The organism is Rhodococcus sp. IEGM 1307 (assembly GCF_030056915.1).
In the GTDB taxonomy this organism is placed as follows: Bacteria; Actinomycetota; Actinomycetes; order Mycobacteriales; family Mycobacteriaceae; genus Rhodococcus_F; species Rhodococcus_F opacus_D.
This window is the reverse complement of record NZ_JASHKW010000009.1, coordinates 285,534-343,204: the sequence shown is the minus strand read 5'-3', so window position 1 is coordinate 343,204 and position 57,671 is coordinate 285,534. Positions and strand designations below refer to the sequence as shown.

The window sequence follows — 57,671 nt, the reverse complement described above, 5'->3', positions numbered from 1 at the left end:
GCGCTGATCCGCACCCTGATGCGCACCGGCTGGCAACTGCGCGCCGGCATCGACGTCGAATCGAAGGCGTTCTGGTCGGCGATTTTCGGACTGGTGATCCAGAAGACCGCCACCGGTGAGAGCTTCGGCTACTCGCTCGAGGAGGCCGTCGCCGTCATCTTCGCGAACCTGCAGATCCCCGAGACCGTCCGCAACACCTCCATCGACTGACCTTCTCTCCTCCAAGGAGCGCGATGAACATCGTTCGCGTATTCGACAGCAACGCCCGGAAGGCGCCCGACGAGGCGTTTCTCCATTTCCAGGGTCGCGACCATACGTATGGTTCCGTGCAGGACGGCAGCCGCCGGGCCGCCGCCCTGCTGCGGACACTGGGGGTCGAGCACGGCGACCGCGTGGCTCTCATGTGCTTCAACACCCCCGGATTCGTCTACGCGATGCTCGGCGCCTGGCGCATCGGCGCGGTGGTGGTGCCGGTCAACCACAAGATGCAGGCACCCGAGGTCGACTACATCCTGCGGCATGCGCAGGTGAAGGTGTGCGTCTTCGACGGCGCACTCGCACCCGTCATCGAGCGGCTCGAGACGCCGGTGCAGCTGCTGTCCACCGACACCACCATGGCGGGCCACGCCTTCTTCGACGACGCAATCGCGGACCTGGACGGCATCGACGGCATCGAGCCGGACGAGAACGACCCCGCCGAAATCCTCTACACGTCCGGCACCACCGGCGCGCCCAAGGGCTGCGTGCACAGCCACCGCAACGTCGTGCTCGTGGCGACCACGGCGGCCCTCGGTCTGTCGATCACCCGTGACGAGCGACTGCTGATGGCCGTCCCGATCTGGCACGCGTCGCCGCTCAACAACTGGCTGATGGCGACGCTGTACATGGGCGGCACCGTCGTGCTCGTCCGCGAGTGCCACCCCGTCCACTTCCTGGAAGCGATACAGCAGCAACGCATTACGCTGTGCTTCGGTCCGCCGGTCATCTACACCACGGCACTGAATGCGGTGCCGGACTTCACCGACTACGACCTCTCCAGCGTCCGGGCCTGGCTCTACGGCGGCGGCCCGATCGGCGCCGATGTGGCGCGCCGACTCGTCGAGTCGTACCGGACCACCCGCTTCTACCAGGTGTACGGGATGACGGAGACCGGTCCCGTGGGGGCCGTCCTCTACCCGGAGGAACAGCTCGCGAAGGCCGGCTCGATCGGCCGGGCGGCGCTCGCCGGCGTCGACATGCGCCTGGCCGGCCCCGACGGCATCGACGTGCCCGCCGGGGAGATCGGGGAGATCTGGCTGCGCACCGAGACCGTGATGCAGGGGTACCTCGACGACCCCGGCGCCACCGCCGCCGTATTCGCCGACGGCGGCTGGTACCGCACAGGCGATCTCGCACGCCAGGACGACGACGGCTACCTCTTCATCGTCGACCGGGCGAAAGACATGATTATCACCGGCGGCGAGAACGTCTATTCCAAGGAAGTCGAGGACGCCATCTCCGGCCATCCCGACATCGTGGACGTCGCGGTGGTGGGGCGGCCGCACCCCGAGTGGGGTGAGACCGTCGTCGCGCACGTCGTGTGGCGCGAACCGGACGTCGTGGGTGCCGACGACATCCGCGCCTACCTGTCGGACAAGCTGGCGCGCTACAAGATTCCGCGCGACTACGTCTTCGCCACCGTGCTGCCCCGCACCCCCACCGGCAAGATCCAGAAGCACCTGATCCGCTCCGCGAGCTGACTCACGAAAGACACTGCCATGACTATATTTTCCGACACGAACGTCACCCATCCCGCACCCAACCGGACGCACACCGTGCTCAACCAGTCGGCGCCCCGCGCCGACGTCAACGAGTTCACCCTCGACACGGTGCTGTCCGAGGGCGTGCGCCGCCACGACGCAGACTGGGCCACCGGCGAACTCACCGACATCGGTGCACTCGTCGGCAGCGCCACGTTCCAGCACGACGCCGAACTCGCCAACACGATCATCCCCGAACTGAAGACGTTCGACCGCTGGGGCAATCGGATCGACGAGGTCGAATACCACCCCGCGTACCACCGGATCATCTCCGCGGCCGTCGCGCACGGGGCGCACACGTCGGCGTGGGCCGACCCGAAGCCCGGCGCGAACGTCGCCCGCGCAGCGGCATTCATGATGTTCGCGCAGATCGAACCCGGACACTCCTGCCCGATCTCGATGACCAACGCCGTCATCCCCTCCCTCGACCTGCAACCCGACGTCGCCACGATCTGGAAACCGCGCGCGCTGTCCCGCAGCTACACCCCCGCGCTCGACGCACCCGGCAAGGCGTCCGCGATCTTCGGCATGTCCATGACGGAGAAGCAGGGCGGCTCCGACGTCCGGGCCAACACCACCGTCGCGACACCCGCCGGACGCGGCGGTCCCGGCGCCGACTACCTGCTGACCGGGCACAAGTGGTTCTGCTCCGCTCCGATGTCCGACGCGTTCCTCGTCCTCGCGCAAGCGGAAGGCGCGGGCGGCGACGGTCTCTCGTGCTTCCTGCTGCCCCGCATCCTCCCGGACGGCACCCGCAACGTCTTCCGCATCCAGCGGCTGAAGAACAAGCTGGGCAACAAGTCCAACGCGTCATCCGAGATCGAACTCGACGGCACAGTCGGCGTCATGGTCGGTGAACCGGGGCGTGGCGTCCGCACCATCATCGAGATGGTCGCGCGCACCCGCCTCGACTGCGTGCTCGGCAGCACCGCGGGAATGCGGCAGTCCGTCGCCGAGGCGGTGTGGCACGCTCGGCACCGCTCGGCGTTCGGGAAGGTCCTGGCCGATCAGCCGGCCATGACGTCGGTGCTGGCCGACCTGGCACTGGAGTCGGAGGCGGCCACCGTCACCGCGCTGCGCCTCGCCCGGGCACACGACGAGGACGCGAGCGAACAGGAACGCAGCTTCCGCCGGCTCGCGACCGCGGTCGCGAAGTACTGGATCTGCAAGCGCGGCCCGCACCACGCGTACGAGGCACTGGAATGCCTGGGCGGCAACGGGTATACCGAGGACTTCCCGCTCGCCCGCCGCTACCGGGAGCAGCCCGTCATGGCCGTGTGGGAGGGGTCGGGCAACGTCATCGCCCTCGACGTCCTGCGTGCGATGACCCGCGAACCCGACAGCGTCGCCGCGTTCGACGCCGAGGTGAACCTGGCCCGCGGCAGCAACGCGGTGCTCGACGAGCACCTCGACCGGGTCCGTCGCCAGCTCGGCGAACTCGCCACTGAGGACCCTGCCCGCGCCCAGTTGCGCGCCCGCACCGTCGTCGAATCGATGGCCCTCGCACTCCAGGCGTCGCTGCTGACCCGGTTCTCGCCTGCCGCCGTCGCCGATGCATTCGTCGACGCCCGCCTCGGCCCCGACCGCACGCACGAGTACGGCACCCTCTCCCCCTCCGCCGATCTCGGGTCCATCCTCAGTCGGGCGTAGGCGGCTCCGCCGCCCGTGCGCCCTTTTGGTAGCTGGAACAACCAGAAAGGCGCACAAGCCCGGAGGGCCTACTTCAGCACCGTCGGCCCCAAGAACTCGCACACCTGCAGGGCGAGAGCGAGATCCAGCTTGCTGTGTGTGCCGGTGGCGGGGTCGCCGAGGGCTTTGGTGATGCGGTATTTGACGGTGTTGCGGTGGAGGTTCATCTGCTGGGCGGTGTGGAGGTGGCTTTCGCCGGTCGCGAAGTAGGTGCTGAGTGTGGACCGCAGTGTCGCGGCCTGGTCGGTGTTCTCAGCGAGCGGGCCGAGGACCTCCCACACCCAGGCCCGGGTGGAGTCGAGGTTCTCGGCGAGGAGGGAGACGACGGCGACGCCGCGGTCGCCGAAGCCGACGATCGGCCGGGCCGGGGTGTTGGGCACGGTGGCGACGGAGTAGGCGGCACGCGCCTGTTCGTGTGACCGCCGGAATCCCGCGACCCCGGACGCGGGCAGTCCGATCGCGGTCCGGATGCCCGGGTTCGCGGGCAGGGCCGCGGCGAGTTCGGTGGTGTCGAGGACGGGTTTCCGGCGGCCGAAAGGCAGCCAGGCCCAAAGTGTTCGGCGGTCGATGGCGGTGACGATGGGTGCGGAGTCGGTGGCGAGGTGGCGGGCGAGATCCCGCACGTAGTGGTCGAGGGTGTTGAGGCTCGCCTCGGTGTCGGGACCGGTGGACCACAGGATCATCGCGACGTGCGTCTGCTCGAGCCGGTAGTGGGTTTCGGCCTCGAACGCGGACCCGTCGTTGCCGGTTCCGGTGAGGAGGGTGTGGATGGTCGACGAGTGGACGTTGCCGCGGGCACCCAGCCATCGCCGGCGTTCCTGCTCGTAGGCGTCGAACACGTAGAGGGTGATCCAGTCGATGTAGCTGTACACGACCTCCGAAATATGTTTGAGCACAGCGAGGGTCAGCGGTCCGGACAGTTGGAGGTTGCTGACCTCGTCGTAGCAGATCTTGATGAGGTCGTCCTGACCCATGTGGTACGCGCGGACGAGCGAGTTCGACGACACGTCGCGTTGCGCCAGTCGCAGCGCGTACTCCACGGCGGCGGTGGTGGGCTGCAGATGATCGACGGGAATGTCGTTGGCGAGGACGTGCACGATCGTCGAGACGTTGCCGTTCACGCTCGCCTCGAGCAGTTCGACGAGTTGCGGGTCTTCGTCGAGTTGGTCGATCTCGTGCGCGAGCAGCGCGCTCATCGTGCGGGTGATCTCCGCCTGCCGCGCATCGAGTTTCCGGGCGATGCCGGCGACGATGTCGAGGACCTCGGCCTCCGCCATCGCGGGCACCCGCGCCATGCGGCGCCTGGCACCGGCGCCGCGGTCGCCGGGGGCGGGACTGCTCACAGCACGTCCCCTCCGCCCTTGCGCAGATAGCGCAGGGCCGATTGCGCCGCGTTGTATCCGCACATCCCGTGTGCCCCGGCGCCGGGCGGTGTGGAGGCCGAACACAGGTAGGTGCCGGGGACCCCGGTGCTGTACGGGTCGAGGGCGATGCGCGGACGCAGCACGACCTGGGTTTCGGTGTTCGCCCCGCCGATGATGTCGCCGCCGACGTAATTGGGATTCGACGCGGCCAGACGAGCCGGTCCGCTGCTGACCGTGGCGACGATGCGGTCCCGGAAACCGGGGGCGAATCGCTCGATCTGTGCGGTGATCGCCTCGGACGCGTCGCCCGTGTAGCCGTGCGGCACATGGGCGTACGCGTACAGCGGATGCAGATCGCCGTTCGACCGACCGGGATCGGCGAGGTACTGCTGACCGAGGAGCACGAACGGCCGCTCCGGCATCCGGCCCGCAGCGACGTCGCGTTCGGCGGCCGCGATCTCGGCGAAGCTCCCACCCAGGTGGACGGTCCCGGCGCGTCCACATGCGGGAGCGGTCCACGGCACCCCGCCCTGGATGGCAAAGTCGACCTTGAACGCGGCGGGCGCGTGCTTGAACCGCCGGTACGCACGGGCCACCCGATCGGGCAGGCGAGCGCCCAGGATGCCGAGCGCGGCGGACGGCGCGACGTCCAGCAGGACGACGTCGGCGGGCGGAACTTCGGTCCACTCGCGGACGTGGACACCGGTGGTGATCTTGCCGCCCCGGTCGGTCAGCAGGGCGGCGAGTGCGCCGGTGATCGACTGCGATCCGCCCTCGGCGACCGGCCACCCGTAGCGGTGCCCGGCGGCGACGATCATCATCCCGACCGCGGACGTGGCCGGACGGTCGAGACGGTAGTAGGCGTGCGCGGCGGCACCGCCGAACAGTGCGCGGGCCTTGTCGGTGCGCCACCAGCGGGCCGTCACGGCGGCCGGGAGTAACGCCCGGGGCCCGAAGCCGGCGAGCCGGAGTGGGTGCCGGGGCACGTTCACGATCGGACGCATGAGGTCGGCGGCCAGGTCGTCGAAGCCGTCGGCGAGTCCGCCGAACATGCGCTGCCAGCGCGCGCCGTCCTCGCCGAGTCCGGCGGCGGTAGCCGCGATCGACCGGTGCAGCAACCCCGCCTCACCGGAATCGAGGGGGTGGGCGCAGTCGATCTCCGGCCACTTCCACGTCAACCCGTACCGGCCGAGGTCGAGGGTCTGCAGATACGGCGACCCGGCACCCATCGGGTGGAACGCCGAGCACTCGTCGTGCAGCAGTCCCGGGACGGTGAGTTCGCCGGAGCGGGTACCGCCGCCGATGGTGTCGGCGGCCTCGAGGACCTGGACGTCGACGCCGTGGCGGGCGAGGTGGACCGCGGCGGCGAGCCCGTTGGGCCCGCTGCCGACGACAACTGCGGTGGTCACGGCCGCACCACCAGATCTGTCTTCTGCATCTGCGCCTCCCGCGTCCGCACGTTCGAGTCGTCTCCGTCCAGTGTCCACTGCACGTCGAACGGAATGGGACCGTTCGGCAGCCACGGCTGCTCGTTGATCGCGTCGGACACCTTGTACGTTCCCCGCTCGATGACGCCGAGGGCGGCGTCGATCACCTTGTACTGCTGAGTGCCCCTGTGGATGGGCTGCGATTCGATCCACGCGACAACGAACTCGCCAGGAGCGAAGTTGCAGCGCCGCTGGAGTGCCGCGATCAGGAACTCGTTGTGCAGGTGACCGTCACCGAAGTTGAATGCCACCAGCGAGTTGCAGCTGAACTCCGCCTCGCGCAGCGAGTAGGTGTCGATGTCGTCGCCGAGGTGGCGCATCATCAGCGAGAACAACGCCCGCCCCTGGCTGTGCATCGACCGCCAGCCGAGCAGCTGGTGCATCACCACGTCCGCGACCTCAGGCGGGTAGGTGGCGAGCAGCTGGGTGCGCGTGTTCTTGCTGGGACGGATGATGTGCTCGTCGAGCTTCTCCTCGGCGCCCGGTGCGAAGGCCCAGGTGGCGGACGCCCAGTTGCCGGCGTACTGCCGCATCGACGGCAGGAACGAGACGAGGTCGGGGCGCAGGTTGCCGAGGATCGGGAAGAACACCAGGGCGGCGACGATCACCGCGGTCAACCACACCGAGGACATGTCGGCGACGCCGTACCCGTCCCAGGCGGGGAATCCGAGGAACAGGAAGATCGACGCGTAGGCGAACAGCAGGTTCCACTCGAGCGGCACCGCCAGCGGGAACGTGGACAGGATGAACAGGTGGAACGCGACCATCAGCGCGACTGCGAGCAGCGTCAGCGTGCGGTTGGTGGAGAACAGCAGCACCAGCGGGGTCACCACCTCCACGACCGTCCCGAGCACGTGGGCGACACCTCCGGCGACGATCGACGGCCGCAGGTCCTCGGGGAAGTTGCGGTAGTGCGCGCGCTTGATCTTCTTGAACGGCATCCACGGGGTGTTGCTCAGCATCGGCGGCACCACCATCGAGAAGTGGTGTCCGAGCTTGGAGACGCCCGCCCCGACCCACACCGAGACGATCAGCAGCTTCAGCGCGATGATCATGTCGACGAATGGCAGGACCCCGAAGAAGACGATCGCGGGCAGGTACTGCTCGCTGCGGGCGGCGATGAAGATGACCTTGTCGCGCAGACCGATCAGAACCAGCAGCGCGATCAGCGGAAACAGCACCGCGGGGCGGACGAGTCCGGAGTTGTCGGTGAGGGCCGCGTCGGTCGACGACGTGTGCACGCCCGGAAGTATCAGCGCCACAATGATGTTGAGCAGCAACGCCGCGTAGATCAGGACGTCGCCGACGGTGCGGGTGTCGCCCGAGGTGAACGGCACCTTGCCCGGCCACGGTGGGAGCCGGATGGTCCCGGGGCGCAGCCAGTACAGGATGCCGCCGGTCATCGGCTTGAAGTGCCCGGCGAGCGGACCCCACGAACCGGCGAGACCCACCGCTTCGAGCAGCACCGTCCACAGGATCAGCTTCTGGTAGACGATCGGCTCGTTCCACCAGGCACCCACGTCGAGGACGTTCAGGCCGGACGTGAACGTCGCCAACGTCAGCCCGATACCGAGGTAGAGGACGAGCAGTTTCAGAATGTAGATGGTGTGCACCATCTTCGGGGTTCCGAAACCGTAGTCGACCCAATGGGTCGACATGGCGCGCAGGCGGTCACGGAACGGAAGGTCGAGGAAGGTGGCGGGGTCGACTTCGGGGAAGTTCCCGGTCTTGAATCCCATGGGAGGCTCCTGAGGGTAGGGGGCATCGCCTCGGGTGCGTCCCGAGGTGCAGGGTGTTACTGGATCAGCTGACGGCGGCAGGCCGGTGGCGACTCCGCAGTCCCGGTTTGTCGATCTTGCCGACGGGGTTGCGGGGCAGCGCGTCGACGATGTGAATGGCCACCGGCAGTTTGACTTTCGTGAGTCGACTGCTGAGGTGCTCCGCCAGGACGTCGTGGGTGACGGCGGTCTCCGGGTACGTCACCACGTAGGCAACCGGCACCTCGCCGTACACGTCGTGCGGGGCTCCGATCACGGCCGCCTCGAGGACGTCGTCGTGAGTGGCGAGAGCGTTCTCGATCTCCTTGGGGTAGATGTTCTCTCCGCCGCGGATGATCATGTCCTTGATGCGATCGACGAGGGTGAGGTAGCCGTCCTCGTCGAGTCGGCCGACGTCGCCGGTGTGCAACCAGCCGTCGACGACGGTGCGTTCCGTTTCCTCGGGGCGGCCGAGGTAGCCGCGCATCACGTTCGCGCCCCGGATCACCACCTCACCGACCGCCCCCGCCGGCACCGGTGCGCCGGACTCGTCGACGATCGCGATGGTCTGCCCCGGCAGTGCGGGGCCGACGGTGCCCGGCTTGCGAAGGCCCTCCGGCGGATTGCACGCGGACGCGCACGTGCCCTCCGTCAGCCCGTAGCCCTCCACGATGACGAGTCCGAAACGCTGCTCGGCGTGGTCGAGGAGTTCCTTGGAAATCGGTGCGGCCCCGCAGACCGCGAAGCGCAGCGAGGAGGTGTCGCCGACGGTGTCCTGGGAGACCAGGAGGGCGTAGATGGTCGGGACCGCGGAGAAGTACGTCGGCCGCAGGCGGGCGACGTCGTCGAAGAACCGGGCCGGTGAGAAGCGTCCGGTGACGCTCAGCTGACCGCCGGCGAGCATCGGGGTCAGGAAGCTGACGCAGATCGCGTTGACGTGGAACAGCGGGAGGATCAGGAGGCAGTGGTCGTCGGCGGTCAGCGAGAAATGCTGCACCATCGAGGAGCTCATGAACTGCAGGTTGTCGTGGGTGAGCATCACGCCCTTGGGCCGTCCGGTCGACCCGGACGTGTAGATCAGCAGGGCGAGGTCGTCTCCGTCGGCGGTGGTGCCGGGTGTCCAGGCGGGGTCGGGGGTGGTCGCCATGTCGTCGACGGCGATCACGGGACGGCCACCGGTCGGTGCGCCGGGTCCCTCGTTGACGACGAGAACCGCTGTGGCGTCGTCGATCTGGTACTCCGCCTCGCTGGCGGTGAACGTGGGATTGACCGGGGTCGCGGCCGCACCGATCCGCCAGGAGGCCATCAGGGCGATGAGCAGTTCCGCCCGGTTCGGCAGCATGATCGCGACGACGTCGCCGCGGCCGACACCGTTCTCGGACAACTGTGCGGCGAAGGCGTCGACCCGCTCCGCGAACTGTGCGTAGGTCAGTGCGAGTCGGTCGTCGCGCAGGCATGGCGCATCTCCGCGCTGCGCGGCGAGGTCCCAAGCGAAATAGCCGATGTGCGACACGATTTCGTCCGCCCTTTCGTTGTGGTGTGATCCACAACACTATCGACGGGGTTTCGTGCAAGAAACGGCCTCGGGGGCTCGAGTTCGGGCGGTTCGTTGTCGGTTGAGCACAATCGCGACCGTCCGGGGGTTGACACCGTGCCGCGGGCGTGGTCAATATATGCGAACGCTTAGAAAATAAGCACATGCTTAGAACTGAGGGGCTGCAGGTCCGCACCGACTGCCGTCCACCACGTCAATCGGTAGGAGTTACTCATGCCCGAGGCCGTCATCGTCTCCATCGCCCGTTCCCCGATCGGTCGCGCCATGAAGGGATCGCTCAAGGGCATGCGCCCCGACGACCTCGCCGCGCAGATGGTCCAGGCGGCACTCGACAAGGTGCCCGCGCTCGACCCCACCGACATCAACGACCTCATCCTGGGCTGCGGCCTGCCCGGCGGCGAGCAGGGTTTCAACATGGGCCGCAACGTCGCCGTTCAGCTCGGCTACGACTTCATCCCCGGCACCACCATCACCCGGTACTGTTCGTCGTCGCTGCAGACCACCCGCATGGCACTGCACGCGATCAAGGCCGGTGAGGGCGACGTCTTCATCTCCGCCGGCGTCGAGACCGTGTCCCGGTTCATCGCGGGCAACTCCGACTCGCTGCCCGACACCCAGAACCCGCTGTACGCCGACGCGCAGACCCGCACCGAGAAGCTCGCCCAGGGCGGCCAGCAGTGGGTCGACCCGCGTGAGGAGGGGCTGGTCCCCGACACCTACATCGCGATGGGCCAGACCGCCGAGAACGTCGCGCAGATCACCGGCATTACCCGCGAGGAGCAGGACCGGTGGGCGGTGCGTTCGCAGAACCGCGCCGAGGCGGCAATCAACGAGGGCTTCTTCGCCCGCGAGATCACCCCGGTGACCCTGCCCGACGGCACCGTCGTGTCCACCGACGACGGCCCGCGTGCCGGCACCACGTACGAGGCCGTCAGCCAGCTCAAGCCGGTGTTCCGCCCGGACGGCACCGTCACCGCCGGCAACGCGTGCCCGCTCAACGACGGCGCCGCCGCCCTGGTGATCATGTCCGACACCAAGGCCAAGGAGCTGGGGCTGACCCCGCTCGCCCGGATCGTGTCCACCGGGGTGTCCGGTTTGTCGCCGGAGATCATGGGTCTCGGCCCGATCGAGGCGTCCAAGCGGGCCCTCGCCATCGCGGGACTGGGCATCTCCGACATCGACCTCGTCGAGATCAACGAGGCGTTCGCGGTGCAGGTGATCGGGTCGGCGCGGGAGCTGAACATCGACGAGGACAAGCTGAACGTGTCCGGTGGCGCGATCGCCCTCGGCCACCCGTTCGGCATGACCGGTGCCCGCATCACCGCCACGCTGCTCAACAACCTGACCACCCACGACAAGCAGTTCGGCCTCGAAACCATGTGCGTCGGAGGCGGACAGGGCATGGCGATGGTCCTCGAGCGGCTGTAGGCGGCTCCGCCGCCCGTGCGCCTTTTTGGTAGCCAGAACAACCACAAAGGCGCACGGGTGCGAAGCGCCTACGCCAGGCCCGACAGCGGCGGCGGGGTGTTCTCGTCGCGCCAGGCGATGGCCTCCTTCAGCGTGCCGAGGTCGTAGTCGGGTCCGCCCACACCGACGGTGAACAGGGTGACGCCGGCGTCGACGTGGGCTGCCGCGTCGTCGACACCCGGCCACGACGTGGAGTGCTGGATGCTGTCGGGGCTGCGTCCGGCATCCCGTGCGTACCCGGCGAGGATCCCCGACTTACGTTTGTACGTGTCCATGTCGCTGAAGCTGTGCCAGATGTCGCCGAACTGCCCGACCAGCGGCAGTGTCTTCTTCTCGCCGCCACCGCCGATGAGGATCGGAATGTGCCGGGTGGGTGCGGGTTCCAGCTTGCCGAACCGGGCGGTGATCCGCGGAAGGTACTCGGCGAGCAGGTTCAGCCGCGATCCCGCGGTACCGAATTCGTAGCCGTACTCGTCGTAGTCGCGCTCGAACCAGCCCGAGCCGATGCCCAGGATCAGCCGTCCACCGCTGATGTGGTCGACGGTGCGGGCCATGTCGGCGAGCAGATCCGGGTTCCGGTAGCCGGCACACGTGACGAGTGCGCCGATCTCCACCCGCTCCGTCTGCTCGGCGAACGCCCCGAGCATCGTCCAGCACTCGAAGTGGGCGCCGGCCGGGTCGCCGTACAGCGGATAGAAATGATCCCAGTTGAAGACGATGTCGACGCCGGCGTCCTCGGCGCGCAGTACCGCGTCGCGGATCAGCCCGTAGTCGGGCGCGTGCTGCGGCTGAAGTTGGACACCGATGCGAACTGGACGAGTCATTCGTGGCTCCTCGGAGTAGACGTTGGGCCTTCTCGATCCATAGTGCTCGCGCGACGGTCGGGCGCACAACGAACCCGCCGAGCGGGCGATTTGAGCGGGCGAATGTACCGTCCGGCGCCCCAGATACGCCAAGCGGTACATTCACCCGGTTGTCGGCGCGTCTTCCGCCCATCGTCTCCGAAATGGACGAGGACGCATCACCACCCGACTGCACGGCGGACGTGGAAGACTGGGTGTGTGAAGGTCACGCAGAGGCCTGACCCGCCCACCGGCATCCGGCGGGCGTTCTTCCGCGCGCCGATCTACCTCTACCGCGTCCACCTCGGTTTTCTCCTCGGGGGCCGATTCCTGCTCCTCGAACACGTCGGGCGCAAGACCGGCGCCCGGCGGCAGGTCGTGCTCGAGGTGGTCAACCACGACGCCGTCGGCGACGGCTACGTGCTGGCCGCCGGGTTCGGTCCCAAATCCGATTGGTACCGGAACCTGCGGGCGCAGCCGAACGCGAGGATCCAGCTGGGCCGCCGGCGACTGTCCGTCACAGCCGAATTCCTCGACCCCGAGACCGGTGCGGACTTCATGGCGCACTACGGGTCGGAGCATCCGAAACTCGGAATGCGGATCGCCCGAGGCATGGGCTTCGACGTCGACGGCAGCGCGGCCGACTTCCGGGCGGCCGGCCGTGAGATCCGTTTCGTCCGGCTGCGCCCCCGCGCCTGAGGCACCTCAGTTCAGCCGTACCCCGCCCGCCAGGAGCATGGTCCGTAGGACGAAAGCCGCCTCGGGGCCGATGATCTCCCCGACCAGGGTGAGGTAGCGGTCCACGTACTCCGGTCCGTGCGGGGCGACCGTCGGGTACTCGGGGTCGGACGGATCCAGGTGATGGGCCACCTCGTGGAGCACCACCAGTTCGCGGAACGCCCAGGCATTTCCGTTCCGATGCTCGGGGACCGCGATTGTGGCGCAATCGCTTTCGTAGTGGGCGGCCTTGTTGCCCGACCGCGCGCGGACGTGAACCGGGGTGGCCGCCCGCGTCCACGTCGACCGCACCCAGTTCAGGGCGAGCACCCGGTCGACGTAGTCCTGCACCGAGACGATCGACGCAAATTTGCGTTCCACCGGCAGCGTCACCTGCGACCCCATCACGTCCACGACGCGCAGCCCGCGCTCGTCGGCGCGGTCGAACATGGTGCGCACGAGGGCTTCCGCGTCGTACACGGCGGTCCGCTGAGTGTCGCGGGGTCGCTTCACGACGGGATCTGCTTGCGGGCGGTCGACAGTTCGGGTGAGTTGCTCAGGCGGGCGGTCCGGGCGGCGCGGTCGCCTGCCCGGCGGGCGCTCGACGAGTGTCCTGCGGACGCCCGCCCTCCGCGCCACGTGCCGCGGGCCTGCGAGTTCTCCGAGTAGTAGTCCTTCAGCTCGAGCTGTTTGTCGCGCAGGACCAGCGCCGTCTCCGCCGACGACTCCGGCACGGACACCGCCTGCTCCTCGGCCTCCTTCTTGGCGTCGGCGAGGCGCTGCCCGATCCGCGCGGCGTAGGCGAGCTGGAAGTTCAACCGGGCGGTGACACCGGCGACGGGGCGCCGCACCCGTGTCGCGACGCGGCGGCGTCCGCGCGTCTCGACCTGCGTCCGCACCGTCGTCTCGCCGCGGTACTCCCCCGACTTGATGTAGGCGTCGGACGCCCGGACCATCTGGATCAGCAGGCTCGCGTACAGGGCTTCGCAGACGTCGATGTCGCCGGCGAACCCGTACGCGTAGATGACGGCCGACGTCTGGGCGATGTCGCACTGGACGTCGTTGGCGGCGGCGATCACCAGGAACAATTGCGCGTACGTGCGCAGCCCCTTCTTCCCCGGTTCACCGATGGTGATCAGGCGCTGCGTGGGAGTGGCGCGCTTCTCCCGGCCTGCCGCGTGTGCGCGCGCCACCGCGAGGTCGATCGAGGAGGCGGTGGCGAGCCGCTGGGCGGCGGCCATGAAGGCCTCGCCCTCGTGCGGGTTGTCGGTGGATTCCGCCTGCCGGAGGAGCCCACCGATGCGGGTCAGCATCTTGTCGGAACTCACCCAGGCAGGCTAGCCCCCGTGCGCCTTTCTGGTCGTCGGCGCTACCAAAAAGGCGCACGGGCGGCGGAGCCGCCTACAGCCGCTCGAGGTCGTCGAGGATCAGGTTTGCGCCGGTGAGGCCGATGCCGGTGATCCACACCCGGTAGTCGGTCTGGCGGACACCGTCGCGTCGTGACGGCCCCATCTGCCCGATGAGTACGGGGTCGATCCCCAGTTCTCCCGGTGCGGACGTGTTGGCGACGAACGCGATGTCGGAGTCGATCTGGGCGACGTTCTCGAGCGAGATCTCGGACATGTCGTTCTTCGCGTCCCACGGCTGCCCGGTGATGGTGTAGCCGGCCGCGGTCAGCACGGAACCGGAGAACGTGCCGGGTCCGTGCAGGCGCAGACCGTCGTCCATCACGCGGATGACGTGCGCGGTGCGTCCCCGGTTGGTTTCAGTCAACGCGGCGGCGCGGGCGTGGAACGCCGACAGCTTCTGCTCGGCTGCTTCCGTCTCACCCATGGCCTCGGCGAACAACCGGAGAGTCCCCTGCCAGTCGACCGCAGGCGACACCGAGAAGACGGTGGGCGCGATCGCGGACAGCGCGTCGTACAGGTCGCCGTGCCGCTGCTTGCTGCTGAGGATGAGGTCGGGCTGCAGCGCGGCGATCGCCTCGAGGTTCGGTTCGGCGATCGACCCGACGACGGTGGTGCTGTCCAGTCCGCCGCCCAGGTAGGCGGGCAGCGCGTCGGCGGAACCGGCCTGAGCAGCCCCGACCGGTGTCTTCCCGAGCGTGACGACGGTGTCGATGGGCAGGCTGTCGAGGGCGACGATGCGACTGGGCCGGTTGCTCACCGTCGTCGTGCCCATGGCGTGGGTGACGGTGCGCTGGGCGCCGCTGTCGCTGCCCGTCGCCGAGTCGGGTCGCGCGCAGGCGGCGGTGAGGGCGGCCAGTGCGGCTGCTCCCAGCCCGGCCCCGAATTCGCGTCGCGTCAGGGCGTCGACGATCTCCTGCCATTGGACGTCGGTGACATTCGGAGAGCACGTGGCTGAACGCATCCTGGACCTCGATCTCGAAGGGGGTAGAAGATAGGCGAACCTAACCTTATACAGTCTGCTGTGTGAGCGTGCAGACGACGATGTCGCCCGAGGGGTGGAGGCCACCGGCCTGCGCGGCGCTCTCCCGGTCACTCCAGGAGCCGTTGTGCGGCACCGCGCCCCGGGTGCGCGGCTGGCTGCTGATCGAGCAACCCGGACCGTGGGGCCGCGACCGGCTCCGGCAGAGCCGCCTCGACCCGGTCCTGGGCGACGCGCTCGCCGCCCGGTGCGCCGACGCGGGGGTGCGTCCGGTGCTGATCCGCACCCGGCAGCGCCGCGACGTCGCCGCCGGACGTCACGTCTACCTCGTGCGTCCCGGACGAGCCGACGGCTGGGCGGAGCGTCTGCTGGTGCGTGAGGACCGGGAGCTGCTCGACCTCGATCTCGACCTGCCACCCGGAGTGGGGGAACGCCTCGACCCCACCGAGTCACTGTTCCTCGTCTGCACCCACGGCAAGAAGGACGCCTGCTGCGCGTCGTTCGGACGCCCCGTCGTCACCGGCCTCGGCCACCGCGACGGACGGGTCTGGGAGTCGACGCACGTCGGCGGCGACCGGTTCGCCGCGACCGTGGTGTGCCTGCCGTCGGGCATCTACTACGGCCGGGTCACCGCGGAGTCCGCGGAACACATTGTCGCCGAACATGATCGCGGACGCGTGGTGCTCGAGCACTATCGCGGCCGGTGCACCGACGACCCGGTGATGCAGTTCGCCGAGCACACCGTGCGGGCCGAGCGGTCGCTGCTCGGACTCGACGACGTGATCCCGCTGTCGGCGGTCCCACGCCCGGACGGCGACACCGACGTCCTGGTCCGGCATCCGGACGGCACCGACCTGGTCCGGGTTCGCACGACCCGCGCCGAACCCCGCCTGACCGCCTGCAGCGCGGGTGTCGTGGACAGCCCGGACCGGTTCGAGGCGGCTCCGCCACCCGTGCGCCGTTCTGGTAGCTAGGGCAACCAAAAAGGCGCACGGGTGCGAAGCGCCCCTTGCGGCAGGAGGTCTCGTTGCGGTTGTGCCGGCGACTCGTGGTGTTCACGCGGAATTCACCGCGCCGATTCATCGGCTCATTCATCCCCAGCTGTGGAGAAACCTGTAGATGAATGCCACCAACATGATTCGGACCGAGGGTAATTCGGCCGAATTGTCATCGGTGGCTTCGCGACGAGGCCTGACGGCGGTTGCGCGAGCCGATCATCCACCGACCCGTAGGTGAGTGAGAAAGTGCGTCAACAGGTACATTCTCACGCACCTGTGCGCGGCGCCGGGTAGAAGGGACTTCGACGTTCATGGCCACAGTGACCTATGACGGTGCCACCTGCCTGTTCCCCGGCTCGGACAAACCGGCCGTCGATACGCTCGACCTGAAGATCGAGGACGGTGAGTTCCTGGTCCTCGTCGGCCCGTCCGGTTGCGGCAAGTCGACGTCGCTGCGGATGCTGGCCGGGCTCGAGGACGTCCACAGCGGACGGGTCCTCATCGGTGACCGCGACGTCACCACCCAGGAACCCAAGGAACGCGACATCGCGATGGTGTTCCAGAACTATGCGCTGTATCCGCACATGTCGGTGGCCGAGAACATGGGTTTCGCGCTCAAGCTCGCCGGTGCCGCGAAGGACGACATCCGCAAGCGCGTCGAGGAGACGGCGAAACTCCTCGACCTCGAGCCGTACCTGGACCGCAAGCCGAAAGCTCTGTCCGGCGGTCAGCGGCAGCGTGTCGCGATGGGACGTGCCATCGTCCGGCAGCCGCAGGTGTTCCTGATGGACGAGCCGCTGTCCAACCTCGACGCGAAGCTCCGCGTGCAGACGCGCACCCAGATCGCGCAGCTGCAGCGCCGGCTCGAGACGACGATGGTGTACGTGACGCACGACCAGGTCGAGGCCATGACGATGGGCGACCGGGTGGCGGTGCTGAAGGACGGGGTTTTGCAGCAGTGCGCGTCGCCCCGCGACCTCTACAACCGGCCCGCCAACGTGTTCGTCGCCGGCTTCATGGGGTCGCCGTCGATGAACCTCTTCACGCTGCCGATCACCCCCGACGGGGTCGTGCTCGGCGACGCGACCATTCCGCTGCCCCGGCAGCTGCGTGCGGATACCGACGAACGTGAGGTCGTCGTCGGGATCCGCCCCGAACACCTGGAACTGTCGACCACCGGAATCCCGATGGAGGTCGCGGTGGTGGAGGAACTCGGATCCGACGCCTACATCTACGGCCGCAGCACCGTCAACGGGGAGACGCAGCAGTTGGTGGCCCGCGCCGACTGGCGGAACCCGCCCCGCAAGGGTGACCTGGTGAAACTGCACGTCGACCCGTCCCAGGTGCATCTGTTCTCGGCGTCCGAGGGCTACCGGCTGAGCTGAACCGGCGGTGAACAGAACGGCTCGTGACCGATTCAGGTCGGGGGTAATGCGGCACTTCGACGGTGTTCCATGCCACAGTATGTTCCGACACCGCGCCGGTGCCGCGAGTTCTGTCGTGCCGGTAACGGGTTCATCCACATCTACCTACGGGGAGACTCCATGGTTCAGATTTCGAGAGCGGTCCGGCGCGCCGCGGTGTTTGCCACCGCTGCCTCGCTGGTCACGCTCACCGCTTGCTCGAGCGACAGCGGCAGCGACTCCACGTCGGAGAACCTCGACGGTCGCGGACCCATCACGTACGTCGAGGGCAAGGACACCACCGAGACCGGTGTCGTCCGCCAGATCATCGACGCGTGGAACGCCGAGCACCCGGACGAGCAGGTGACGTTCAAGGAGCAGTCGAACGACGCCGATCAGGCGCACGACGACCTGGTCCAGCACCTGCAGGCCAAGCAGTCCGACTACGACGTCGTCGCGCTCGACGTCCCCTGGACCGCGGAGTTCGCGGCCAAGGGCTGGCTGCAGCCGCTGACCGGCGAGTTCGCGGTGGACAACACCGGAATCCTCCCCGCCACGGTCGACAGCGCCACCTACAACGGCACCCAGTACGCGGCTCCGAAGAACACCAACGGCGGCCTGCTGTACTACCGCAGCGACCTGCTGCCCGCCGCACCGAAGACGTGGGCCGAGCTGGCCGCCGCGTGTGAGGTCGCGAAGACCAACAACATCGACTGCTACGCCGGTCAGTTCGCACCGTACGAGGGCCTGACGGTGAACACCGCCGAGGTCATCAACGCGTACGGCGGCTCGTTCGTCGGCGAGGACGGCAAGACGCCGACCGTCGACAGCCCCGAGGCCCGCGCCGGCCTGCAGGTTCTGGTCGACAACTTCAAGAACGGTGACATCCCGGCCCAGGACACCACGTTCAAGGAGCCCGAGAGCCAGAAGGCGTTCGAGGACGGCAAGGCGTTGTTCCTGCGCAACTGGCCGTACGTGTACGGCACCGCCGACAAGGATTCGTCCGCGGTCAAGGGCAAGTTCGCGGTCGCCCCGCTGCCCGGCAAGGACGGCATCGGCGCCTCGACTCTCGGTGGCTACAACGCGGCCATCAGCGCGTACTCCGAGAACAAGGCCACGGCCCGCGACTTCCTGACCTTCCTGCAGGGTGAGCAGGCGCAGCGGATCATCGCGCTGGGCTCGCTGCCGCCGGTCCGCGCTGCGCTGTACGACGACCCGGAGATCATCGCGGCCTACCCGTTCATGCCGACGCTGAAGGTGTCGATCGAGAACGCCGTCCCCCGTCCGGTCACGCCGTTCTACCCCGCCGTGTCGAAGGCCGTGCAGGACAACGCCTACGCTGCCATCAAGGGTGAGAAGTCGGTGGATCAGGCGATCACGGACATGCAGTCCGGCATCCAGTCCGCAGGCTCGTAGAGCACAGGAGTGAACATGGCCGTTCCGACTGGGACCACCAGTGGAGCGCCGGCCCGTCCCGCGGCCGGGGATAACGACCCCGGCCGCGGTTCGCGTGAGGTGAGCGAGAACAGGCGACGCTTTGGGCTGAGCAGTCGCCGCGCGTGGCTGTTCGTCGTGCCGACGCTGGCCGTGCTGGCCGTCGTCATCGGCTACCCGGTGATCCGGGCAGTGGTGATGTCGTTCCAGAAGGACGCGGGACTCGATCCGACGACCGGCATGTTCGTCGAGGGCGGCTGGGCCGGATTCACCAACTACACGCACTGGATTCTGCAGCAGTGCACTTCCCCGAGCGGCGTGGCCGTGGCGTGCCCGCCCGGCACGCTCGGCTCGCAGTTCTGGTCGGCCGTCGGGAACACCGCGTTCTTCACGGTCGTCACGGTGGGCCTCGAGGTCGCGATCGGCCTGTGGATGGCGATCATCATGGGCAAGACGTTCAAGGGCCGCGCCCTGCTGCGTGCGGCGGTCCTGATCCCGTGGGCCATCCCGACCGCGGTCACCGCCAAGCTCTGGTACTTCATCTTCGCCTACGACGGCATCGCCAACCGCCTCCTCGGCACCGAAATTCTGTGGACGTCGGACGCGTGGCCCGCCCGGTTCGCGGTGATCATCTCGGACGTCTGGAAGACCACCCCCTTCATGGCCCTGCTGATCCTCGCCGGCCTGCAGATGATCCCGCAGGACGTGTACGAGGCGGCGCGGGTCGACGGCGCCTCCGCGTGGCAGCGGTTCCGGCAGATCACGCTCCCGCTGGTGAAGCCGGCGCTGATGGTCGCGATCCTCTTCCGCACGATGGACGCCCTGCGCATGTACGATCTCCCCGCCATCCTGACCGGCGGCAACCCCGCCACCACGACGGTGTCGATCCTCGTGGTCGACCAGGTGCGGCAAGGGTTCAACAGCGCGTCCGCACTCTCCACCATCACGTTCCTCCTGATCTTCGCGGTGGCGTTCGTCCTCGTGAAATTCCTCGGTGCCAACGCCGTCGAGACTCAGGAAGCCCAGCGAAAGGGGCCGAAGTCGTGACCCATCGCGCCCCGGAGCTCGAACTCCCGAGCAGGCCCGTCCGCCGCAACCGTCCGAAGCGGTTCGCTTTCAAGAACTCCCGCATCTACATCGGTGTCGCGATCATCCTCGTCTGGGGGCTCGCACCGTTCTACTGGATGATGGTGACGGCGTTCCGCGACCCCGACTACACGTTCGACACCACACCCTGGCCCACGCACGTCACGCTCGAGAACTTCCAGAACGCGCTGTCGACGAGCAGCGGCAACAACTTCACCCGGGCCGTCGTCAACAGCATGATCATCGGCGGTATCACCACCGTCGTCGCCCTCGCCGTCGGCATCTTCACCGCCTACGCGCTGGCCCGCATCGAGTTCCGGTTCAAGTACGTGGTGGTCGGGATCGTGCTCGGCGCGTCGATGTTCCCCGTCGTCGCCCTCGTCACTCCGCTGTTCCAGCTGTTCACGAACATCGGCTGGATCGGCACTTACCAGGCGATGATCATCCCGAACATCTCGTTCGTCCTGCCGCTCACCATCTACACGCTGACGTCGTTCTTCAAGGAACTCCCCTGGGAGCTCGAGGAGGCGGCCCGGATCGACGGCGCCAGCCGCGGTCAGGCGTTCCGTCTGGTGATGTTGCCGCTCGCCGCGCCCGCCCTGTTCACCACCGCCATCCTCGCGTTCATCGCGACCGTCAACGAATACCTGCTCGCCAGCCAGCTCTCCAGCGATGCCACCGAACCGGTCACGGTCGCGATCGCCCGGTTCTCCGGCAACGACCCGCACGTCGTGCCGTACGCGGCGATCATGGCGGCGGGCACGATCGTCACCATTCCGCTGGTGATCATGGTGCTGCTGTTCCAGCGTCGCATCGTGTCGGGTTTGACGGCCGGCGGCGTGAAGAGTTAACGGTCGAGCGGAGCGAGGGGAAAGGCGTCGGCCGTGCATCCGGTGGCGAAGCGGCAGCGGCTCGAGGTTCTGATCGGCGTCCTCGGGTTCTTCACGGTGATGGCGTTCATCGCCGCGGTCGTCGAGGTCGTCCGCGGCGACCCCGGCGTCACCCCCGCGCTGGTGTTGCTCGGATGCCTGGTGCTGTCGGGGCTGGCGGTCGTCGCCCGGAATCGGATGCGCTGAAACAGTACGGTCGGTATGGACATTTGCTGAGCGTTAGCGCGGCGCGCGTCACACTCGAGGCCATTCACATAACATACGTACGGGTGGGTGCGATGATCCTCCGTGACCGGATAACTGACCGGGAGTGTGGAAGTGAGTTCTGGCAACGACGCGACGGGCAACCATGCCTCCGATGCGGGGGGCACACCGCCCGTGGACGACGGTGCGGCTGACACGACCACTCCACCACCGGACGGGCAGAAGAAGCGCAACCGGTGGCGCACGGTCCGCCGGGTCAGCCTGGTCGTGATCGCGTTGCTGCTGGTCGTCCCCCTCGTCGGGTTCCTGGTCAGTTACGTCCGCGCCGAGGTCCCGCGCCCGTCGGACATGAAGACCAACCAGGTGGCCACCGTCTTCGCCGCCGACGGCACCACCGAGCTGACCAAGGTGATCCCGCCGGAGGGCAACCGCACCGAGATCGCGCTCGACGCCATTCCCCAGCACGTCCGCGACGCCGTCCTGTCGGCGGAGGACCGCAACTTCTACTCCAACCCCGGCTTCTCGGTCACCGGGTTCATGCGTGCCGCCCGCGACAACGTCCTCGGCAAGGAAAGCGCGGGCGGCGGGTCGACGATCACGCAGCAGTACGTCAAGAACGTGCTGGTCGGCGCGGACCGCAACGTGTACCGCAAGATGCGCGAACTCGTGATCTCCACCAAGATGGCCCGCGAGTGGTCCAAGGACGAGATCCTCGCCGCCTACCTGAACACCATCTACTTCGGGCGCGGCGCGTACGGCATCGAGGCGGCGTCGCGCGCCTACTTCGACAAGCCGGTCGGCGACCTGTCGGTGGCCGAGGGCGCGGTGCTCGCCTCCGTGATCCAGAGCCCGTCCTACCTCGACCCCGAGGCCAACCTCGACCAGCTGCAGGCCCGGTGGAACTACGTCCTCGACGGCATGGTCGCGATGGGCGTGCTCGCTCAGCAGGACCGCAGTACAGCGGAATTCCCGGTCACCGCGCCGTCCAACCGGCCCACCGACGCCAACTCCGCGCCGGGGCCCGACGGCCTGATCCGCAACCAGGTGCTGCGCGAGCTGTCGGACGCGGGGATTTCCGAGCAGACCCTCAACACCGAGGGTCTGCAGATCACTACCACGATCGATCCGAGGGCGCAGCAGTCCGCGATCGAGGCCGTCCACGACAACCTCGAAGGGGAGGACCCGGGGCTGCGGACCGCAGTCGTGTCGATCGATCCCCGCACCGGCGGGGTGCGCGCGTACTACGGCGGCGAGGACGGCGCCGGCTTCGACTACGCCCAGGCGCCGTTGCAGACCGGGTCGTCGTTCAAGGTGTTCGGCCTGGCCGCGGCGCTGGAGCAGGGCATCCCCCTGTCCGCCCGCTTCAGCAGTGCTCCGCTGACGGTCGGCAGCGTGCAGATCGGCAACGTCGAGGGCGAGTCCTGCGGCACGTGCACCATCGCCGAGGCGACGAAGCGGTCGCTGAACACGAGCTTCTACCGGTTGATGATGTCGCTGGACAATGGTCCGCAAGCCATCGCCGACGCCGCCCACAAGGCGGGGATCCCCGAGTTCATCCCCGGGGTGCAGGGCAAGACGCTCAGCGAGAACGGCGGCGAACCCGAGGGCGGCATCGTCCTAGGCCAGTACCTGTCGCGGCCGATCGACATGGCGTCCGCGTACGCGACTCTCGCGGCGTCGGGCATCTACCACCAGCCGTACTTCGTGCAGCGGGTCGTGACCGCCGACGGCGTCGTGCTCCTGGACCGTGCGCCGAGCCCGGGTGAGCGCCGGCTCGATGCCGCGGTGGCCGACAACATCAGCCAAGCTCTGATGCCAATCGCCTCCTACTCGCGTGGCCACGCCCTGGCGGGGGGACGCCCGTCCGCGGCGAAGACCGGCACGGCGCAGCTCGGGGACACCGGCGAGAACAAGGACGCCTGGATGGTCGGTTACACGCCGTCGCTGGCGACGGCGGTGTGGATCGGCAAGGCCGACGCCACCGCCATCAACAACAGCTGGGGCGGGCTGATCTACGGTTCGGGTCTGCCGTCCGACATCTGGAAAGACACGATGGACGGCGCCCTCGAAGACACCGATTGGGAAGACTTCCCGTGGCCCGACCCGATCGGCGGCCAGGCCGGTGTGCCCACGTGGTCCGGTCAAACCAGCGGCGACGGAACGGGAACCGGCGCCAGTGGGGTTGTCCCGCCGCCCGGTGCCCCCACCCCGGCGCCCGTCGAGGTTCCGCCCCCGGCCGTCCCGGTCCCGCCCGTCCCCCCGGTGCCCGCACCCCTCCCGGCGCCGACCCAGATCGAAATCCTCCCGGGCGTCATCATCCCGCTGCCGGGTTAGCCGAGGTTCTGAATCCCGCCGCGCGGCGGAGTCCTGTTCGGCAGCACCACAACCCGCAGCGCGGCGCGGAGGCTTTCCTTCGTCTTCGCCCAGGCCCTCGCCTCGTCCTCGCACATGTCGGCCTCTTCGGGCTCCTCGTCGCGGGCGAGTTCCGCGTTGTGACGCCACTCGAACTCCTGCTCGGTGCAGAGCCGGAGGAACTCGAGGATGGTGTCGCGGTCGCGTCCGCAGATCTCCGCCACGTCGTCCGGGTCGAGCCCGCTCTCCGAGTCGAGGTGGATCAGGGTCACGAGCGCGGCGGGGAACTCGTCCTCGCATTCGTGGTCGGCGTACGAGGACGTGGCGCCGGGTGTGGAATTGAGTTTGCCGCCGAGCTTTTCGGCGAACGCGTCGTCGACGGTGTCCACGAAATGCTCGAACATCCGGAACACCGACACCAGATGATCGGCGACGAACGGTGACCCGTCGACGCGCATGACGGCGACCACGTTGTCGACGATGAGCAGGAACTTGATGTCGGGCCACTGGCGATTGAGGTCGGCGAGCGCCTCCGCGGTGCGCGTGCGATCGCTGATCGTGTGGACCACGCGGGCGAACACCTCGACGCGGGCGTCCTCCTCGATCACCCGCACATACGTGGGGAGGTCGCCGACCCACACGAGGATGTCGCCGTCCGCGTCCTTGCCCGGTGCCTGCTCGAGCATCGATTCGACCGCGGCATCGACACGGTCGCGCAACCCGGCGCCGTCACGCAGCTGGGCCGGGACGTCAGCAGAGCCGAACTCCGGAGTCTCGTCCCGGCCACCGGTGATCGCCTTCAGGAACGAGGGATGCAGAAGGTCCCAGATCTCCCGGAACACGGTGACCGTCATCGACGCCAGTAGGTGGGCGTCCTCCCGGTCGGCGTCGAGGTAGTACGACGCGGAACCGTTGCCCTCGTCGACGTGCTCGCACAGGTCGGGGCGGTTCCAGCCGAGCTCGATCAGCCGATCGTGCTCCTCCTCGGTGAGCGCCCGCGCCGGGTGCAGGAAGCGGTTGGACGGCACCTCGCACCGCACCTTGTCGCCGGCCCACGCGAAGAATCGCACGCACGCGGCGGTCTCGACGAGGCCGTCGTCGACGCTGTCGTACTGCGACTGCAGCACCAGTTCGTCGTCGTCCTCCATAGCGTGCACGTACCCGGTCAGACGGTCCTGGAGCTCGGTCCAAGCGTCGTCGATCTCTCGATCGAAAGTGTTGTCGGACATCACGCCTCCCTCGATGAATCCTGGGTGTCACCGTAGAGGGAGGGTCTGACAAGAAATCGAACACAAAGGCGAATGCACCTTTCATCGCCGTGAAGACGACGAAAGGTGCATTCGCCCGATATTGCTGCGTGGTGAACTACGCGTCGATGATGAACGCCTCGAGCTCGGTGCGAGCCTTGTCGTCCGCCATCTGGACCGGCGGGGACTTCATCAGGTACGCGGACGCCGGGTAGACGGGTCCACCGATGCCGCGGTCCTTGGCGATCTTGGCTGCGCGGACGGCGTCGATGATGATGCCGGCCGAGTTCGGGGAGTCCCAGACCTCGAGCTTGTACTCCAGGTTCAGCGGAACGTCACCGAAGGCGCGACCCTCGAGGCGGACGTACGCCCACTTGCGGTCGTCGAGCCAGCCGACGTGATCCGACGGGCCGATGTGCACGTTGCCCGGACCGAGGTCGCGCGTCAGGTTCGACGTCACGGCCTGCGTCTTGGAGATCTTCTTCGACTCCAGGCGGTCACGCTCGAGCATGTTCTTGAAGTCCATGTTGCCGCCGACGTTCAGCTGCATCGTGCGGTCGAGCTGCACGCCGCGGTCTTCGAAGAGCTTCGCCATCACGCGGTGGGTGATGGTGGCGCCGACCTGCGACTTGATGTCGTCACCGACGATGGGGACGCCGGCGTCCTTGAACTTCGCAGCCCACTCGGGGTCGGAAGCGATGAACACGGGCAGGGCGTTGACGAACGCGACATTCGCGTCGATGGCGCACTGGGCGTAGAACTTGTCGGCGTCCTCGGAACCCACGGGCAGGTACGAGACCAGCACGTCGACCTTGGCGTCCTTGAGAGCCTTGACGACGTCGACGGGCTCGGCCTCGGAGATCTCGATGGTCTCGGCGTAGTACTTGCCGATGCCGTCGAGGGTGGGGCCGCGCAACACCGGAACGTCGGCCGGCGGGACGTCGGCGATCTTGATGGTGTTGTTCTCGCTGGCGAAGATGGCCTCGGACAGGTCGAATCCGACCTTCTTGGCGTCGACGTCGAACGCGGCGACGAACTGGACGTCGCGCACGTGGTACTTGCCGAACTTGACGTGCATGAGGCCGGGAACGGTCGCCGTCTCGTCGGCGTCCTTGTAGTACTGCACGCCCTGAACCAAGGACGAGGCACAGTTCCCCACGCCCACAATGGCCACGCGCACCGCGGTGCTGTTCTCACCCATGGTCGGGTTCTCCTTTTTTCTTAGGTGTTGCTGTCGATTGCTCGGCGGCGATCAGCTCGTTGAGCCAGCGCACTTCACGCTCACTGGATTCGAGACCGAGCTGGTGGAGCTGCTTGGTGTAGCGATCCAGCGTGCCGCTCGCTTTTCCGATCGCGTCGCGAAGCGCCTCGCGGCGCTCCTCGACCTGGCGTCGTCTGCCTTCGAGAATCCGCATCCGCGCCTCTGCGGGAGTGCGGCTGAAGAAGGCGAGATGAACGCCGAATCCGTCATCGGTGTAGTTCTGCGGACCCGTGTCGGCGACCAGTTCCTTGAACCGCTCCTTGCCGATCGGCGTGAGCTGGTAGACGCGGCGGGCGCGACGCTTGACGGTCCCCGGAGGGCCTGCGTCCTCGGCGATCAAACCGTCTGCCTGCATGCGTCGGAGCGTCGGGTAGAGGGAACCGTACGAAAAGGCGCGAAATGCACCCAGCAGTCCCGTCAACCGTTTGCGCAGCTCGTATCCGTGCATGGGTGACTCGTGGAGCAGCCCGAGAATTGCCAATTCGAGCACGTCCACCCCCTGAGTCGCCCGACCTAACCGCGTGATGCGATTCAAAACTATATCGCACCGATATATAGGAGGATACGCGCGCTCGATACATGGGACAAGCCGTCACAGGTTGTTAACACCGGTCCGGGTGTCCGGCTGCGTCGCCGAATGTCACACCGGTGCCGTCTGACTGAACGAATGTCACATCGGGCGACCAACCAGCGGCCGACGGAACCCAGCGGGCACGACCCCGGACGCTCAGTCCTCGTAGGGGTAGATGTCGAACGGTTCGCCGTCGAATCCGACGACCATGTGTCCGGTGTGGCCGGCGGCGTTCTTCACGTGGATGGAGATGGTCGGCGGTCCGTCGTCGGACCCGGGTTCGTACCGGAAGGAGACGATCTCCACCGCGCCGTCGGGGACGCGCAGGGTTTCGGGTGCCCCGGCGAGCAGGCGGGCGATCGCAACCTGGTCGACGGTGCCGAGGTCGAAGGACTTCTCGTCGTCGGATCGGGTGGAGGAGCTGCCCCAGTCGTCGAATTCGCCGTCGTAGAGGTAGGAGTCGGATTGCCGGGCGTTGCCGGCGGACGGCCGGTCGAAGACGGCGTGGGCCGGGTAGAGGCCGAGTTCGTCGGCGACGGTGTCGCCGTATTCGGCGCGGTACTCGTCGAGGAAGAAGTGCAGCCCGGCGCCGGTGGTGAGCTTCGGCACCGATTTCGCCGGGCCGAGGTCGCTGTTCGCGACGGCCCCGGCGATGCCGCCCACGGCAGCTGCGGCGACGACGAGGACCGCGGCATACACCCACCGCCGCGACGATCGGCGGCGTCGCGGCGACACGACGGGGCTGGCCGCGAGCCGGCTGGGGATCTGGAGGTCCCCGATGAGGCGGTCCAGTTCGTCGAACGTCTTCGCCCGCATCGCCGTGGAGGTGCGGGAGGCGTGTTCCTCCGCGGACAGTTGCCCGTCGGCGAGCGCGGCGTCGAGCATCCCGCAGGCGTCGGCGCGGTCGGAGTCGCGGGCGCGGATTCCCGCGAGTGTGGTGCTGGGCATCTGCGTCCTATCGGCCGAAGGGGTAGACGCTCAAAGGCTCACCGGACGGGGCGAGTTCCATGTGTCCGCTCTCGCTGAATTCGTTGGTCACGTAGATCGACACGCTGGGGCCGTCCTCGTCGGCTTCGAACGAGATGTGGCTGACTTCTCCGTCGGGGACGTTGAGGCTCACCGGGGCACCCACGACCGTTCCGCCGATCCGATCGAGGTTCAGCGTCGACAGGTCGAACACGGGTGTGTCGACCTTCCGGGTGGTCGGGGGTCCCGACGGCGTGAACCCGCCGCGGTAGTCGTAGCGGACCATCCGGTTCGGTTCGAGGGGAAGCGCGCGTTCGAGGCTGGCGTGGCCGCCCTCGTAGAGGGTGAGGTCGTCGACGATCAGGTCGCCGAACTTGGTGCGGTACCGGTCGAGGAACACCTTCATGCCCTCGGGGGTGACGGGATTCGGCGTCGCGACGACCAGCGGTTCGACGGAATCGAAATCGACCTGCTGCGCGACAGGGGTCACGGTGGCCTGCGCGTCGTCGCTGTCGACGAGCGTGAAGGCGCCGACGGCCGCCACCACTGCAGCGACGGCGACGGCGGCCGGGAACCAGTGCTTGGCGGTGTCGCGTGGGGGACGTGCGTCCGGTGGTGCGTCGGCGGGTCGCTGCAGGTCACTGACCAGGACCTCGAGGTCGGCGAGGGTGCGCGCCTCCGCGGCGAGTTCGGACATCGCGCGGTGTTCTGCCTCGTTGATCTGGCCGTCGCCGAACGCGGCGTCGAGCAGTGCGGACGTGTTGGTTCGATCTACGTCGCGTGCCCGCGTGTTCGGTGGGTATCGGCTGGCCACGGGTGGATCTTAGAACTAGTTCGCGGGGTTCACCTGCCATACGTCTCCGCCGAGCGTCGCCCGCAGATAGCCCCCGCCGGTCTGTTGCCTGTCGTAGACGTACACGTTGATCGTCGGTCCCTTGCCGCCGTCGGCGAGGAGAACGTGCCCGATGGTGCCGTCCGGGACTCCGACCAGCCGGGGTGCGTCGGCGATGAGCGCGACGAGGGCCGGCACGTTTACCTGCGCGAGGTCGACCTCGCCGGTTCCGGGGAGGCGCTGCGTGCGGATGCCCGACGTCTTGAACCCGCCGCGGAAGTCGTACCGGTCGACCTTGTCGGGCGCGTCCGGGGCTGTCCGCGACAGGATCGCGTACTCGTCGTACAACCCCAGTTCGTGGACGGTGAGGTCGCCGAACCTCTGCCGGTACTGCTCGAAGAGGGCGTGGATCCCGTCCTGGGTGAGGGGCTGCGCCTGGCCCACGATGATCGGTTCCACCGCGGGCACCTCGACCTCCGGATGGGCGAGTGGCTTGTCGACCTGCACCGGGACCGGTGGCGTGGCGGGGTCCGGGCCGTCCTGCTCGGTGAGCGCGAGACCGACCGCGCCGACCGTGATCACCGCACCGCACGCGAGCGCGATCCGCAGCGCCCGGCGGGGCGATCCCGGTGTCCGGACAGGTGCCTGTGCGGTGATCGACGACGGCAGCTGCAGGTCGCTGATCAGCAGGTTCAGTTCGGCGAGGGTCTTCGCCGACATGGCCTGGGCGGTGCGGTCGTGGTACTCGCCGGCGCCGAGCTGCCCGTCGGCGTAGGCGGCGTCGAGCTGGCTGCATGCGTTGACCCGATCGAGGTCACGTGCGCGAGTCTGCGAGGACGGTCCTGAGGCCACACCGGCATCGTAGTGCGGCAACCGTGTTTGACCAGCGTCACTCGACCGACCCCTTCTCTCCGGACGCGACGCACGTACTCTGGTCTCCGTGCGGATACAGCGGCAGGTGGTGGACTATGCGCTTCAGCGCCGGTCACTCCTGGCCGAGGTCTACTCGGGCAGGACAGGTGTCACGGAAGTGTGTGACGCCAGCCCCTACCTGCTTCGTGCCGCAAAGTTCCACGGCAAGGGCAGTGATGTGGTGTGCCCGATCTGCCGTAAGGAGCAGTTGACTCTGGTCTCCTGGGTCTTCGGTGACAAGTTGGGCCCGGTGTCGGGTTCGGCTCGTACGGCCGAGGAGCTGGTGCGTCTCGCGTCCACTCAGGAGGAGTTCTCGGTTCACGTGGTCGAGGTGTGCCGGACATGCAGCTGGAACCATTTGGTCCAGTCCTATGTTCTCGGTACCGTGCCCGAACCGAAACGGCCCAGGCGTTCGTCGCCACGGCCGCGGCCTCCGAGCCGTCGAACCGCGAGCGAGTAGACACGCCCGAACACGGACGCGGGCAGAAGAGTGCCCACAGACGTAACGCAGGACTGAAGCCGGTCCACAACCACTGGAGATTTGTACGTGAGTTCCCCCCGCAGCAACGCCCCGGGTGATCGACCGAACGGACCGAGACGACCGAGTGGCCCCCCGCCACAGGGACGCCCCGGAGGTCCACCACCCCGCGGCGGACAGCCTGCGGGTGGGCCCCCGCCGGGTCGATCGGGCGGCCCGCCGCCGCGTCGGATGCCGCCTCCGCCCCCGCAGGGTGGTGGCCGTCCCCCCGGCCCGCCGCCGCGTCGTCCCGGTCCGCCGCCGCAGGGTGGTGGGCGTCCGCCGGGTCCCCCGCCGCGTCGTCCGGGCCCGCCGCCCGGACGCCCCGCAGGCGCGCCCCCGGTGGCGCGTAACCAGTCGGGTCCCGGTGGGCGCCCGCCGGGACCTCCGCCGTCGAACGGTCGCAAGACCGGCGGCGGCCGCGGTGGCGAACCGCCCAAGGGTGGAAAGAAGACGGCTGTGAAGAAGTCGCGGTGGAAGATCGTTCGCCGGACGGCGTACGCGTGCGTCGCGATGGGTCTGATCATTCCGATCCTGCTGTTCATGGCGGCGTACGTCGTCCAGGACGTCCCGCGGCCCGGCGACCTCAAGACCAACCAGGTGGCGACGATCTACGCATCCGACGGAACGTCGGTGCTGAGCAAGGTCGTGCCGCCGGAGGGCAACCGCACCGAGGTGACGCTCGACCAGATCCCGAAGCACACTCGTGACGCGGTGCTCGCTGCCGAGGACCGGGACTTCTACTCGAACCCCGGCTTCTCGATCGGTGGGTTCGCGCGTGCCGCCCGCGACAACGTCCTGGGCAAGGACAGCGCCGGCGGTGGCTCGACCATCACGCAGCAGTACGTCAAGAAGACGATGGTCGGTTCCGAGCGTTCGCTGACGCGAAAGATGAAGGAACTCGTCATCTCGTCGAAGATGGCCCGCGAGTGGTCCAAGGACGACATCCTCGCCGCGTACCTGAACACCATCTACTTCGGGCGTGGTGCGTACGGCATCGCGGCCGCGTCGAAGGCGTATTTCAACAAGCCCGTCGACCAGTTGACGGTCGAGGAGAGCGCGGTGCTGGCGTCGTCGATCCAGCTGCCGTCGCTGCTCGATCCGGAGAACAACCCGGAGGGTGCGCAGGCGCGCTGGAACTACGTGCTCGACGGCATGGTGTCGGCGGGAACTCTGGAGCAGTCGGCCCGGTCGGTGATGCAGTACCCGCCGTACGTGCCGATCGCGCAGGTCGACAACGGCAACCAGGACTCCGGGCCGGAGGGCCTGATCAAGAACCAGGTTCTGCGGGAGCTGGGTGAGGCGGGGATCAGCGAGCAGCTGCTCAACACCGAGGGTCTCGAGATCACCACGACGATCGACCCCGTCGCCCAGGCGGCGGCGGTGGATTCGGCGCGCTCCAACATGGAGGGTGAGCCGGAGAACCTGCGGACCGGTGTCGTGTCGGTCGATCCGAAGACCGGCGCGGTGCGCGCGTACTACGGCGGCGAGGACGGCGGCGGGTACGACTTCGCGAACGCGGGACTGCAGACCGGTTCGTCGTTCAAGGTGTTCGGTCTCGCCGCGGCCCTGGATCAGGGCATTCCGCTGTCGCAGATGTACGACAGCTCGGAGCTCACGGTCAACGGCATTACCATCAGCAACGTCGAAGGCGAGGGCTGCGGCACCTGCACGATCGCCGAGGCGCTGAAGCGTTCGCTGAACACCAGCTTCTACCGTCAGGAACTCGAACTCGACGGTGGACCGCAGGCGATCGCCGAGATGGCCCACAAGGCGGGCATCCCGAAGGAGATCCCCGGCGTCGGGCCGTCGCTGACCGAGCCCGACGGCAGCGGTCCGAACAACGGCATCGTGCTCGGCCAGTACCAGTCGCGGGTCCTCGACATGGCGTCGTCGTACGCCACGTTGGCCGCCTCGGGTACGTACCACGCGCCGCACTTCGTGCAGAAGGTCGTCAGCGCCGACGGAACGGTCCTGCTCGACCGCGGCGGTGACACCGGTGAGGACCGCATCGACAAGGACGTCGCCGACAACGTGACGTCGGCGATGGAACCCATCGCCGGGTACTCGCGCGGCCACAACCTGGCGGGCGGACGCCCGTCGGCGGCAAAGACGGGTACCGCGCAGCTCGGTGACACCGGCAAGAACAAGGACGCCTGGATGGTCGGGTACACCCCGTCGCTGTCCACGGCGGTCTGGGTGGGCACCACGGACGGTCAGGCGCTGGAGAACAGCAGCGGCGCCATGATCTACGGTTCCGGTCTGCCCTCCGACATCTGGAAGGACACGATGGACGGCGCCCTCGAGGGCACGGACGTCGAGAAGTTCCCGAAGCCGGGTGCGATCGGTGGCCAGTCGGGTATCCCCGCCTATTCGGCACCGGCACCGACCAAGACGTCGGCGCCGCCGACGAGCACGTTCCAGCTGCCGACGGAGCTCGTGCCGCCGGTGGTCGTGACGCCGTCGCCGGTCGAGATCCTGCCCGGGATCACCATTCCGATTCCGGGTCTGGCACCGAGGCCGACCACCGCGGCCCCGGCGGTTCCGGAGGAACCGGAGACGACGACGCCGCCGAACGCCGGTAACGGCAACGGCCAACAGCAGGTTCCGGCCCGTTAACGGCGACCGGTAGCCTCGCGGAGTGGCCGACAACCCTGACGCGCACGCCGTCCGCGACGCGGGTGAGACGGGATTCGTCTCGCCCGCGCCGCTGGCGAAGGATCGGCGTTCCGCGGATTGGCGGGACCTTCCCGGGCGCACCGACCCGCTGACCGCCGACCTGTCCGGGGTGATCGGTGGTCCGGTCGGACGGCATGCGGTCGTCGGGCGCAGCCGGTTCTTCACGCCGATGCGCGCCATTCTGTTGCTGGCGATCGTGTTTCTCGCGCTCGGCTGGTTCGCGAAGGCGCCGTGCATCCAGCAGGCGCCGGTCGGCGAGAACGGCGCGCTCGGGCTCGACTGGAGTGGCAGCCGGCAGTACGTCGCCATGTGCTACTCGGACACGGTCCCGCTGTACGGGGCGGAACGGTTGAACGAGGGCGCCTTCCCTTACAAGAAGTGGTGGGAGGAAGACGCCGGCAACGGCCAGACCCAGCGCCGCTACATGGAGTACCCGGTGATCTCCGGGCTCTACCAGTACGGCGCGATGACGATCGCGAAGTCGTGGGATGCGGTGCACTGGCTGCCCGGTGCGCTGCAGGTAGCGATCTATTTCAACGTCGTCGCGTTCGGTCTGGCGCTGGCGTGGCTGGTCACCGTCTGGGCGAGCGCGCTGCTGGCCGGACGGCGCATCTGGGACGCCGCGCTGATCGCAGTGTCCCCGCTGGTGATCGTGCACGTGTTCACGAATTTCGATCCCCTCGCAACGGCTTTCGCTACGGGTGGGCTGCTGGCGTGGTCGCGGAAACGGCCGGTTCTCGCCGGAATCCTGCTCGGGCTCGGTGGTGCCGCCAAGCTGTATCCGCTGCTGCTCCTCGGACCTCTGCTGGTGCTGTGCCTGCGCACGGGCAAGGTCCGTGAGTGGTCGGTGACGGCGCTGACCGGTATCGGCGCGTGGCTGGCGGTCAATCTGCCGATCGCCCTGCTGTTCCCACGCGGATGGGCCGAATTCTTCCGGCTCAACTCCGAACGCGGCGCCGACCCGGACTCCGTCTACAACGTCATCTCGTCGTTCACGGGCTGGACCGGATTCGACGGGATCCTGTCGGCCGGTCAGGCGCCCACCGTGCTCAACGCGGTGTCGTTCCTGCTGTTCGCCCTCGTGTGTGTCGGGATCGGGTACATCGCGCTGACGGCGCCGCGACGGCCGCGGCTGACCCAACTGTGTTTCCTGCTGGTCGCGGGTTTCCTCCTCACCAACAAGGTGTGGAGCCCGCAGTATTCGCTGTGGCTCGTCCCGCTGGCCGTCCTCGCGTTCCCGCACCGGCGGATCCTGCTGGCCTGGATGACGATCGACGCGCTGGTGTGGGTGCCGCGGATGTTCTACTACCTCGGCGTGTCCAACAAGGGACTCCCCGAGCAGTGGTTCACCGCCGCGGTGGTGGTCCGCGACATTGCGGTCGTGGTCATCTGCGCGCTGATCATCCGCCAGATCTACCGGCCCGGCGAGGACCTCGTGCGATACGGCTTCATCGACGATCCGGCGGGCGGCGTGCTCGACCAGGCGCCCGATGCGCAGCCGCGGTGGCTGCCCGCCTGGCTACGGCCGCGGCCGCCGGTAGAATCGGCTCCCGCTCACAGCGTTTAGGGCTTCGACAGCACCAGCGCCGCCCCGACCGCGAACACCGCGATCGACAGGCCGAGGGCGATCGCGCGGATCGACCACTGTCGGGCGTCCGCGGCGGCGCGCACCGAAAGGTCGTATTCGCCCCGCTCCCACAGGCGGTGGACGGTGAGCGAGCGCAGCAGTGCAACGATGCCGAACGGCACGAACGCGATGATCGCAACAATGGCGAGCGGCAGACTGCTGGCGGGCGGCGGTGCCAGCGGCCCGCCGTGGTCCGCCGAGGTGTCCTGCTGCTGCGACGTCATGCGTTGCCTCCCCGTGGTGGAGCCCACGACCGTGGGCGACGAGGTGGAGTATAGACCGTCGAGATTCCCGACTGTGCAGTGCCTTTCGCGCGGCGGGCGGTAACGGTCCGGTTATCGGCCGGTCTCCACGGCGGGCGGATGAGCCCGGGCGGCGACCCACGCCGCCACCTGCGTGCGGGAGCTGACGGCCAGCTTGTCGAAGATGTGCTCGACGTGTCCGTCGACGGTGCGCCGCGAGATCACCAACGACTCGGCTATCTGCCGATTGCTGAGGCCCTGGGCGAGCAGGCCGGCGATTTCCTGTTCCCGTTTGGTGAGCGGTGACGCCTCGGCGCGAGGTGCCCTGTGCTCGGTGGGGGTTCCCAGTGCGAGGTCGACGGCCTCCTCGATCGTGAGCCGGACCGCAGGCGTTGCGAGCTGGGCGAACTCGTCCGGTCCCACGATGCGGGCCGCGGTGCGCTCCGACGAGAGGGAGTCGTCGGTGATGTGCGGGCCGAACGCCGCGACGGACGTGCCCAGCCGATGCCACACACCCTTCGCGGCGCCGCACAGCCTCGCCGCCGCGTTCGCGTCACCGCTCGACGTGGCCACCCACGACAGCACCTCGATAGACAGGGCCGTGCAGATCTTGTCCTTGAAGTCGCGCTGGATCCGCAGTGCCTGCTGGGCAGCGTCGACGGCATCGTCGCCCCGGCCCAGGTGAAAGTACGCGACGCTCGAAACCCACAGGGCGTAGGCCTTGTTCCACTTCTCGCCGTGCACGTCCGCCACCGCGATCACGTCGCGGCACGTCTCGAGGGCGTCGTCGAGTCGCCCGTCGTAAGTCTGCGCCATGCCCATCTCGAACGATGCGGTCAGCACCGAGGCCGTGTCGCCGACGGCGCGGTGAACGGCAATGGCATCACGGAACAGTCCGATGGCGTCGTCGGGGCGGCCGGAGAACACGGCGTGGATCCCCGCCCAGTGGTCGGCGTGCGCGCGCAGTCGTTCGTCACCGAGCGCGGTCGCGATCGCCGTGCACTCGTCGAGGTGCTCGCGCGCGGCGTCGCGGTCGCCCTGGATCAGCGCGGTCCACGCGGTCACCCACAGCACGTCGCCCCGTTCCCGGGTGGGTTCGGTGAGCCGTAGCAGTATCCGCTCGAGCCGGGTCCTCCCGTCGGACAGGTTGCCGCCCGCGATCCAGTGGTACCGCAGCGAGACGGCCAGTTCCGCGGCCGCCGCCCGCTGCGAGTCGTCGTGCAGCGCCCAGTCCAGGGCGGCCACGAGGTTGGGGTGGTCGATCCGCAGTTCCGCGAGGATCTCGGATTGTCCTGGCCCGCACCAGTCGAGCGACGACCGGCGGGCACGCTCCGAATAATGCTCGAGATGTCGCCGGTACAGCTCGTCGCGCTCCCCGCTCAGCTCGAGGAGCTCGTGCCCGTACTCCCGCACCGTCATCAGCTGCGAGTAGCGGAGACGCTCGGTCGAACGGTCCACGGTGACAAGACATTTTCCGACCAGGCGGTCGAGGACGTCGATGACCGGCGAGTCCGACAACGCACCGAACCCGCTGATGGCTTCCGCGGCTTCGAGATCGAAGCTTCCGGGGAACACGGCGAGCCGCGACCACAGCAGCCGCTCGGTGTCCGAGCACAGTTCGTAACTCCAGTCGATGAGGGCGCGCAGCGTCTGCTGGCGGGGCATCGCCGCCCGGTCACCGCCGGTGAGGAGTGCGAAACGCTGGTCGAGTCGTTCGACGAGCTGCGACGCGGACAGCGACCGCAGCCGGGCCGCGGCGAGTTCGATGGCGAGCGGGATCCCGTCGAGCTGATTGCACAGCTGCGCGATGGCGGGGGCGTTCGCGTCGGTGAGGCGGAAGTCGGCGACGACGCCCTGCGCGCGCTCGACGAGCAACGACACCGATTCGAACGGGGCGATGTCCGCGGCGCGGCAGTCCTCGATGTCACCCGGAGTGCTCAGTGGCGGAAGGAGGTACGTGAATTCGCCGGCGATCCCGAGCGGTTCGCGACTCGTGGTGAGGATCCGGACCTCCGGCGCCGAGGCGAGGACGGCACCGACGAATTCGCTTGCCGCGGACAGTAGGTGCTCGCAGTTGTCGAGGACGACCAGCATGTGCCGGGACTGCAGTTGGTCGATCACCTTGTCCATCACCGCACGGCTCGACTGGTCGGTGACGCCGAGGGCGGCCGCGGCCGCGGAGGGCAGCGCGGCGGGATCGCGGACGGGCGCGAGGTCGATCCACCGGACGGAATCGCGGAAGGCACGCGCGGAGCGGACCGCGAGTTCCTCGGCCAGCCGCGTCTTGCCCACGCCGCCGGCACCGAGCAGCGACACGAGCCGGGATTGCTGCAGTCGTGCGCGGGCTTCCTCGATCTCGCGGCGCCGGCCGACGAAGCTGGTCATCGACCTCGTGAGTTCTCTCGAGCGAGTCAGTGGATTTCTCCCGTGTCCGGTGGCCAGGTGTGGAACGAAACCTACCCCCATCGAATGTGACGGACAACACAGGTAACCGAGGGGGTGTTTTACCCGGTGTGGGGGTGATGTGACGTGGGTCATTGTCGTTGGCATACCCCGGTTGCCCGCTCGACTCCGGCCGGAACCCATCGCCTCGAGGAGCTCAACACCATGTCAAAGCCCATTTCTTCTGCCGACGTCGATGTCGTCGTCGTGGGTGCCGGATTCGCCGGCCTCTACGCGCTGCGCAAGCTGCGCGACACGATGAAGCTGTCGACGCGGGTGTTCGAAGCCGGCTCGGACGTCGGCGGCACCTGGTTCTGGAACCGGTACCCCGGTGCCCGCTGCGACATCGAGAGCGTCCACTACTCGTACTCGTTCGACGAGGACCTGCAGCAGGAATGGCAGTGGAGTGAGAAGTTCGCCGGACAGCCGGAGATCCTCCGCTACCTCGAACACGTCGCCGACCGCTTCGACCTGCGCAAAGACATCACGTTCGACACCCGCGTGGTCGGCGTGCACTGGGACGACGAGAACTCGGTGTGGACGGTCCGCACCGACGACGGCGCCGTCGTGCGCAGCCGGTACTTCATCTCGGGGGCAGGCAACCTGTCGGTGCCGAAGACGCCGGAGTTCGGCGGTATCGACAACTTCCGCGGCGAGGTGCTGCTCACCGGAAACTGGCCGCGTGCGGGCGCCGACTTCACCGGCAAGCGGGTGGCCGTGATCGGGACCGGGGCCAGCGGCATTCAGGCCATCCCGTTCATCGCCGAGGACGCCGCCGAACTGGTGGTCTTCCAGCGCACCCCCAACTTCGCGACCCCCCTCGGCAACGGTCCGATCGACCCGAACGAGGTGGCGGATATCAAGAGCAACTATGCGGACGTGCGGAACGCGGCCCGCAACCACTTCCTCGGCGTCCCGTTCACTCAGGTGCAGCCGTCCGCGCTCGCCGTCGATGCCGAGGAGCGCCGCCGCACGTTCGACGAGCGCTGGAACGCCGGCGGGTTCCGGTTGTTCATCGACTCCTACCAGGACATCCTGTTCGACAAGAAGGCCAACGACACGATCGCCGACTACATCCGGGACCGGATCCACGAGCGCGTGCAGGATCCGGAGAAGGCCGCGACGCTGGCGCCGACGGGCTACGCGTACGGCACCAAGCGTCCCCCGCTCGAGACCAACTACTACGAGGCGTTCAACCGCGACTCGGTGAGCGTCGTCGACGTGAAGTCCACGCCGATCGACGAGATCACCGAAACCGGAGTCCGGGTCGGTGACCGCACCTACGAGGTCGACACCATCGTCCTCGCAACCGGATTCGACGCGATGACCGGTCCGCTGATGGCCATGGACATTCGCGGTCGCGGCGGTCTGCCGCTGGCCGAGAAGTGGGAGCACGGACCCAAGACCTACCTCGGCATCATGGTCAACGAGTTCCCGAACCTGTTCCTCATCACCGGACCGCAGTCGCCGTCGGTGCTCTACAACATGCCCCTCGCAATCGAGGACCACGTCGACTTCGCGACCGACGCGATCGATTACCTGGACCGCCGCGACCTCGACGTCATCGAGCCCACCGCGCAGGCCGAAAGCGATTGGGGTGCCTTGACCAACGACATCGCCAACCAGACCCTGCTGCCGGAGACGAACTCGTGGTACATGGGCGCGAACATTCCCGGCAAGCCTCGTGCCTGCATGGTCTACCTCGGCGGCGCCCCCACCTACCGGGCGACGTGTGACGAGGTGGTGGCAGGCGGCTACTCCGGTTTTGCACTCTCCCGGGCGGAGGCCCGCGTGGCCTCCACCGTGTCCTGACCCCAAACCCCCTACGAAGGAGACCGACATGGCACTCGACGCACACGCAGCAGAATTGATCGCCGGACTACAGGCGCAGGGGCTGAAGGCTTTCGAGCACAGCACCGTGGAGGAGGCGCGGGCGGTGGTGGCGACGTTCACCGGACTGCAGGCGCCGCCCGAACCCGTCGCCCGGGTGGAAGAAGCGCACTACGAGAGCGGCGGAGCGCAGATCGCGCTGCGGGTCTACGTGCCGGAGGGCCGGGCGCCGCACCCGGTGGTTCTGTACTTCCACGGCGGCGGGTTCGTCGCCGGCGACATCGACGTCGTCGACGAACCGGCGCGGGCGGTCGCGAACGGCGCGGGCGTGATCGTCGTCGCCGCGACGTACCGCCGCGCGCCGGAACACCGGTTCCCGGCCGCCGCCGACGACGCGTCCGCCGCCCTGCAGTGGGTGGCCGACAACGTCGAAAGTTACGGCGGTGACCCCGGCAACGTCGTCGTCATGGGTGACAGCGCCGGCGGCAACCTGGCCGCCGTCACCGCGCTGCGGGCCCGGGACGAGGGCGGACCGCGCCTGCGGGGGCAGGTGCTGATCTACCCGGTGATCGATCCGAACGCGGACCTCCCGTCCAAGACGGAGTTCGCCGAGGGGTACGTGATCGGCGCCGGGGACCTCGACTGGTTCTGGAGCAACTACCTGTCCTCCCCCGAGGATGCGAAGCACCCGTACGCGGTTCCGAGTCGCGCCGGCGGTCTCGAGGGGTTGCCGCCGGCCCTCGTGCTCACCACCGAGAACGAGGTGGCCCGCGACGAGGCGGAGGCATACGCCGAGTCGTTGCGGCAGGCGGGGGTCGACACCGAGGCGATCCGCTTCGACGGGCTGATGCACGGCGCGTTCTGGATGTCCGGGGCGGTTCCGCGCAGTGCCGAAATGCGCTCGGCGGTAGTCGAGTTCGTGAAGAGAGTGACAGCCACCGCACCCGTCGCGTGACGTGACGTGACCCGACCGTGTCAGCCCTCGACTCGTGCCTCGAGTCGGGGGCAGATGCGCGGCCACTCCTCGTCGATCATCGAGAACAGTGCGGTGTTGCGCCACGTTCCGTCGCGGCGACGTCGGTGCTTGCGAAGGATTCCCTCGAACTCGGCCCCCAGCTTCGCGATGGCGCCGCGGGAGTGGGCGTTGCGTTCGTCGGTGTGCCATTCGACGCGGACCGCGCCGAGGTCTTCGAACGCCCGCCGCAGCAACAGCAGTTTCGCCTCCGGATTGATGAGCGTGCCCTGCGCGGAACGGGACAGCCAGGTGTGCCCGATCGCGAGGCTGCGGTTCTTCGGGTCGATCAGATACAGCGACGTCGAGCCGACGATCCGCTCGGTGGTGATGTCGATCTGCGCGTACGCGAGGCGGGTCGGATCCTCGTCGGCGGTGCGGACGAACGCCACCGCGTCGTCGCGATCGGCGATGGCGGCGGACGTCCAGTGGAAGATGCGGGGGTCGTCGGCGGCGTCCAGCAGGCCGTCGACGTGGTCCTCGCCCAGCGGTTCGAGTCGGACGTGCCGTCCGGTCAGTGTGGGGTGCGCGAACCAGGATTCGCTCATCGCACCGGCTCGGGAGATTTCAGCACCGGCCGCCGGCCGGAATCGGGACCGGTGCGCCCGCGGACGGGCGGATGTCGTTGGGCGGCGCGCAGGAACACGAAGAACAGCACCACCAGCAGTCCCGCGCGGCCCCAGACCCCGAACTTCACGAGAACCTCGAACGTCGACGCGTCGGTCTGGGCGGCGAGCGCGCCGAAGTATTTGAAGACGCCGATCCCCATCGACAGGTCGGCCACCAGATACGCCGCGACGAGCCCCCACGGGACGCGCAGCAGGACGAAGAACGGGATGAGCCACAACGTGTACTGCGGCGAATGCACCTTGTGCAGCAGCAGGAATCCGCAGAGCATGGCGGCGCTGACGGCGATCCACGGGTAGGCGCCGTCGCGTTGGAACCGCAGCCAGCCGAGACGCAGGGCGATCGCGAACGCCGCGCACACGAGGAGCGGCGACAGCAGACTCACCGTCTGGTCGTACGCGGGGAGCGGGACGTCGTCGGCGACCGGACCGAACAGCGGCCGCAGGCCCCAGTACCAGATGGAGTTGGTGGTGAGGTCGGCCTGACGGTTCTCCTGGAACGTGAACGACGCCCGCCACCCGCTGTAGGAGATGAGGGCGAACGGCAGGTTCACCGCCACGACGGTGGTGATCGCGGCCACCGCGACCATCACCGCGCCGCGCACGTCGTAACGCCGCCCGGCGGTGCCGTTCCGAGTGAGGACGTAGGCGATCAGCGGAAGCACGAACGCACCCGGATACACCTTCAGGCAGAAGCCGACGGCGAGGAGCACCGCCGCGAGGACAGCACGGGCGCGGAGGGGGATCCGTTCGAGTGTCATGACGAAGATCGCGGCCACCGACGTCGCGACCACGGGCAGTTCCCAGTTGTGGAAGGCATACAGCACCAGCGGCGGAGTGGCCGACCAGAGCAGCGCCCACCAGCCGGCCAGCCGTCCCAGCATCCACGCCGTGAGCAGGCCGAACGGGGCGAGGATCAGCGCCGAGTGCAGCAGGAAGTCGGCGTCGGTGTGTGAACCGATGCCGCCGAGCCACATCAGCACACCGCTCAGCACCGGGTACTCCACGGTGCCGCCGGTGAGGATGCCGTCGGCGTTGATTCCCCCGGTGACGTACGGAAAAACGTGCAGGTTGACGTCGCGTCCGAGCCACAGGAACTGGATATCGGAGTAGCAGACCTGTGTGTCCTTGATGCGGTCGAAGATCAGGCTTCGCCCGACGCCGTCGAACGGAGCCCCGGCGCACCGCGCCTTCTGCAGGTAGCCGGCGAGCATGGAGAGGCCCGCCAACCCGACGACGAGCGCCGTGATCGGCGACCGCTGCCGAGCTCCGATATGCATGAATCCACATTAGGGTGCGCGGGCCTCCACGTGCGAAGCGGAAACGCCGCGGGTGCGGAGGTCAGTCGCTCGGCCGGCGCAGGGCGTCGGGTCTGTGGACGGCGTCCCGCCCGCTCTTGTCGCTGACGACGCGGTACTGCGGGTCGTCCTCGGACGCCCGCACCGTGCGGCCCGCCGCCTCGGCGTCCTCGGTGATCTTCTCCTCGACCGTCCCCGACGTGGTGGTGCCGTGGGTGTTCCACTCCACCTCGTCGCCCTGTCGGAATTTCTTGTCCTCTGCCATCGTGTCGGCGTACCCCGCGGTTCCCGGTGTCACACCGGCTTGCCTGATTTCGCTGGTCAGGGGCTCGTCGTGTAACCTGCAAAGGTTGCTGACGCAACGACCCTCCTGCCACGGACAGTCCGTGGCCGTTTTCACTAGTCCATAGGAGGTGATGAGGTCTTATGCGTCATTACGAATTGATGGTCATCCTTGACCCCAGCCTGGACGAGCGCACTGTTGCTCCTTCGCTGGATACGTTCCTCAATGTTGTTCGCCAGGACGGCGGCAAGATCGACAAGGTCGATGTCTGGGGTAAGCGTCGTCTCGCCTACGAGATCCTGAAGCACAGCGAAGGCATCTACGCGGTGATCGACATCAGCGCTACTCCCGCCACCGTCGCAGAGCTCGACCGTCAGCTCGGTCTGAACGAGTCGGTGCTGCGTACGAAGGTTCTGCGCCACAACAAGTGATTTCTGTCGGTCACCAGCCCTAGGCTCGTGCCCAACCGAACTCCACATTCTGCAGGAGGAACCATATGGCAGGCGACACCGTCATCACCGTCATCGGAAACTTGACGGCTGATCCGGAGCTTCGATTCACCCCCGCGGGTGCCGCGGTCGCGAACTTCACTGTCGCGTCCACGCCCCGCACCTTCGACCGTCAGACCAATGAATGGAAAGACGGCGAAGCACTGTTTCTGCGTTGCAACATCTGGCGCGAGGCAGCCGAGAACGTCGCGGAGAGCTTGACCCGTGGCTCGCGAGTGATCGTGAGCGGCCGGCTCAAGCAGCGTTCGTACGAAACTCGTGAAGGTGAAAAGCGCACTGTCGTCGAGCTCGAGGTCGACGAGATCGGCCCCTCGCTGAGGTACGCCACGGCCAAGGTCAACAAGGCCAACCGTGGTGGCGGCAGCGGCGGTGGCTTCGGTTCCTCCGGCGGATCGGGCGGCGGACGTCCGCAATCCAACACCGGCGGAGATGATCCGTGGGGCAGCGCGCCGCAGGCGTCCGGCTCCTTCGGAGGCTCTGGTGGCGGGAGCGACGAACCCCCGTTCTGATCCGTACCTGATCGGAACATCCAGAAAAGAGCAAACTAATGCCGAAGCCGCCCTTGCGCGACAAGGTAATGAAGAAGAAGATCTGCATCTTCTGCAAAGAGAAGAACACGCAGATCAACTACAAGGACACGACGCTTCTGCGTAAGTACGTCAGCGACCGCGGCAAGATCCGCGCGCGCCGTGTCACCGGCAACTGCGTCCAGCACCAGCGCGACGTTGCCATTGCCGTCAAGAACTCACGTGAGGTGGCGTTGCTGCCTTACGCCACCGTGGCTCGCTAAGGAAAGGGAGGAAAGACATGAAGCTCATCCTCACCGCTGACGTGGACAACCTCGGTGCGCCTGGCGACACCGTCGAGGTCAAGGACGGCTACGGCCGCAACTACCTGCTGCCCCGCGGCCTGGCCATCGTCGCCACCCGTGGCGCCGAGAAGCAGGTCGAGGGCATCCGTCGTGCGCAGGAAGCTCGCGCCGTGCGCGGACTCGACCACGCCAAGGAGCTCAAGGACGCCATCGAGGGCCTCGAGAACATCTCGCTGTCGGTCAAGACCGCCGGTGACTCGGGCAAGCTCTTCGGTTCGGTTACCGCCGCCGATGTCGCCGGTGCCATCAAGGCCGCCGGTGGACCCGTCGTCGACAAGCGCAATCTGGAGCTGCCGAAGGCTCACATCAAGGCGACCGGCAAGCACGCCATCGTCGTGAACCTGCACCCCGACGTGGTTGCGAAGTTCCACCTGAACGTCGTCGGCGCCTAGTCGACTCGTTCACTCACAGGCCCCCCCGGACGCCTCGGCGTGTGGGGGGGTCTGTGCTTGTCGATTCCGGCTCGCAGCCGCCCTCTCGAACCCGTTTTCACTGGTGTGAAGCACGCAGAGGAGCGGCTTCCAGCTGTGTCTGGAAGTTAGCCGCCCCGCCGACGATCTGTGAGGTGAATCATATTGCCACGCAGGGGCGACCAACTCAACACGCCCGAGTCGTCAACGCGAAAGACACGCCGAACGGGTTTTCATCCACAGTGGTGAGAAACCAAAAAACGGCTCTGATCTGGGTTTTTGGGATTGTGATGTGCACTTATCCTCAGGTTATCCCCATGGGGTTAACAAACGTACCCAGCAGTTTCCACAATTTGTCCCCAGCTGTGTACACAGGCTGGTTTGAACACCGGGTAGCTAATCCCTAACGTCGTCCCGGCGTGTCTCGCGATCACGACGCCGGCTGCCGCGAAGAGCCTGCGAAGGTTGTCGGTAGGGGCGAGTACAAAGAGTTCGGGGCACCAACACCGGGAAGTATTTCCCGGGGTGGCGCAACAGTGATGGGGAAGGTCGGTCGAGTGGCTGTAGTAGACGATCGGGGCCGTTCCGAATACCCGGGTCCGCCTGACGCGGAGCCCGGCGAAGAGTTCGGCCGGCAGCCACCTCAGGACATGGCGGCGGAGCAGTCGGTGCTCGGCGGCATGCTCCTCAGCAAGGACGCCATCGCGGACGTGCTCGAGGTGCTCCGTCCCGGCGACTTCTACCGTCCCGCACACCAGTCGGTGTACGACGTGATCCTGGACCTCTACAGCCGCGGTGAGCCCGCCGACCCGGTCACGGTGTCCGCGGAGCTGGATCGCCGGGGCGAGCTCCGTCGGATCGGTGGAGCGCCCTATCTGGTGACGCTCACCCAGACCGTCCCCACCGCCGCCAACGCCGGCTACTACGCCGAGATCGTGGCGGAGAAGGCCATCCTGCGTCGCCTCGTCGACGCCGGCACCCGCATCGTCCAGTACGGCTACACCGGCGCCGACGGTCAGGACGTCGCCGAGGTCGTCGACCGCGCGCAGGCCGAGATCTTCGAGGTCACCGAACGCCGCACCACCGAGGACTTCGTCCCCCTCGAGGAGCTCCTGCAGCCCACGATGGACGAGATCGACTCCATCGCCAGCCGCGGCGGCATCTCCCTCGGTGTGCCCACCGGCTTCGTCGAACTCGACGAGATCACCAACGGCCTCCACCCCGGCCAGATGATCATCGTCGCGGCCCGACCCGGTGTCGGTAAGGCGCTCGCCCTCGACACTCCCCTGGCCACACCCACCGGCTGGACCACCATGGGCGACGTCCAGGTCGGCGACCACCTCATCGACGCCGACGGCAAGCCCACCCGCGTCGTCGCCGCCACCGACATCATGGTCGGCCGGCCCTGCTACGAGGTCGAGTTCTCCGACGGCACCGTCCTCGTCGCCGACGAGCAGCATCAGTGGTTGACGGAGACGCGGGCATCTCGGCGGTCCGCGCAGCAGGCCGCCACCGGCTACAACCGATACAAGAACCAGGGCACGTTCGCGGAAGTCCGCACAACTACCGAAATCGCCGCCACACTCCGCTGCTCTACCGTGGATGCGCGCGTGAATCATTCGGTCACCAATGCGAAACCGCTCGAGTTGCCTGCACAGGACCTGCTGGTGCCTCCGTACGCGCTCGGAGCGTGGCTCGGTGACGGCACTTCGGCGGCTGCTCAGATCACGTGTGCCGACCCCGAGATCATCATGCTGATCGAGGCGGAAGGCTTGGTCGCGGTTCCGTCGACGACTGCGAAATTGCGATACAGCTTGCAGTTGGCACCTGAGGCTCCGACCGCTCCCCGCGACTGCGTGGTGTGCGGAGAATCGTTCGTGCCGTTCACGAGCCAGGTGCGCACCTGTGGTCAGTCTTGCGGCGGCAAGGCGCGTTTCATGTCGGATCCGGTGCCGGCTCCGACCTGTGCACATTGCGGCGGGCCTTCGATCGGCTTGAGGCTCTGCCAGACCTGCCGGAACGAGGTGGGCACCCTACAGGCGCGACTTCGGACCCTCGGGGTGTTGGGTAACAAGCACATTCCCGTCCAGTACCTGCGCGGATCTGAGCTGCAGCGCCGCTGGGTTCTTGCTGGTTTGCTGGATACCGACGGCACTGTGACGGCCGGTGGTTCCGTGCAATTCTCCGTTACGAGTGAGCGTTTGGTGCGTGACGCGCAGGAGCTGATCGTCAGCCTCGGCTACCGCTGCCAGATGAGCACAAAGAAGGTGCGCGGTCGCACGGAGGCGTCGTCGACTGCCTACACCCTGACATTCGCAACCGATGACGAAGTTTTCGGACTCCCACGGAAGGCTCTGCTTCACAAGGAGCGTCGCGCAAGTAGCAGCACCGTCCGTTCTGATTCGCGATTCATCACCGACGTGCGCAAGGTCGACAGCGTCCCCGTGCGTTGCGTCGAGGTCGACAACGCCGACCACCTGTACCTTGCGGGTCGCGCGATGGTGCCCACCCACAACTCCACGCTGGGAATGGACTTCCTGCGCTCGTGCTCGGTGAAGCACGGTATGGCCAGCGTCATGTTCTCGCTCGAGATGAGCAAGACCGAGATCGTCATGCGACTGCTGTCGGCGGAGGCGAAGATCAAGCTCGGTGACATGCGCTCCGGCAAGATGACCGACGACGACTGGACGAAGCTCGCTCGACGTATGAGTGAGATCAGTGAAGCGCCGCTGTTCATCGACGACTCCCCCAACCTCACGATGATGGAGATCCGCGCAAAGGCCCGGCGGCTCAAGCAGAAACACGACATCAAGCTCATCGTGATCGACTACCTGCAGCTGATGAGCTCGGGTAAGAAGGTCGAGTCACGTCAGCAGGAAGTCTCCGAGTTCTCCCGTAGCCTCAAGCTTTTGGCGAAGGAACTCGAGGTTCCCGTGGTCGCGATCTGCCAGCTGAACCGTGGTCCCGAACAGCGACAGGACAAGCGCCCCCAGGTCGCCGACCTTCGTGAGTCGGGATCGCTCGAGCAGGACGCCGACATGGTAATCCTGCTCTACCGCCCCGACGCCACCGAACGCGACGACCCCCGCGGCGGCGAGGCCGACCTCATCCTCGGCAAGCACCGTAACGGCCCGACAGCGACGATCACCGTGGCGCACCAGCTTCACCTATCCAAGTTCGTCGACATGGCGCGGGGCTAGTACCGCCGCCGCCGACGATAACAGCAGCAGCTCGCCTGCTTGCTGCCGCCGCCGCTCCCTCCTCCTGCACTCGGCCTGTTGCCTGACGGCTACCGCTTGCGTGCTTGCAGGTGGCCGGATTCTCGTCCCACCGGACGTTTCGGCGACCGGCTGTCGGCCCGACGAAACGCTTCCATATGATGAGTGCGTCGGGCGCGCCGGTGTCCGCGAGTCGCGAAACCGGGTCCGGTGATCCAGGTCACCGCTGGTGGAACGGTGTGCGCTCGCCGGCATCCCACCTAAGGACACGCCACATGAGCCGGGAAGGCAGACAAGCGCAGTGAGCACAGTGGAACTGGCCCAGTGGAATTCAGAGGAAGCTCTCGCGGAGGCGATGATCCCGGTCATCGGCGGCCTGCACCGCCGACGTTCGGTGACCATTCTGCTTCACAGTCGCTCCCTGGTGAACAAGTCGGTCATCAGTATCCTGCGGACCCATCGTTTCGCCCGGCAGATCAGCGGCGATGAACTGTCGGTCGAGGAGACGTTCCCCTTCCTCGAAGCGCTGACTCACCTCAATCTTCGGCCCTCGAAGATCGACCTCGGACTGCTGGTGATGGCCTATCGCGCCAACGGTGACGGAGCATCGGTCCCAGAGTTCGTTGCACGGAGCCTCGCCGACCTGGTCGGCGGCGCCCAGACGAGTCCCGCGCAGCCGCAGGACGTGATCCTGTACGGATTCGGGCGTATCGGTCGCCTCGTCACTCGACTGCTCATCGAGAAGGCCGGCTCGGGCAATGGGCTGAACCTGCGTGCCGTGGTGGTCCGCAAGGGTGGCAGCGACGATCTGACCAAGCGCGCATCGTTGCTGCGCCGTGACTCCGTCCACGGGCAGTTCAACGGCACGATCAAGGTCGACACCGACAACAACACGCTGATCGCCAACGGCAACGTCATCAAGTTCATTTACAGCAACGACCCGGAGAGCCTCGACTACACCGAGCATGGCATCGACAACGCCATCCTGATCGACAACACCGGAATCTGGCGCGACCGCGACGGACTGTCGAAGCACCTCCGCCCCGGAGTCGCGAAGGTGGTGCTCACCGCGCCCGGCAAGGGAGACGTCCCTAACATCGTCCACGGCGTCAATCACCGCGACCTCGACCCGAACGAGCAGATCGTGTCGTGCGCGTCCTGCACCACCAATGCCATCGTCCCGCCGCTGAAGACCATGGACGACGAATTCGGTGTGTCTCGAGGCCACGTCGAGACCGTGCACTCGTTCACCAACGACCAGAACCTCTTGGACAACTACCACAAGGCCGACCGCCGTGGTCGTTCAGCGCCGTTCAACCTCGTGCTCACCGAGACGGGCGCCGCGTCGGCGGTCGCCAAGGCGCTCCCCGAGCTGAAGGCCAAGATCACCGGCAACTCGATCCGCGTTCCCACTCCGGACGTATCCGTCGCCATCCTCCACCTTCAGCTGGGTCGTGAGACCACCAGGGAGGAGGTGCTCGAGCATCTCAGCCAGGAGTCGCTCACCGGAGCGCTGAGCCGGAACCTCGACTACACCGCCGCAACCGATGCCGTGTCCAGTGACTTCATCGGTTCGCGCGCCGCGTGCATCGTCGACGCGAACGCGACGATCGTCGACGGCGACACCGCCATCCTCTACGTCTGGTATGACAACGAGTTCGGATACTCGTGCCAGGTGGTGCGCACTGTCCAGTACCTGTCCGGTGTGGAGTACCCCATCTACCCCGCGGTCGACGCCGCTGATGCGATGTCCGTGGGCTGACCGGCGGCACCGTAGTTTCGCGACGCCCGGGCCGAGCAGTGGCTGCTCTCCCGGGTGTCGTCGCGTATTCGGTGGGCCTCGCCGCTGAAAGCTCATCGTTCGTATGGTTGCCGACGTTGAAATTTCCGGCACCGAGGGCCCGTCGATGGATCGTAGCGCGGGGGGAATCAACCCCTCCGGATCGTTCGGGTCCGGAAGTTACGAGCTGACGGCCGTCGATCTGCCGGGTGAGAGCTGCGCAAGTTCGACCGGCTCCGCCCTGTCGTCTTGCTGGGTGCCGCTTTAGGCCACGGCTCGATAGAAGCTGCGCGAGACGTAGCTTGGTGCGTCTTTGGCCAGAAGCGCACTCAGTTCGGATTTAAGTGTGCGGGCGTGGTGGGCCTCCGGGAAGTCTGCGGTCGCGAGTGCCAGCAGATCGACGACGTGCAGCGCTTCCTGAACCTGTCCGGCGTCACGCAGTCGGTGTGCCTGGTCGAGCACGGCCTGCTTGTCGGTGATCGCTGCCGCGCGTGCGTTGGCGGCGATGTCGGGCCGGGCGGGGTGTAGGTGGGTCGGGTTGCCGTCCCACCACCCGGTTTCCGAGCGGACGATGTCCCGCACGATGAAGTCCCGATGTCCGTAGGCTTGTTTCATCCACGGGACGTCGAACAGTTCGGTCGGGTAGTCGATATCGTGCACGATGTCGTCGACGCCCATTCCCTTGTTGAGGCGTTCCACGACGGCTCTGCGCAGCCAGCGAAGTGCCGCCGAGGTGGTGGCCAGTTGCTCTGCGCCGACGTCGTGGATGACTGATCCGAACTCGGGGATCAGGACGGCAGGATTGAGGGCGGCAAGACTGTCGAGGGTGTTCGCCCACCGCACGGCGTCCCGCGTGGTGCGCATGGGCGTGCCGATGTTCGGGATGCTGTCGATGACTGCGGCGCTCCCGTAGAGGATCCGTTCATGGGGCAACCACACGGCGGTGACATCGTCCGTCTCCGAAGGCGCCCACAATAGCCGAACCTGACGGCTTGGGCCGCCGAGTGTCATTGCATCCCGGTAGGTTTGGTCGGGGAATGTCAGGGTCGGCACCGGCGCGAACTGTTCGATCGGCCGACGGAACTGGCGGGAGTTGATGTGGTTCTGGAGTCCGGCGGTCTCGATGTAGCGCTGGTAGCGGCGAACGACATTCTCGTGGGCGATGATCGTCGGGCGGGGTTCTCCGCGCCTCTCGGCTTCGGCCAGGAACCCTGGCACACCGTAGTTGTAGCCGAGGTGGCCGTGGCTGTAGACGATCCAGCGGACTGTCTGGTCGGTGTGTTCGCGGAGTTGTGCGAGTGCCTGAGGAACCACGGATGGACTCGGTCCGGAGTCGACGACGAGCAACCCCTCATCGGTTTCTACGGCCAAGCTATTTCCCTGTAGGCCCATCGTGAAGATTCCCGGGGCCACAACGGTGATTTCGGTGCCGCCGAACAGCGGGTTGTTGTCGACTTCCGCTACGGGCATCGGTGTCTCCTTCCAGTGTGTGCTTCGAATTGTGTTTCGAGACTGCGGCTATCGGGCAAAGGCTGCGGTCGCGGCAGCGGCGACCGCTGTGGCCGTGACGAGTAGCGCTATCAGACCGGCATGGTGTCCGGTCATTCCCTGAGTCCCCCGCCGCAGCGAACGGCCTCGCCGGTGGCTGACGTACGTGATCGCGAGCAGCAGCACCGCCATCGGTACCAAGCTGAGCGAAGCAGCGCGGTCACCGTGGACGGTGGGAATGTGGAGGAGCGCCACCGTCGCCGCCGCGGCGGAGAGTGTGGTTCTCCGCCAGGCCAATGCCGTGCGATCTGGTTGTAGTCCCGGATCCCGGTCGGCGGACCCGATCACGACCACAATGCCGCTCCGGCGGCGAGGAGCGTGAGGATCCCCAGACCGAGAGCGAGAGCGGGCACGAGGACGGAGCCCGGAAGTGGCAGGTTCCGCCTGATGGCCGACTGCGCGGCCCTCCAGCGCAGATACGCGCCGGAGGCGAGGACGGCAGCTAGCCCGAAACACACCATCGTGATCGTCATCTGCAGTGCCCCGGAGGGCAAAGCAAGTAACTGATGGGCAGCCACACCCGCAGCCAGGAGCGCCATAGCAGTGCGGATCCAGGCAAGGTAGGTGCGTTCGTTCGCCAGCGTGTACCGGTAGTCCGGTTCCTCATCCACCGAACCTGAGTCCGCTGATGGACGGGGATTGTCTGAGGTCAGAATGCCCATCGCGCGCGGCCGGCTGTTTTGGCTTTCAGTTCGGTCGCGTGGTCGCTGCCGTCGAGGAAGGCCCGCGATTCCGCCACCGCCCATCCGTAGACCCCTTTCGCCATGGTGGAGGTGGCGCCTTGTTCCAGTTGGCCGAAGATGTCGACGCGGGCCTGATGTGAGTCGCGGCTCTGCGGATCGGCGTCGGTGGCCATCTGGGCGAAGTGTCCCGCCAACCGGTGTTCGCCTCGTGCCAGTAGGGCGCGGGCCCGCTCGGCCAGTTGGGCGGCGCCGCCGCCGAGGTCCGCGACCTCGCGGGCGAGGTCGGTGCGGGGGGCGGACTTGAGGTTGGCGGGGTTGCCGTCGTACCAGCCGCCGTAGAGGCGCCAGACGTTGCGAATGACGAATTCCGGTTCGTCGTAGGAGGGTGCGAGGTAGGGCTTGCGGAGCAGTTCCGCGGGGGCGGTAACAGTGTGCACGACCTCGTCGAGGGTCGCTCCGGCGTTCATCATCTCGAGGGTGCGGCCGTGCAGGATTTCCAGGAGTTCGGCGGCGTCGGTGAGGGTGGTGCGGATTCGGTCGGCGCCGAGGATCGGGAGCCCGTGTCCGGGGAGCAGGATTTCGGCGCCCAGGTCGGCCATCCACCGCAGGGTTTGGGCCCATTCGTGTGCGAAGCGCTGCACCTTCTGCGGATTTCCGGCGTTGGGGCTGGCCCAGATGAAGAAATCCCCACAGCACAGGATCTTGCGGTCGGGGATCCAGGCGATCGCGGCGTCATCGGTCTCGCCGCGGGCGTGATGGAGGTGCACCTGCAGGTCGTCGATGGCGAGGGTGGTCTGGTCGGTGAAGGTGGCGTCGGGGTATCGGTATTCGTCCGGCCACATCAGGTTCGGTGCCTGGAATTGGCGTTGGTTGATGATGCCGTTGTAGCCGCGGGTTTCCTTGTAGCGGTCGAACCTGCTGATGACGTTTTCGTGTGCGAGGACCGTGGGGCGGGTCCAGCCGCGCTCGCGCGCTTCGGTGTCGAAGGGGTCCATGCCGAAGACGTGGTCGACGTGTCCGTGCGAGTAGACAGCCGTGTGCACCGGTTGCTCGGAGATTCGCCGGGTGGCTGCGAACAGGTCTTCGGCGGTGCGGCGGTCGCCGGTGTCGTACACGAAAAGACCCGCCTTGGTGGGAAATACGTAGACGTTGCCGAACGCCGGCCACATGTATGCGCCCTCCGCGATGTAGTGCATTCCCTCCTTCCGGAGGTCTCCGTGGTGGTAGGCGTTCTGGTTGGCTTCGCCCTTCCAGACCTTGTCGGCGTAGTCGATGATGTCCGTCATGTGGCGCTCTCCTCGGCGTGGGTATCGGACCGCGACGCTGCGATCCGTGCGCCTCATTCTGTGCACCGGACATCAGCCGAACAATCGTCTGCGCGCACACCCCTGGCGGCCCCAGTCTGTGACCGATCACAGATTCACAGCGGGTGGTCGGCCCCCGCGTCGGGGTGAACGGTGGCGGCGCTGACCGCGACCGCGAGAGTGAGCAGCTCCGTGGTTACGTGTACGTCGAGGCCGGTCAGCTCGCGGACGCGGATGAGCCGGTTGTCGACGGTGTTGGGATGGACCACCAGGGTGTCCGCAGTGGCCCGTCGATCCAGGTTGCTGGCCAGATAGACCCGGAGGGTGTGCATCAGGTCCGGTCGCGATTGCAACGGGGCGCAGCGCTCCAGCAGCACCGGCAGCGACGCACTGGTGTGGGCGAAATGGTGCGCAAGTGCGACATCGCCCATTCGGCTGACCGTGCCGGTGCGGCCGGACCGGATCGCGATGTCGAGTACCTCGGCGGCCGTGGTGCCGGCCCGCGGAAGATCCTCGATCGAAGTGGCGTCCTCGATCGCGATCGTCACTGGTGCGCCGCTGACCCGCGCAAGGTCCACGGCCAGCGGGTCGAGAGCCCCGATCGGTGGATGCATCAGAATCCGAGCGTGCCGAGGCCGGACATCGATGAGCCACAGGCCGGGGACCGCCCTGGCGAGGTGGGCGCGAACGGCGCGGACCTTCCGTGTGGCCGCCAGTGATCGGGCGTTCCGGTCGCCGGATCCTTCGGCGGGGGTGTCACCGATGTGCAGCAGCATGATGCTCGGTTCGGCAGGGACGGAGTCGGGGTCGTCGAACACCCACCCGTCGCCGCGCAGGAGGGCATCGATGATGGGGGCATGGTTTCGGTCTTGCGCCGAAATGAGGTCGTGCGCGTGGATCTCGTACGCGGAGACGACCTCTCGTAGCATGCAGTCAAACGTGGTATGGGCTCGGCGGTATGCGAACCAGAACAGTCCGTGGTCGGTGCCGAGTTCGCGTTCGAGTTCTTCGGAGAGTACGTCGAATCCGATCTGCCAGCAGCGCATGTACTCCCGTAGCGGCAACCCTTCCGCGACTCGTTCGGTGCCGCGTTCGATGTTCTCGCGCATCGTGTCGGCGACGTCGATGGACTCGTCGGTGATCGACTGCAGGCACACCTCGAGCAACGATCGAACGGTGTGGGCGCTTTCCCGGTGCAAATGTTCGGGCACCGCGGTCTGCGTGTAGAGCGGCGAGGTGGCGATGTAGCGGTCGATGATTGTCCGTGCCATCCGCGGCACCGACCGGCGAATACGGGCGATGGTGCCCTGCAGATCGTCTTTGGTTGCCTCGGGCGCGGTGCGCATCGAACGCCTCCTAGGTGTGACGGGTCACACACTACAGACGTGAAGAGTGTGACAGCCGCCGATGGTACGACAGCAACCCATTCGGCCAGGCTGAGGACCCAGAACGGCTCCACCAGCCCCGAGGTCCACACCGGCACAGAATGAGGAACCATGCCAGACTCTGCGTACGCTCCCGATGACCTGCCCCTGACCGGGATCATGGTCGTCGATTTCGGTCAGTACATCGCGGCGCCAGGCGCCGCGCAGACCCTGGCCGACCTCGGCGCCGACGTCCTCAAGATCGAAGGCCCCGGCGGGGACCAGGCGCGCGGTATCGGCGTCTACGGCGAGGCCATCATGCGCGCCTACAACCGGCGCAAGAAGTCGATCGTGCTCGACCTCAAAGCCGAGGACGATCTCCGCCACGCGCGGGCCCTCATCGCCCGAGCCGACGTCGTGATCCACAACCTGCGACCAGGGGTGATGGAAAAGCTAGGCCTGTCGGCCGACGAAATACGCGAACTGAATCCCACCGTCGTCCTCGCCGCGGTGTCCGGCTTCGGCACCGAGGGACCCTCCCGCCGCCGGCCGGGCCTCGACATCGCCGCCCAGGCGGAAACCGGCATGATGTCCGTGACCGGAGAGGCGGACGGAGACCCGCAACGGGTCGGTTTCCCGCTCGTCGACCACGCCACCTCCTACGTGGTCACGCAGGCGGTGCTGGCGGCCCTGTTCCGACGAGAACGTACCGGCCTCGGGGACGACATCGACGTCTCACTGCTCGACGTGGCGATCGATCTGCAATGCGTGAACTGGGGCGAATACTCCCTCACCGGCGTCGCGCCCCACCGGCGCGGTAACGGGCAACCGACCGCGGCACCGGCCGCCGACATCTTCCCCACCGCCGACGGCTCGATCGTCGTCTCCGCCTACACCGAGCAGCGATTCACCCAGCTCTGCGACCTCGCGGGCCGACCCGACCTGCCGAAGGATCCCCGCTTCGCCGACAACCCGGCGAGGGTCGCCCACCGCGGCGAACTCCTCGCCGCGCTCACACCCTTCTTCGCCGGCCTCGACACCGAAGCCGCCCTCACGGCGCTGACTTCCGTGGGCATCGTCGCCGGCGCCGTTCGCACCTACGACCAGGTTCCCAGTGCGCCCGATGTGATTGCCAGCGGCATCTTCACCACCGGCAGCACCGCCGACGGACACACCTATTCCATCCCAGGACTCCCCTACCGCTCCCGCAGCACCCCCCGCACCGCAGACGCCGGGCGGGTCCCCGAACTCGGCGAACACAGCCACGAGATCGTCGCGCGCTACCGGCTGGGCGAGTACTCCCTGACGTGACCTGACACGCCACCGCGCCACCCACCCCTCACCGTCACGGCCCCAGGAGCACTCGTGTCCCTACAGAATCGACAAACCCGCACCGAGGGCGGCCTCGCCGCCGACCGTGAACTCGACAGCCCCCGCGTTCGCCGGCGCGGCTGGATCATCACCCTGATGCTGATGGCGTTCATGCTGATCAACTTCGCCGACAAGGTCGTCGTCAGCCTCGCCGGCGTCGAGATCAAGGCCGACCTCGGACTCACCAGCGAACAGTTCGGCACCGCCCAAAGCGCATTCTTCTGGCTGTTCGCCCTGGGCGCGATCGTTCTCGGATCCCTCGGCGGCCGTATCTCCGCGCGATGGCTCCTCGCCGGTCTGGTCGGACTGTGGGTGCTCAGCCTTGCCCCGATGACCACGACGGTCGGATTCGGGGTCTTCCTCGCCTGCCGGATGCTGCTCGGATTCGCCGAAGGCCCCGCCGGGGCGTTGTCCCAGCAGATCGCCCACACCTGGTTCTCCCCGACCCGCCGTTCACTACCGGCGTCAGTAGTCATCATGGGAGCCTCCCTCGGCCCGCTGATCGCCGCCCCGGTCCTGACCTGGATCATCCAGAGCTACAGCTGGCACGCAGCGTTTCTCGTGCTCATGGCCGCCGGAGTGATTTGGCTGGTGGCCTGGCTGTTCATCGGCGGTGAAGGACCCGCCGGCAATGCCGGGGCGGGCACCGGGAAACAGGCGGTGACGCTTCCCGACACCGTGCCCGTCCGGCTCCTGTGGACTCGCCCCACGGTGATCGGTGTCGCGATCTTCTCGTTCTGCTCCTATTGGGCGACCGCGTTGAAGGTGAGTTGGTTACCGCTGTACCTGCGCGAAGGCCTGCACTACAGCGCCAACGCCACCGGACTGCTGATCACATTGCCCTTCGCCGCGGCCGTCATCCTGACCTTCCTCGCCGGCCTGATCTCCACCCGCCTCTCGCTGGCCGGACGATCGTCCCGCACCGCCCGCGCCCTGTTCGCGGCCGGCCTACTCGCCGCCGGCGGTGTGTGCATGATCGGATTCACAACATTGCCCGTCGGACCCACTCAAATGGTGCTGATCGCGCTCGCGTTCTCCCTCAACACCGCAGCCTGGGGACTGGCGTTCTCCCTGCTCTCCGACGTAGTACCCGCCAAACAACGCGGATCCGTCATGTCCATCACCGTCGCGATCTACAGCCTCGGCGGTGTCGCGGCACCACTTCTCATCGGCTCCCTCGTCTCCGGCGCCGCCGATACCGCCGCTGGATACGGCCGAGGCTTCGTCATCGTGGGAGTCATCATGCTGGTCGGCGCACTCGCCGCCACCATCCTGGTCAACCCCGAACGCGACGCAACCACGATCGCCGCGCACCACCCGAACAGTTAGGCAGAACCAGAACGTTCGACGGCACCGCCGTCCATAAACCTGGCCTGAAGGCACCAGCCGGTCGTCAGCGACTCTGGAAGGAAGCGATGAGCACACCAATGTGGTTGAGAGGCAACGTGTCCCTGATAGGCGGCGAACGCGCCACGGGACGGCAGGCTGCTCCCGTCGGGCAGTTCGACGGCCTCGTGAGGAGCATGTTGTGAGTTCTACGGAGAGCGATGTCGTGGTCGTTCGGCACCATCAGAGCGGACGGCTGGACATAGAACTCAATCGTCCCGAGCGCAAGAACGCCCTGACGGTCCCGATGGTCACCCAGCTCGCCAGAACGTTCGCCGACGCTCAGGACGACGACACAGTCACAGCGGTGTTGCTGTGCGGCGCGGACGGGTGCTTCAGTTCCGGTTTGGATCTGGCCGAGGTACGCCCGGGTGAACCGGCGATTACCGCGGCGATCGCCGACCTGCACGCGACCCTGTCCGGGTTCGAGAAGCCGCTGATCGGGGCGCTGGAGCGGGCCGCTGTCAACGGTGCTGCGGCGATCGCGCTGGCCTGCGACCTCCTCGTGGTGGGAGAGACGTCGTTCCTCATGGTCGGCGAGGCGGAGATGGGGGTGGCTGCGCCGAACAATCTGCGGTGGTTGCTCGCGAAATTCGACGTGAACCAGGCACTGCAGCTCACGCTGGCCTGTGAACGTCAGTACGGTCCCGACCTGTTGCGCCGCAGCTTCGCCTACGAGATGGTGCCGGACGAGCAGGTTTTGGTCCGGGCCACCGAGCTCGCCGACAAGATTGCGGCCTACCCCAACGGCGGGGGAATCGCCATGAAGCAAGCGATTCTGACGCGCCGAACACTGCTCGTGTGAGTGCGTGCGCACGGCGGCACCTGCTGTCGAAAAGCCATATAAGACAACATAATGCACAGCCGGGCGGGCAGGTCGCAGGCCGCCCGGTCATCCCAGGTCTGGGGATCCCGACCGAGGTGGTGCTACACGGGACACTCGAAGGAGACAATCGAATGGGTATGACTACAACCGCTGAACACCGCGCGCTTCGCGACGCGGTTCGAGAGTTTCTCACCGCAACCAGTGCACCGGCCGAAGTATTGGCCGTCCAGGACACGGAACTCGGATACCGACCCGAGATGTGGGCGACGATGGCCGAACAACTCGAACTGCAAGGACTGCTCGTCGACGAGAAATACGGAGGATCAGGCGCGAGTATCGGTGACCTCGTGGTGGTCGCCGAGGAATTCGGGCGCTCCGCAGCGTGCAGCCCCTTCTTCGCGAGTTCCGTGTTGACCACGCTCGCCATCGCGGATTGCGCCCGGGAGCGGTGGCTCAGTGAGCTGCTGCCAGGTCTCGCCGCCGGCACTCGTCTCGGGTGTCTGGCATTTGCCGACGCCGACGGGTGGTGGCAGGCCGGCTCGGAGACCGTGCGTGCACAGCCGGACGGCGATAGCTGGCGGATCGATGGACGGGCCGATCACGTGATCTTCGGACACTGCGCCG

Annotated in this window: 51 protein-coding genes (2 of these 51 cut by a window edge); 27 read left to right on the top strand and 24 right to left on the bottom strand. The window is 67.3% G+C overall.

Annotation, left to right across the window (positions count from 1 at the left end):
- The 3 genes in view from QM841_RS20290 to QM841_RS20280 are tightly spaced (at most 23 nt apart) and all read left to right on the top strand, a layout consistent with a single transcriptional unit that may run on beyond the window.
- Positions 1–210, top strand: the 3' end of a protein-coding gene (locus QM841_RS20290; protein WP_280779321.1) for a TetR/AcrR family transcriptional regulator C-terminal domain-containing protein. Its footprint begins 426 nt before the window's first position; the window shows 210 of its 636 coding nt (coding positions 427–636); its start codon lies beyond the left edge, outside the window; the stop codon is at positions 208–210.
- Between the two features lie 23 nt (positions 211–233).
- Positions 234–1,739, top strand: coding sequence for a class I adenylate-forming enzyme family protein (locus QM841_RS20285; RefSeq protein ID WP_283333306.1), 1,506 nt, complete (start codon positions 234–236; stop codon positions 1,737–1,739).
- A gap of 18 nt (positions 1,740–1,757) precedes the next feature.
- On the top strand, positions 1,758–3,449 hold the full coding sequence (locus QM841_RS20280; protein WP_283333305.1) for an acyl-CoA dehydrogenase family protein: 1,692 nt from the start codon (positions 1,758–1,760) through the stop codon (positions 3,447–3,449).
- Between the two features lie 68 nt (positions 3,450–3,517).
- Here QM841_RS20280 and QM841_RS20275 read toward each other — a convergent pair whose 3' ends face one another.
- From QM841_RS20275 to QM841_RS20260, 4 genes are all read right to left on the bottom strand, one after another.
- A complete protein-coding gene (locus QM841_RS20275; RefSeq protein WP_502943279.1) occupies positions 3,518–4,831 on the bottom strand; it encodes a PucR family transcriptional regulator in 1,314 nt (437 codons plus the stop codon).
- Positions 4,828–6,261, bottom strand: coding sequence for a phytoene desaturase family protein (locus QM841_RS20270; RefSeq protein WP_283333304.1), 1,434 nt, complete (start codon positions 6,259–6,261; stop codon positions 4,828–4,830). Before QM841_RS20270 ends, QM841_RS20275 begins: the two co-directional genes overlap by 4 nt.
- A complete protein-coding gene (locus tag QM841_RS20265; RefSeq protein WP_283333303.1) occupies positions 6,258–8,078 on the bottom strand; it encodes a DUF3556 domain-containing protein in 1,821 nt (606 codons plus the stop codon). Before QM841_RS20265 ends, QM841_RS20270 begins: the two co-directional genes overlap by 4 nt.
- A gap of 64 nt (positions 8,079–8,142) precedes the next feature.
- Positions 8,143–9,609 carry a class I adenylate-forming enzyme family protein gene (locus QM841_RS20260; protein WP_283333302.1) on the bottom strand — a complete coding sequence of 489 codons (1,467 nt, stop codon included), beginning with the start codon at positions 9,607–9,609 and terminating at the stop codon, positions 8,143–8,145.
- Between the two features lie 255 nt (positions 9,610–9,864).
- Between QM841_RS20260 and QM841_RS20255 the strand changes: the two genes are divergently transcribed.
- Positions 9,865–11,079, top strand: a complete 1,215-nt coding sequence (locus QM841_RS20255; RefSeq protein ID WP_283333301.1) for an acetyl-CoA C-acetyltransferase — start codon at positions 9,865–9,867, stop codon at positions 11,077–11,079.
- Positions 11,080–11,147: 68 nt separating this feature from the next.
- Here the strand turns inward: QM841_RS20255 and QM841_RS20250 are convergent, their stop codons facing one another.
- Positions 11,148–11,942, bottom strand: a complete 795-nt coding sequence (locus tag QM841_RS20250) for an LLM class F420-dependent oxidoreductase (protein ID WP_283333300.1) — start codon at positions 11,940–11,942, stop codon at positions 11,148–11,150.
- A gap of 237 nt (positions 11,943–12,179) precedes the next feature.
- Between QM841_RS20250 and QM841_RS20245 the strand changes: the two genes are divergently transcribed.
- Positions 12,180–12,659 (top strand): nitroreductase family deazaflavin-dependent oxidoreductase, encoded by a 480-nt coding sequence (locus QM841_RS20245; protein ID WP_283333299.1) that lies wholly within the window; start codon positions 12,180–12,182, stop codon positions 12,657–12,659.
- A 6-nt stretch (positions 12,660–12,665) separates the two neighbouring features.
- Here the strand turns inward: QM841_RS20245 and QM841_RS20240 are convergent, their stop codons facing one another.
- From QM841_RS20240 to QM841_RS20230, 3 genes are all read right to left on the bottom strand, one after another.
- Positions 12,666–13,190, bottom strand: a complete 525-nt coding sequence (locus QM841_RS20240; protein ID WP_283333298.1) for a TIGR04338 family metallohydrolase — start codon at positions 13,188–13,190, stop codon at positions 12,666–12,668.
- Positions 13,187–14,005 (bottom strand): DUF2786 domain-containing protein, encoded by an 819-nt coding sequence (locus QM841_RS20235; RefSeq protein WP_280779340.1) that lies wholly within the window; start codon positions 14,003–14,005, stop codon positions 13,187–13,189. The genes QM841_RS20240 and QM841_RS20235 overlap by 4 nt, the downstream gene beginning before the upstream one ends.
- A 73-nt stretch (positions 14,006–14,078) precedes the next feature.
- Positions 14,079–15,047: an ABC transporter substrate-binding protein gene (locus tag QM841_RS20230; protein ID WP_283333297.1), complete on the bottom strand. Its 969-nt coding sequence runs from the start codon at positions 15,045–15,047 to the stop codon at positions 14,079–14,081.
- Positions 15,048–15,109: 62 nt separating this feature from the next.
- Here QM841_RS20230 and QM841_RS20225 point away from each other — a divergent pair, with 62 nt between their 5' ends.
- From QM841_RS20225 to QM841_RS20195, 7 genes are all read left to right on the top strand, one after another.
- Entirely contained in the window at positions 15,110–16,039 is a 930-nt protein-coding gene (locus tag QM841_RS20225) for a ferredoxin family protein (protein ID WP_283333296.1), read from the top strand.
- A 335-nt stretch (positions 16,040–16,374) separates the two neighbouring features.
- The gene (locus tag QM841_RS20220) at positions 16,375–17,448 is read left to right on the top strand and encodes an ABC transporter ATP-binding protein (protein WP_283333295.1); all 1,074 of its coding nucleotides are present in this window, start codon (positions 16,375–16,377) and stop codon (positions 17,446–17,448) included.
- A gap of 159 nt (positions 17,449–17,607) precedes the next feature.
- The gene (locus QM841_RS20215) at positions 17,608–18,882 is read left to right on the top strand and encodes an ABC transporter substrate-binding protein (RefSeq protein ID WP_280779345.1); all 1,275 of its coding nucleotides are present in this window, start codon (positions 17,608–17,610) and stop codon (positions 18,880–18,882) included.
- Positions 18,883–18,897: 15 nt separating this feature from the next.
- Entirely contained in the window at positions 18,898–19,947 is a 1,050-nt protein-coding gene (locus QM841_RS20210; protein WP_283333294.1) for a carbohydrate ABC transporter permease, read from the top strand.
- Entirely contained in the window at positions 19,944–20,837 is an 894-nt protein-coding gene (locus tag QM841_RS20205; RefSeq protein ID WP_005249640.1) for a carbohydrate ABC transporter permease, read from the top strand. Before QM841_RS20210 ends, QM841_RS20205 begins: the two co-directional genes overlap by 4 nt.
- Before the next feature lie 33 nt (positions 20,838–20,870).
- Positions 20,871–21,062: a hypothetical protein gene (locus QM841_RS20200; RefSeq protein ID WP_280779346.1), complete on the top strand. Its 192-nt coding sequence runs from the start codon at positions 20,871–20,873 to the stop codon at positions 21,060–21,062.
- A gap of 132 nt (positions 21,063–21,194) precedes the next feature.
- Positions 21,195–23,414, top strand: coding sequence for a transglycosylase domain-containing protein (locus QM841_RS20195; RefSeq protein ID WP_283333293.1), 2,220 nt, complete (start codon positions 21,195–21,197; stop codon positions 23,412–23,414).
- Here QM841_RS20195 and QM841_RS20190 read toward each other — a convergent pair.
- The 6 genes from QM841_RS20190 to QM841_RS20165 form a co-directional block, all read right to left on the bottom strand.
- A complete protein-coding gene (locus QM841_RS20190; protein WP_283333292.1) occupies positions 23,411–24,661 on the bottom strand; it encodes a T3SS (YopN, CesT) and YbjN peptide-binding chaperone 1 in 1,251 nt (416 codons plus the stop codon). The two genes, QM841_RS20195 and QM841_RS20190, sit on opposite strands and share 4 nt — an antisense overlap.
- Before the next feature lie 136 nt (positions 24,662–24,797).
- Positions 24,798–25,880, bottom strand: coding sequence for an inositol-3-phosphate synthase (locus tag QM841_RS20185; RefSeq protein ID WP_141470615.1), 1,083 nt, complete (start codon positions 25,878–25,880; stop codon positions 24,798–24,800).
- Complete coding sequence (locus tag QM841_RS20180; RefSeq protein WP_005264441.1) at positions 25,873–26,430, bottom strand: PadR family transcriptional regulator; 558 nt, start codon at positions 26,428–26,430, stop codon at positions 25,873–25,875. Before QM841_RS20180 ends, QM841_RS20185 begins: the two co-directional genes overlap by 8 nt.
- 237 nt (positions 26,431–26,667) lie before the next feature.
- Positions 26,668–27,459 carry a DUF1707 SHOCT-like domain-containing protein gene (locus tag QM841_RS20175; RefSeq protein ID WP_283333291.1) on the bottom strand — a complete coding sequence of 264 codons (792 nt, stop codon included), beginning with the start codon at positions 27,457–27,459 and terminating at the stop codon, positions 26,668–26,670.
- A gap of 7 nt (positions 27,460–27,466) precedes the next feature.
- Complete coding sequence (locus QM841_RS20170; protein WP_283333290.1) at positions 27,467–28,291, bottom strand: DUF1707 SHOCT-like domain-containing protein; 825 nt, start codon at positions 28,289–28,291, stop codon at positions 27,467–27,469.
- A gap of 15 nt (positions 28,292–28,306) precedes the next feature.
- Complete coding sequence (locus QM841_RS20165) at positions 28,307–29,161, bottom strand: DUF1707 SHOCT-like domain-containing protein (RefSeq protein WP_283333289.1); 855 nt, start codon at positions 29,159–29,161, stop codon at positions 28,307–28,309.
- Positions 29,162–29,249: 88 nt separating this feature from the next.
- Between QM841_RS20165 and QM841_RS20160 the strand changes: the two genes are divergently transcribed.
- The 3 genes from QM841_RS20160 (at position 29,250) to QM841_RS20150 (ending at position 33,984) form a co-directional block, all read left to right on the top strand.
- Positions 29,250–29,681: a DUF5318 domain-containing protein gene (locus QM841_RS20160; RefSeq protein WP_029539769.1), complete on the top strand. Its 432-nt coding sequence runs from the start codon at positions 29,250–29,252 to the stop codon at positions 29,679–29,681.
- A 399-nt stretch (positions 29,682–30,080) separates the two neighbouring features.
- Positions 30,081–32,357: a transglycosylase domain-containing protein gene (locus QM841_RS20155; protein WP_317571465.1), complete on the top strand. Its 2,277-nt coding sequence runs from the start codon at positions 30,081–30,083 to the stop codon at positions 32,355–32,357.
- A 22-nt stretch (positions 32,358–32,379) separates the two neighbouring features.
- Positions 32,380–33,984 (top strand): glycosyltransferase family 87 protein, encoded by a 1,605-nt coding sequence (locus QM841_RS20150; protein WP_283333288.1) that lies wholly within the window; start codon positions 32,380–32,382, stop codon positions 33,982–33,984.
- Here QM841_RS20150 and QM841_RS20145 read toward each other — a convergent pair.
- Positions 33,981–34,268 carry a CD225/dispanin family protein gene (locus tag QM841_RS20145; protein ID WP_283333287.1) on the bottom strand — a complete coding sequence of 96 codons (288 nt, stop codon included), beginning with the start codon at positions 34,266–34,268 and terminating at the stop codon, positions 33,981–33,983. The genes QM841_RS20150 and QM841_RS20145 overlap by 4 nt on opposite strands.
- A gap of 111 nt (positions 34,269–34,379) precedes the next feature.
- Positions 34,380–36,671 (bottom strand): ATP-binding protein, encoded by a 2,292-nt coding sequence (locus tag QM841_RS20140; protein WP_283333286.1) that lies wholly within the window; start codon positions 36,669–36,671, stop codon positions 34,380–34,382.
- A gap of 222 nt (positions 36,672–36,893) precedes the next feature.
- Between QM841_RS20140 and QM841_RS20135 the strand changes: the two genes are divergently transcribed.
- Both QM841_RS20135 and QM841_RS20130 read left to right on the top strand, forming a co-directional pair.
- The gene (locus QM841_RS20135) at positions 36,894–38,540 is read left to right on the top strand and encodes a flavin-containing monooxygenase (RefSeq protein WP_283333285.1); all 1,647 of its coding nucleotides are present in this window, start codon (positions 36,894–36,896) and stop codon (positions 38,538–38,540) included.
- 28 nt (positions 38,541–38,568) lie between these two features.
- Positions 38,569–39,513, top strand: coding sequence for an alpha/beta hydrolase (locus tag QM841_RS20130; protein WP_283333284.1), 945 nt, complete (start codon positions 38,569–38,571; stop codon positions 39,511–39,513).
- 20 nt (positions 39,514–39,533) lie between these two features.
- On the opposite strand, the gene QM841_RS20125 is transcribed toward QM841_RS20130, so the two are convergent.
- From QM841_RS20125 to QM841_RS20115, 3 genes are all read right to left on the bottom strand, one after another.
- Positions 39,534–40,118: a GNAT family N-acetyltransferase gene (locus tag QM841_RS20125; RefSeq protein ID WP_283333283.1), complete on the bottom strand. Its 585-nt coding sequence runs from the start codon at positions 40,116–40,118 to the stop codon at positions 39,534–39,536.
- The gene (locus QM841_RS20120; RefSeq protein ID WP_283333282.1) at positions 40,115–41,476 is read right to left on the bottom strand and encodes a glycosyltransferase family 87 protein; all 1,362 of its coding nucleotides are present in this window, start codon (positions 41,474–41,476) and stop codon (positions 40,115–40,117) included. Before QM841_RS20120 ends, QM841_RS20125 begins: the two co-directional genes overlap by 4 nt.
- A 61-nt stretch (positions 41,477–41,537) precedes the next feature.
- The gene (locus QM841_RS20115) at positions 41,538–41,759 is read right to left on the bottom strand and encodes a hypervirulence associated TUDOR domain-containing protein (protein ID WP_283333357.1); all 222 of its coding nucleotides are present in this window, start codon (positions 41,757–41,759) and stop codon (positions 41,538–41,540) included.
- 161 nt (positions 41,760–41,920) lie between these two features.
- Here QM841_RS20115 and rpsF point away from each other — a divergent pair, with 161 nt between their 5' ends.
- The 6 genes from rpsF (at position 41,921) to QM841_RS20085 (ending at position 48,547) form a co-directional block, all read left to right on the top strand.
- Complete coding sequence (gene rpsF / locus QM841_RS20110; RefSeq protein WP_005249677.1) at positions 41,921–42,208, top strand: 30S ribosomal protein S6; 288 nt, start codon at positions 41,921–41,923, stop codon at positions 42,206–42,208.
- Between the two features lie 65 nt (positions 42,209–42,273).
- Positions 42,274–42,795: a single-stranded DNA-binding protein gene (locus QM841_RS20105; RefSeq protein ID WP_005249678.1), complete on the top strand. Its 522-nt coding sequence runs from the start codon at positions 42,274–42,276 to the stop codon at positions 42,793–42,795.
- A gap of 38 nt (positions 42,796–42,833) precedes the next feature.
- On the top strand, positions 42,834–43,076 hold the full coding sequence (gene rpsR / locus QM841_RS20100) for a 30S ribosomal protein S18 (protein ID WP_005249686.1): 243 nt from the start codon (positions 42,834–42,836) through the stop codon (positions 43,074–43,076).
- Between the two features lie 17 nt (positions 43,077–43,093).
- Positions 43,094–43,549, top strand: coding sequence for a 50S ribosomal protein L9 (gene rplI, locus QM841_RS20095; protein ID WP_009476433.1), 456 nt, complete (start codon positions 43,094–43,096; stop codon positions 43,547–43,549).
- Between the two features lie 575 nt (positions 43,550–44,124).
- On the top strand, positions 44,125–46,767 hold the full coding sequence (gene dnaB / locus QM841_RS20090) for a replicative DNA helicase (RefSeq protein ID WP_283333281.1): 2,643 nt from the start codon (positions 44,125–44,127) through the stop codon (positions 46,765–46,767).
- A gap of 319 nt (positions 46,768–47,086) precedes the next feature.
- Positions 47,087–48,547: a glyceraldehyde-3-phosphate dehydrogenase gene (locus tag QM841_RS20085; RefSeq protein WP_283333280.1), complete on the top strand. Its 1,461-nt coding sequence runs from the start codon at positions 47,087–47,089 to the stop codon at positions 48,545–48,547.
- Positions 48,548–48,829: 282 nt separating this feature from the next.
- Here the strand turns inward: QM841_RS20085 and QM841_RS20080 are convergent, their stop codons facing one another.
- From QM841_RS20080 to QM841_RS20060, 5 genes are all read right to left on the bottom strand, one after another.
- Entirely contained in the window at positions 48,830–50,035 is a 1,206-nt protein-coding gene (locus tag QM841_RS20080; protein ID WP_283333279.1) for an alkyl sulfatase dimerization domain-containing protein, read from the bottom strand.
- A 48-nt stretch (positions 50,036–50,083) separates the two neighbouring features.
- Positions 50,084–50,401, bottom strand: a complete 318-nt coding sequence (locus tag QM841_RS20075) for a DUF202 domain-containing protein (protein ID WP_283333278.1) — start codon at positions 50,399–50,401, stop codon at positions 50,084–50,086.
- Positions 50,398–50,775 carry a YidH family protein gene (locus QM841_RS20070; RefSeq protein ID WP_280779362.1) on the bottom strand — a complete coding sequence of 126 codons (378 nt, stop codon included), beginning with the start codon at positions 50,773–50,775 and terminating at the stop codon, positions 50,398–50,400. Before QM841_RS20070 ends, QM841_RS20075 begins: the two co-directional genes overlap by 4 nt.
- Positions 50,763–52,082 (bottom strand): alkyl sulfatase dimerization domain-containing protein, encoded by a 1,320-nt coding sequence (locus QM841_RS20065; RefSeq protein WP_283333277.1) that lies wholly within the window; start codon positions 52,080–52,082, stop codon positions 50,763–50,765. The genes QM841_RS20070 and QM841_RS20065 overlap by 13 nt, the downstream gene beginning before the upstream one ends.
- A gap of 134 nt (positions 52,083–52,216) precedes the next feature.
- A complete protein-coding gene (locus tag QM841_RS20060; protein WP_283333276.1) occupies positions 52,217–53,446 on the bottom strand; it encodes a PucR family transcriptional regulator in 1,230 nt (409 codons plus the stop codon).
- Between the two features lie 150 nt (positions 53,447–53,596).
- On the opposite strand from QM841_RS20060, the gene QM841_RS20055 reads away from it, so the two are divergent.
- The 4 genes from QM841_RS20055 to QM841_RS20040 all read left to right on the top strand — a co-directional run.
- On the top strand, positions 53,597–54,775 hold the full coding sequence (locus tag QM841_RS20055; protein WP_280779365.1) for a CaiB/BaiF CoA transferase family protein: 1,179 nt from the start codon (positions 53,597–53,599) through the stop codon (positions 54,773–54,775).
- Positions 54,776–54,829: 54 nt separating this feature from the next.
- Complete coding sequence (locus QM841_RS20050) at positions 54,830–56,164, top strand: MFS transporter (RefSeq protein WP_283333275.1); 1,335 nt, start codon at positions 54,830–54,832, stop codon at positions 56,162–56,164.
- Positions 56,165–56,363: 199 nt separating this feature from the next.
- Positions 56,364–57,026, top strand: a complete 663-nt coding sequence (locus tag QM841_RS20045) for an enoyl-CoA hydratase/isomerase family protein (protein WP_283333274.1) — start codon at positions 56,364–56,366, stop codon at positions 57,024–57,026.
- On the top strand, positions 57,023–57,671 hold the beginning of the coding sequence (locus QM841_RS20040) for an acyl-CoA dehydrogenase family protein (protein ID WP_283333273.1). 1,814 nt of this gene lie beyond the right edge of the window; only the first 649 of its 2,463 coding nucleotides appear in the window; it begins with the start codon at positions 57,023–57,025; its stop codon lies off the right edge, out of view. The genes QM841_RS20045 and QM841_RS20040 overlap by 4 nt, the downstream gene beginning before the upstream one ends.

Bases quoted from the DNA above. Each gene is read 5' to 3' on its own strand.
- QM841_RS20285 (WP_283333306.1), top strand. From the start codon at position 234: ATGAACATCGTTCGCGTATTCGACAGCAACGCCCGGAAGGCGCCCGAC.
- QM841_RS20280 (WP_283333305.1), top strand. From the start codon at position 1,758: ATGACTATATTTTCCGACACGAACGTCACCCATCCCGCACCCAACCGG.
- QM841_RS20265 (WP_283333303.1), bottom strand. From the start codon at position 8,078: ATGGGATTCAAGACCGGGAACTTCCCCGAAGTCGACCCCGCCACCTTC.
- QM841_RS20255 (WP_283333301.1), top strand. From the start codon at position 9,865: ATGCCCGAGGCCGTCATCGTCTCCATCGCCCGTTCCCCGATCGGTCGC.
- QM841_RS20250 (WP_283333300.1), bottom strand. From the start codon at position 11,942: ATGACTCGTCCAGTTCGCATCGGTGTCCAACTTCAGCCGCAGCACGCG.
- QM841_RS20230 (WP_283333297.1), bottom strand. From the start codon at position 15,047: ATGCGTTCAGCCACGTGCTCTCCGAATGTCACCGACGTCCAATGGCAG.
- QM841_RS20220 (WP_283333295.1), top strand. From the start codon at position 16,375: ATGGCCACAGTGACCTATGACGGTGCCACCTGCCTGTTCCCCGGCTCG.
- QM841_RS20215 (WP_280779345.1), top strand. From the start codon at position 17,608: ATGGTTCAGATTTCGAGAGCGGTCCGGCGCGCCGCGGTGTTTGCCACC.
- QM841_RS20210 (WP_283333294.1), top strand. From the start codon at position 18,898: ATGGCCGTTCCGACTGGGACCACCAGTGGAGCGCCGGCCCGTCCCGCG.
- QM841_RS20190 (WP_283333292.1), bottom strand. From the start codon at position 24,661: ATGTCCGACAACACTTTCGATCGAGAGATCGACGACGCTTGGACCGAG.
- QM841_RS20185 (WP_141470615.1), bottom strand. From the start codon at position 25,880: ATGGGTGAGAACAGCACCGCGGTGCGCGTGGCCATTGTGGGCGTGGGG.
- QM841_RS20175 (WP_283333291.1), bottom strand. From the start codon at position 27,459: ATGCCCAGCACCACACTCGCGGGAATCCGCGCCCGCGACTCCGACCGC.
- QM841_RS20145 (WP_283333287.1), bottom strand. From the start codon at position 34,268: ATGACGTCGCAGCAGCAGGACACCTCGGCGGACCACGGCGGGCCGCTG.
- QM841_RS20140 (WP_283333286.1), bottom strand. From the start codon at position 36,671: ATGACCAGCTTCGTCGGCCGGCGCCGCGAGATCGAGGAAGCCCGCGCA.
- QM841_RS20135 (WP_283333285.1), top strand. From the start codon at position 36,894: ATGTCAAAGCCCATTTCTTCTGCCGACGTCGATGTCGTCGTCGTGGGT.
- QM841_RS20130 (WP_283333284.1), top strand. From the start codon at position 38,569: ATGGCACTCGACGCACACGCAGCAGAATTGATCGCCGGACTACAGGCG.
- QM841_RS20125 (WP_283333283.1), bottom strand. From the start codon at position 40,118: ATGAGCGAATCCTGGTTCGCGCACCCCACACTGACCGGACGGCACGTC.
- QM841_RS20120 (WP_283333282.1), bottom strand. From the start codon at position 41,476: ATGCATATCGGAGCTCGGCAGCGGTCGCCGATCACGGCGCTCGTCGTC.
- QM841_RS20115 (WP_283333357.1), bottom strand. From the start codon at position 41,759: ATGGCAGAGGACAAGAAATTCCGACAGGGCGACGAGGTGGAGTGGAAC.
- rpsF (WP_005249677.1), top strand. From the start codon at position 41,921: ATGCGTCATTACGAATTGATGGTCATCCTTGACCCCAGCCTGGACGAG.
- QM841_RS20105 (WP_005249678.1), top strand. From the start codon at position 42,274: ATGGCAGGCGACACCGTCATCACCGTCATCGGAAACTTGACGGCTGAT.
- rpsR (WP_005249686.1), top strand. From the start codon at position 42,834: ATGCCGAAGCCGCCCTTGCGCGACAAGGTAATGAAGAAGAAGATCTGC.
- rplI (WP_009476433.1), top strand. From the start codon at position 43,094: ATGAAGCTCATCCTCACCGCTGACGTGGACAACCTCGGTGCGCCTGGC.
- QM841_RS20080 (WP_283333279.1), bottom strand. From the start codon at position 50,035: ATGCCCGTAGCGGAAGTCGACAACAACCCGCTGTTCGGCGGCACCGAA.
- QM841_RS20070 (WP_280779362.1), bottom strand. From the start codon at position 50,775: ATGGGCATTCTGACCTCAGACAATCCCCGTCCATCAGCGGACTCAGGT.
- QM841_RS20065 (WP_283333277.1), bottom strand. From the start codon at position 52,082: ATGACGGACATCATCGACTACGCCGACAAGGTCTGGAAGGGCGAAGCC.
- QM841_RS20060 (WP_283333276.1), bottom strand. From the start codon at position 53,446: ATGCGCACCGCGCCCGAGGCAACCAAAGACGATCTGCAGGGCACCATC.
- QM841_RS20055 (WP_280779365.1), top strand. From the start codon at position 53,597: ATGCCAGACTCTGCGTACGCTCCCGATGACCTGCCCCTGACCGGGATC.